This is a genomic window from Paraburkholderia ferrariae NBRC 106233, from assembly GCF_000685035.1.
Taxonomy (GTDB): Bacteria; Pseudomonadota; Gammaproteobacteria; order Burkholderiales; family Burkholderiaceae; genus Paraburkholderia; species Paraburkholderia ferrariae.
Window position 1 is genome coordinate 1 of record NZ_BAYB01000054.1, and the last position, 46,319, is coordinate 46,319.

At 60.0% G+C, this 46,319-nt stretch carries 48 protein-coding genes and 2 pseudogenes; 20 read left to right on the forward strand and 30 right to left on the reverse strand.

Annotated features, from left to right (window positions below; genetic code table 11):
- The 11 genes and pseudogenes from BFE01S_RS45480 to BFE01S_RS34500 all read right to left on the reverse strand — a co-directional run.
- A partial coding sequence (locus BFE01S_RS45480) for a hypothetical protein (RefSeq protein WP_218002933.1) occupies positions 1-202 on the reverse strand: 202 nt, incomplete at its 3' end.
- Positions 199-438 carry a hypothetical protein gene (locus BFE01S_RS45250; RefSeq protein WP_028229403.1) on the reverse strand — a complete coding sequence of 80 codons (240 nt, stop codon included), beginning with the start codon at positions 436-438 and terminating at the stop codon, positions 199-201. The genes BFE01S_RS45250 and BFE01S_RS45480, both read right to left, overlap by 4 nt.
- Before the next feature lie 526 nt (positions 439-964).
- Positions 965-1,201 carry a hypothetical protein gene (locus BFE01S_RS43700; protein WP_245621270.1) on the reverse strand — a complete coding sequence of 79 codons (237 nt, stop codon included), beginning with the start codon at positions 1,199-1,201 and terminating at the stop codon, positions 965-967.
- Positions 1,202-1,233: 32 nt separating this feature from the next.
- Entirely contained in the window at positions 1,234-1,941 is a 708-nt protein-coding gene (locus BFE01S_RS34465) for a succinate dehydrogenase iron-sulfur subunit (RefSeq protein ID WP_028229404.1), read from the reverse strand.
- 402 nt (positions 1,942-2,343) lie between these two features.
- Positions 2,344-2,730, reverse strand: coding sequence for a DUF488 domain-containing protein (locus BFE01S_RS34470; protein WP_028229405.1), 387 nt, complete (start codon positions 2,728-2,730; stop codon positions 2,344-2,346).
- Positions 2,731-2,747: 17 nt separating this feature from the next.
- A pseudogene (locus BFE01S_RS43705) lies at positions 2,748-3,364 on the reverse strand (uracil-DNA glycosylase family protein).
- 35 nt (positions 3,365-3,399) lie between these two features.
- The gene (locus BFE01S_RS41430) at positions 3,400-3,768 is read right to left on the reverse strand and encodes a cupin domain-containing protein (protein ID WP_042339737.1); all 369 of its coding nucleotides are present in this window, start codon (positions 3,766-3,768) and stop codon (positions 3,400-3,402) included.
- A gap of 178 nt (positions 3,769-3,946) precedes the next feature.
- Positions 3,947-4,637, reverse strand: a pseudogene (gene sdhB, locus BFE01S_RS41435) (succinate dehydrogenase iron-sulfur subunit).
- Between the two features lie 81 nt (positions 4,638-4,718).
- Complete coding sequence (locus BFE01S_RS34490) at positions 4,719-5,294, reverse strand: hemerythrin domain-containing protein (protein WP_028229407.1); 576 nt, start codon at positions 5,292-5,294, stop codon at positions 4,719-4,721.
- On the reverse strand, positions 5,278-5,643 hold the full coding sequence (locus BFE01S_RS34495) for a carboxymuconolactone decarboxylase family protein (RefSeq protein ID WP_042339739.1): 366 nt from the start codon (positions 5,641-5,643) through the stop codon (positions 5,278-5,280). Before BFE01S_RS34495 ends, BFE01S_RS34490 begins: the two co-directional genes overlap by 17 nt.
- A gap of 120 nt (positions 5,644-5,763) precedes the next feature.
- Positions 5,764-5,964 (reverse strand): heavy-metal-associated domain-containing protein, encoded by a 201-nt coding sequence (locus tag BFE01S_RS34500; RefSeq protein WP_028229409.1) that lies wholly within the window; start codon positions 5,962-5,964, stop codon positions 5,764-5,766.
- A gap of 415 nt (positions 5,965-6,379) precedes the next feature.
- Between BFE01S_RS34500 and BFE01S_RS34505 the strand changes: the two genes are divergently transcribed.
- From BFE01S_RS34505 to BFE01S_RS43710, 10 genes are all read left to right on the forward strand, one after another.
- On the forward strand, positions 6,380-7,582 hold the full coding sequence (locus BFE01S_RS34505; RefSeq protein WP_028229410.1) for an NnrS family protein: 1,203 nt from the start codon (positions 6,380-6,382) through the stop codon (positions 7,580-7,582).
- 248 nt (positions 7,583-7,830) lie between these two features.
- Positions 7,831-11,655, forward strand: a complete 3,825-nt coding sequence (locus BFE01S_RS41440; RefSeq protein WP_084170406.1) for a nitrate reductase subunit alpha — start codon at positions 7,831-7,833, stop codon at positions 11,653-11,655.
- Positions 11,652-13,193 (forward strand): nitrate reductase subunit beta, encoded by a 1,542-nt coding sequence (gene narH, locus BFE01S_RS34515; protein ID WP_028229411.1) that lies wholly within the window; start codon positions 11,652-11,654, stop codon positions 13,191-13,193. The genes BFE01S_RS41440 and narH overlap by 4 nt, the downstream gene beginning before the upstream one ends.
- On the forward strand, positions 13,194-13,883 hold the full coding sequence (gene narJ, locus BFE01S_RS34520) for a nitrate reductase molybdenum cofactor assembly chaperone (protein ID WP_042339742.1): 690 nt from the start codon (positions 13,194-13,196) through the stop codon (positions 13,881-13,883). It abuts the gene before it with no gap.
- 69 nt (positions 13,884-13,952) lie between these two features.
- Positions 13,953-14,639, forward strand: a complete 687-nt coding sequence (gene narI, locus BFE01S_RS34525) for a respiratory nitrate reductase subunit gamma (RefSeq protein ID WP_028229413.1) — start codon at positions 13,953-13,955, stop codon at positions 14,637-14,639.
- Positions 14,640-14,654: 15 nt separating this feature from the next.
- Positions 14,655-15,452, forward strand: coding sequence for a peptidylprolyl isomerase (locus BFE01S_RS34530; RefSeq protein ID WP_028229414.1), 798 nt, complete (start codon positions 14,655-14,657; stop codon positions 15,450-15,452).
- Positions 15,453-15,572: 120 nt separating this feature from the next.
- Positions 15,573-16,817, forward strand: a complete 1,245-nt coding sequence (locus BFE01S_RS34535; protein ID WP_028229415.1) for an MFS transporter — start codon at positions 15,573-15,575, stop codon at positions 16,815-16,817.
- Positions 16,818-16,868: 51 nt separating this feature from the next.
- On the forward strand, positions 16,869-17,279 hold the full coding sequence (locus BFE01S_RS34540) for a hypothetical protein (protein WP_028229416.1): 411 nt from the start codon (positions 16,869-16,871) through the stop codon (positions 17,277-17,279).
- 197 nt (positions 17,280-17,476) lie between these two features.
- The gene (locus tag BFE01S_RS34545) at positions 17,477-18,631 is read left to right on the forward strand and encodes a cytochrome P450 (RefSeq protein ID WP_028229417.1); all 1,155 of its coding nucleotides are present in this window, start codon (positions 17,477-17,479) and stop codon (positions 18,629-18,631) included.
- 68 nt (positions 18,632-18,699) lie between these two features.
- Positions 18,700-18,957: a PAS domain-containing protein gene (locus BFE01S_RS43710; RefSeq protein WP_084170407.1), complete on the forward strand. Its 258-nt coding sequence runs from the start codon at positions 18,700-18,702 to the stop codon at positions 18,955-18,957.
- A 28-nt stretch (positions 18,958-18,985) separates the two neighbouring features.
- On the opposite strand, the gene BFE01S_RS34550 is transcribed toward BFE01S_RS43710, so the two are convergent.
- Entirely contained in the window at positions 18,986-20,089 is a 1,104-nt protein-coding gene (locus BFE01S_RS34550; RefSeq protein WP_028229418.1) for an IS5 family transposase, read from the reverse strand.
- Here BFE01S_RS34550 and BFE01S_RS43715 point away from each other — a divergent pair.
- Both BFE01S_RS43715 and BFE01S_RS44850 read left to right on the forward strand, forming a co-directional pair.
- Complete coding sequence (locus BFE01S_RS43715; protein ID WP_245621271.1) at positions 20,052-20,453, forward strand: PAS domain S-box protein; 402 nt, start codon at positions 20,052-20,054, stop codon at positions 20,451-20,453. The two genes, BFE01S_RS34550 and BFE01S_RS43715, sit on opposite strands and share 38 nt — an antisense overlap.
- Positions 20,453-20,653 carry a hypothetical protein gene (locus BFE01S_RS44850; RefSeq protein WP_156967265.1) on the forward strand — a complete coding sequence of 67 codons (201 nt, stop codon included), beginning with the start codon at positions 20,453-20,455 and terminating at the stop codon, positions 20,651-20,653. The genes BFE01S_RS43715 and BFE01S_RS44850 overlap by 1 nt, the downstream gene beginning before the upstream one ends.
- 440 nt (positions 20,654-21,093) lie before the next feature.
- Here BFE01S_RS44850 and BFE01S_RS44855 read toward each other — a convergent pair whose 3' ends face one another.
- Genes BFE01S_RS44855 through BFE01S_RS34590 form a run of 6 tightly spaced genes read right to left on the reverse strand, consistent with a single transcriptional unit; the run spans position 21,094 to position 24,973 of the window.
- Positions 21,094-21,459 carry a hypothetical protein gene (locus BFE01S_RS44855; RefSeq protein WP_169742702.1) on the reverse strand — a complete coding sequence of 122 codons (366 nt, stop codon included), beginning with the start codon at positions 21,457-21,459 and terminating at the stop codon, positions 21,094-21,096.
- Positions 21,459-22,331, reverse strand: a complete 873-nt coding sequence (locus BFE01S_RS34570) for a helix-turn-helix domain-containing protein (RefSeq protein WP_028229421.1) — start codon at positions 22,329-22,331, stop codon at positions 21,459-21,461. Before BFE01S_RS34570 ends, BFE01S_RS44855 begins: the two co-directional genes overlap by 1 nt.
- A 56-nt stretch (positions 22,332-22,387) precedes the next feature.
- Positions 22,388-22,657 carry a DUF2249 domain-containing protein gene (locus tag BFE01S_RS34575; RefSeq protein WP_028229422.1) on the reverse strand — a complete coding sequence of 90 codons (270 nt, stop codon included), beginning with the start codon at positions 22,655-22,657 and terminating at the stop codon, positions 22,388-22,390.
- Between the two features lie 36 nt (positions 22,658-22,693).
- Positions 22,694-23,236: a hemerythrin domain-containing protein gene (locus BFE01S_RS34580; RefSeq protein WP_028229423.1), complete on the reverse strand. Its 543-nt coding sequence runs from the start codon at positions 23,234-23,236 to the stop codon at positions 22,694-22,696.
- A gap of 22 nt (positions 23,237-23,258) precedes the next feature.
- Complete coding sequence (locus tag BFE01S_RS34585; RefSeq protein ID WP_042339751.1) at positions 23,259-24,458, reverse strand: NnrS family protein; 1,200 nt, start codon at positions 24,456-24,458, stop codon at positions 23,259-23,261.
- Complete coding sequence (locus tag BFE01S_RS34590; RefSeq protein ID WP_028229425.1) at positions 24,455-24,973, reverse strand: Rrf2 family transcriptional regulator; 519 nt, start codon at positions 24,971-24,973, stop codon at positions 24,455-24,457. The genes BFE01S_RS34585 and BFE01S_RS34590 overlap by 4 nt, the downstream gene beginning before the upstream one ends.
- A 628-nt stretch (positions 24,974-25,601) precedes the next feature.
- Between BFE01S_RS34590 and BFE01S_RS34595 the strand changes: the two genes are divergently transcribed.
- Both BFE01S_RS34595 and BFE01S_RS42185 read left to right on the forward strand, forming a co-directional pair.
- On the forward strand, positions 25,602-25,865 hold the full coding sequence (locus BFE01S_RS34595) for a DUF2249 domain-containing protein (protein ID WP_042339755.1): 264 nt from the start codon (positions 25,602-25,604) through the stop codon (positions 25,863-25,865).
- A gap of 225 nt (positions 25,866-26,090) precedes the next feature.
- Positions 26,091-26,612 (forward strand): hypothetical protein, encoded by a 522-nt coding sequence (locus tag BFE01S_RS42185; protein WP_156967267.1) that lies wholly within the window; start codon positions 26,091-26,093, stop codon positions 26,610-26,612.
- Between the two features lie 95 nt (positions 26,613-26,707).
- On the opposite strand, the gene BFE01S_RS34605 is transcribed toward BFE01S_RS42185, so the two are convergent.
- The 3 genes from BFE01S_RS34605 to BFE01S_RS34615 all read right to left on the reverse strand — a co-directional run bounded on the left by BFE01S_RS34605 (position 26,708) and on the right by BFE01S_RS34615 (position 31,103).
- Positions 26,708-28,186, reverse strand: a complete 1,479-nt coding sequence (locus BFE01S_RS34605; RefSeq protein ID WP_028229428.1) for a tyrosine-type recombinase/integrase — start codon at positions 28,184-28,186, stop codon at positions 26,708-26,710.
- 8 nt (positions 28,187-28,194) lie between these two features.
- Positions 28,195-29,160, reverse strand: a complete 966-nt coding sequence (locus tag BFE01S_RS34610) for a DNA-binding protein (protein ID WP_028229429.1) — start codon at positions 29,158-29,160, stop codon at positions 28,195-28,197.
- Between the two features lie 236 nt (positions 29,161-29,396).
- Positions 29,397-31,103, reverse strand: coding sequence for a phage integrase family protein (locus BFE01S_RS34615; protein ID WP_028229430.1), 1,707 nt, complete (start codon positions 31,101-31,103; stop codon positions 29,397-29,399).
- Positions 31,104-31,256: 153 nt separating this feature from the next.
- Between BFE01S_RS34615 and BFE01S_RS34625 the strand changes: the two genes are divergently transcribed.
- From BFE01S_RS34625 to BFE01S_RS34650, 5 genes are all read left to right on the forward strand, one after another.
- Entirely contained in the window at positions 31,257-34,223 is a 2,967-nt protein-coding gene (locus tag BFE01S_RS34625; RefSeq protein WP_028229431.1) for a Tn3 family transposase, read from the forward strand.
- 149 nt (positions 34,224-34,372) lie between these two features.
- The gene (locus tag BFE01S_RS34630) at positions 34,373-34,897 is read left to right on the forward strand and encodes an AAA family ATPase (RefSeq protein ID WP_042339757.1); all 525 of its coding nucleotides are present in this window, start codon (positions 34,373-34,375) and stop codon (positions 34,895-34,897) included.
- Between the two features lie 140 nt (positions 34,898-35,037).
- Positions 35,038-35,841, forward strand: coding sequence for a lipid II flippase Amj family protein (locus tag BFE01S_RS34635; protein WP_028229433.1), 804 nt, complete (start codon positions 35,038-35,040; stop codon positions 35,839-35,841).
- A 133-nt stretch (positions 35,842-35,974) separates the two neighbouring features.
- Positions 35,975-36,862: a bifunctional GNAT family N-acetyltransferase/NUDIX hydrolase gene (locus tag BFE01S_RS46695; protein WP_245621273.1), complete on the forward strand. Its 888-nt coding sequence runs from the start codon at positions 35,975-35,977 to the stop codon at positions 36,860-36,862.
- 194 nt (positions 36,863-37,056) lie between these two features.
- Positions 37,057-37,776, forward strand: coding sequence for a Type 1 glutamine amidotransferase-like domain-containing protein (locus BFE01S_RS34650; RefSeq protein ID WP_028229434.1), 720 nt, complete (start codon positions 37,057-37,059; stop codon positions 37,774-37,776).
- Positions 37,777-38,076: 300 nt separating this feature from the next.
- Here the strand turns inward: BFE01S_RS34650 and BFE01S_RS34655 are convergent, their stop codons facing one another.
- From BFE01S_RS34655 to BFE01S_RS34675, 5 genes are all read right to left on the reverse strand, one after another.
- Positions 38,077-39,120, reverse strand: coding sequence for a porin (locus tag BFE01S_RS34655; protein ID WP_028229435.1), 1,044 nt, complete (start codon positions 39,118-39,120; stop codon positions 38,077-38,079).
- Positions 39,121-39,219: 99 nt separating this feature from the next.
- Positions 39,220-40,410 carry an MBL fold metallo-hydrolase gene (locus BFE01S_RS34660; RefSeq protein ID WP_245621274.1) on the reverse strand — a complete coding sequence of 397 codons (1,191 nt, stop codon included), beginning with the start codon at positions 40,408-40,410 and terminating at the stop codon, positions 39,220-39,222.
- A 153-nt stretch (positions 40,411-40,563) separates the two neighbouring features.
- Entirely contained in the window at positions 40,564-41,907 is a 1,344-nt protein-coding gene (locus tag BFE01S_RS34665; protein WP_028229437.1) for a metal-dependent hydrolase family protein, read from the reverse strand.
- Positions 41,908-41,930: 23 nt separating this feature from the next.
- Positions 41,931-42,716, reverse strand: coding sequence for an alpha/beta fold hydrolase (locus BFE01S_RS34670; RefSeq protein WP_028229438.1), 786 nt, complete (start codon positions 42,714-42,716; stop codon positions 41,931-41,933).
- Complete coding sequence (locus BFE01S_RS34675; RefSeq protein ID WP_028229439.1) at positions 42,713-43,594, reverse strand: fumarylacetoacetate hydrolase family protein; 882 nt, start codon at positions 43,592-43,594, stop codon at positions 42,713-42,715. Before BFE01S_RS34675 ends, BFE01S_RS34670 begins: the two co-directional genes overlap by 4 nt.
- Before the next feature lie 148 nt (positions 43,595-43,742).
- Between BFE01S_RS34675 and BFE01S_RS34680 the strand changes: the two genes are divergently transcribed.
- On the forward strand, positions 43,743-44,456 hold the full coding sequence (locus BFE01S_RS34680; RefSeq protein ID WP_028229440.1) for a FadR/GntR family transcriptional regulator: 714 nt from the start codon (positions 43,743-43,745) through the stop codon (positions 44,454-44,456).
- Positions 44,457-44,833: 377 nt separating this feature from the next.
- On the opposite strand, the gene BFE01S_RS34685 is transcribed toward BFE01S_RS34680, so the two are convergent.
- The 4 genes from BFE01S_RS34685 to BFE01S_RS45255 all read right to left on the reverse strand — a co-directional run bounded on the left by BFE01S_RS34685 (position 44,834) and on the right by BFE01S_RS45255 (position 45,998).
- Positions 44,834-45,118, reverse strand: a complete 285-nt coding sequence (locus BFE01S_RS34685) for a hypothetical protein (RefSeq protein WP_028229441.1) — start codon at positions 45,116-45,118, stop codon at positions 44,834-44,836.
- Positions 45,119-45,129: 11 nt separating this feature from the next.
- The gene (locus BFE01S_RS34690; RefSeq protein WP_028229442.1) at positions 45,130-45,525 is read right to left on the reverse strand and encodes a hypothetical protein; all 396 of its coding nucleotides are present in this window, start codon (positions 45,523-45,525) and stop codon (positions 45,130-45,132) included.
- Complete coding sequence (locus tag BFE01S_RS34695) at positions 45,522-45,782, reverse strand: hypothetical protein (protein WP_008344351.1); 261 nt, start codon at positions 45,780-45,782, stop codon at positions 45,522-45,524. Before BFE01S_RS34695 ends, BFE01S_RS34690 begins: the two co-directional genes overlap by 4 nt.
- A 78-nt stretch (positions 45,783-45,860) precedes the next feature.
- Positions 45,861-45,998 carry a hypothetical protein gene (locus BFE01S_RS45255; RefSeq protein ID WP_007183045.1) on the reverse strand — a complete coding sequence of 46 codons (138 nt, stop codon included), beginning with the start codon at positions 45,996-45,998 and terminating at the stop codon, positions 45,861-45,863.
- Positions 45,999-46,319 lie beyond the last annotated feature (321 nt).

The following is a 46,319-nucleotide window of genomic DNA, read 5'->3' on the forward strand; positions in this document are numbered from 1 at the left end:
CCGGCTCGGTGACTATCTGCTCGATCATAAGCCCCCTGTTTCTCCGCTCGATTTCCCATGAAAATCCGCAGCTCAGCCTGAGATTCGTGTGCAGTGGGCGGCAAAATCCAGCGCGCGGCAGATGAATCAGGCCTTTGCGGCCACAGTAGTTAACGCCGCAACCCTTTGCCACCCGAAAATTGCGGCTAACTGCCTGAATCAAAAAAACTTCCAGCAAATCTGGGCTTCCAGCTTACAACCCCAAAGTCGTTGTCGGCCGAACCGGCTCAGCGCGAACAACGTGCGTTGACTGCACGAATCGCGCTTGATTTTGACGGGCTGACGGTTCACATCGACTATCAGGTCGAGATCAACAAACACCGCCACAGCGTTCCGCATGAGCTGGTCGGCCTCAAGCTCGATGCGCGCATCACTGCCAGCGCCGTCGAACTGTTGCATCGCTCGCTGTGTCGCCAGCCACGCCCGTCACGATCGCGCGGGTGGCTACACCACCCGTAATTGAACCCATGCCGGCCGCACACCGCGCCCATCTCGAATGGACGCCACAACGGCTCATTCACTGGGGACTGCAGATTGGTGCGACAACCGGCGCGCTGGTTACCCGACTGCGGCAGGAGCAGCGTCATCCGGATGACGACAACCGCAATTGCAGTAATTTCTGTAAAAGACCCAATGCCGACCGCTAGCGTGTAAACGCAGTGTGATGCGTGCAGTCCAAGTCCATTAAGGATGGGACGGCTCAAGACATTTCAGGCGGGACTTTGCCATCATCGCCGGGGGCGGAGCTAGCCTCTCATCAGACAGCCCAAAATTCGAAGCTTCAAAACCTGAGCGTTTGCTCCAAATGGCGATCATTCACCTCTTGGGGAAGATGAGTCCACCGACAGCGGTCGGCTCGGCATGCTGAAACGTGTTCGCCGTGGATCGCACGGCGACGGAATTAAGGTCCCTGCCAATGCGCTCATCAGGGTGTGGAAGCTGATCGCAACCATTGCTTGAACTCAAGATACGCGACGATAAAGCGAGATCGATAGGGTTCGGAATGCGCGAAATGTCGATTCGAAAGCACTGCGCTTCGATAGATCTTCACCGTGGTGTGAACCCATTCGATAGCTGCCGGCAATCCGTCACGCGCGATGAGAAACTCGATACGTGAACGTTCTTCGATTGGTTCATCTCGTGATGCACGTTGAATTGCCACCTCAGCCCTCCTGCACGATCACAATGCATCAATCAGATAATTCTGCGTGCAAGCATGGTGCGGATCTCCCCGATTGCTTTTGCCGGATTCAGTCCTTTGGGGCAAACGTCCGTGCAGTTCAGTATCGTGCGACATCGGAACAGTCGGTACGGGTCATCGAGATTATCCAGCCGCGCGGCAGTTCCTTCGTCGCGGGAATCAACCAGAAAGCGATAAGCCTGTAGCAAGCCCGCTGGGCCGACGTATTTATCCGGGTTCCACCAGTACGAAGGACACGCGCTCGAGCAACATGCGCACAGGATGCATTCATAGAGGCCGTCGAGTTGATCGCGTTCCTCCGGCGACTGGAGCCGCTCTCGCTCTGGGGGCGGGGTATCGTTGATCAGGTACGGCGTGATCGAATGGTACTGCTTGAAAAATGCAGTCATATCGACGATCAGATCGCGTACGACTGGTAAACCGGGTAACGGTCGCAACACCGTGTGGCTGGGTAGATCGTTGAGATTGGTCGTGCAGGCGAGACCGTTCTTGCCATTGATGTTCATAGCGTCAGAGCCGCATACCCCCTCGCGACAGGAACGCCGGAAGCTGAGCGTCTCGTCCTGCGCTTTGAGGCGAATTAGTACATCCAGTAGCATCCGGTCATTCACCGTCCTTTCTATCTTAAAGACCTGCGAATGAGGCGTGGCATCCTTGTCTGGATCGTATCGGTAGATCTCGAATGTTTTTGCATCACTCATAACGTCTCTCCAATCGGGTGGCAGGCTGCGCAACACCGGACAGTTGGCCGACGTTGCTTTTGCGTCGATCTGCTACTCGCCATAGCATGCTTAGACGGCTATCAGCCGTGGAGCGAACATCTCGCAAAAATCATCGCATGCATCGTAATCCAGTTGCTGCCATCGTCAGCCCACACAGCAACTGTGATCGAAATCGTCCGCCTCGCTGCGGGCTCCGGTTTGACCGCCACCCAGATCAAGGTAGCTGCCCTGCGCTATCTATCACTGTATATCATACTGTGATATTGTCAGCGGATTTATCTGGTAGTGATGCCATCAATTACTGGCATGACCGGTAGAAATGACACTGCTCGCAGTCCGGACAGCCATGCAAGGGCAATCGGATCAAAGCAGTCACAGGTTTCATTCTTCAGACAGGCACGAAAGGACATCTCGCAAGACAACGGCCTGGTTATGATTCTCGTCCTTTGCGCCGTAGATGAGTGAGATCGAACGGCCACCTGAATCGCTCAAAAGGCGTCGCATCCGTTCCTGCTGCTCCTCAGAAGCAAGCTCGCTTCGGTAGCGCTGCTCGAATGCTTCCCATCGCTTCGGATCGTGGCCGAACCATTTGCGCAATGCTGTACTGGGTGCGAGGTCGAACGCCCATTGATCGAGGGCAAGCACAGCCTTGCTGCGACCTCGAGGCCAAACCCGGTCTACGAGGACACGATAGCCATCCTCCGGTGTCGGATCCTCGTATGCTCGTCTGATGAATATCTGCAATTTCTCGCGATTCGCCCGCTGCATATCGTGCTCCTTCCAGTTTAGCTTGCCGGCTCCGCTTCAGGCGCCAGAATCGCTTCAACTCTTGCGCGCAACACCGGAAGCAATTCCTTTTCGAACACAGATGCCGTTGAAACCAGGCTTGGTTGCGTGGTGACGGATGAGGCAATGGCATCACGGCCGGCCCATATTCTGCCCACGTGCCAACTGTTTCGGTCAGGGACCGCTTGCGGCAGCCACCGAGAAAATGGCGTTGCGCATACTGGCCGATCAACAGCGTCAGCTGGACGTGCTCCAGCTTTTCCAGGAGGCTGTCTAGCCAGAGCTGCGCACATTCGCGGCGCGGCGGTTTATCGCCACCGTTACCCCGCCCTGGATAACAAAACCCCATCGGGATGATTGCGAACCGCGACTCGTCATAAAACGAAGGAACATCGATTCCAAGCCCATTGCGCAGTCGATCGCCGCTTGCGTCGTTCCACGGAATGCCGGACGCGTGCACGCGGGCGCCGGGCGCCTGCCCAACAATGAGAATCCGCGCGTCGGCTCTCGCCCGCAGGACTGGGCGAGGGCCGAGTGGCAGATGCTCTGCGCACACGCGACAAGCACGCACCTCACTCAAAAGTACATCGAGAGAGGGGTATTGGCGCTTATTCACTGTGCAGGCAGCTCACTTCGAGATCGTAGTCATGGCTATTGCGTCTCGCCTGCCGCGATTCCCGGCATGTCCCGCGGATCCAGAAGAACGACGGTTACAAGCAGCGACGAATTCGTCATGGCGGTGAGTTCATGCCGGGCGCCGCCCGCCAGATAAATGAGGTCACCGACACGAAGGCGTCGAAGTGCATCGCCGATACCAATGTTTACTTCGCCTTCGAGACACTGCACCGTGATCGGTCCGTCTACCGCATGCGCAGGCATCCGCTTGCCGGCCGGCAGAACGATCCGCATGACCTCGAGGTGCTTTTCCTTGAACAACGCCGTGGTCGGCGTCTGTTCAAGCAGCGCGGCCAGCGGCAGCACACTCGCGACTCCTCCAGACGAAAGATGCGATATAGCCATACAACTTCTCCTTGATACGTACGCCGGCTCCGTCCACATCGATGCGGGTCCCCAGCCAGTCCGTTTTCAGTTTCATGGCAGCGTCCCGGGCATCGCCACTGGATTGCCCCACGGAACAGTAACCCTCGATCTCCCGGCAAATGGTTCAGTTTCTTCGCGTTCCCGTGTTCCCACATGGTCATACCGCTCGGCGCGCGAACATCGATCGGACCTGCCCGATCGCATCAACCGGATTGAGGTTTTTCGGGCAAATGTCCGTACGGTTCAGAATAGTGTGACAACGAAACAGACAACACGGGTTCTCCAGATTGTCGAGGCGGGCGCTAGTGGTCATGTCGCGTGAGACGACGATGAACCAGTATGCACGCAGAAGCCCGGCCGGACCGCCATACCTGCCAGGATTCCCCCAGAATTACGGCCTCGCCGACGAACAGCATTCGTACAGGCCATCCAGCTGATCGCGCTCCGCCGGGCTCTGCAGGTGCTCGCGCCCCGGCGGCGGGGTATCGTTGATCAGGTACGGCATCACGGAAGGATACCGCTTGAGGAGCGATATCATGATCGACGATCAGGTCCAGGCTCACGGGCAGGCCCGGTAGCAGCCGAAGAATGATTCGCGACGGCAACTCTTTCATGTTGGTCTGGCACACGAGCCGGTTGGCGCCATTGATGTTGATGGCACTGGATCCGCGGATGCCGTCGCGGCACGAGCGCGGCAGCGAAATCGACTCGTCGACCGATTTCAGCCTGACCAGCACGTCCAGCACCATGCGATCGTTCCGATCGATGTCAACCACGAAGCGCTGCACATAGGGCAGGACATCCTTGTCCGGGTCGTAGCGACAAATTCCGATGACACGTTCGGCGATCACGGAAAGCCCCCCTTCATGGTTCTGCCCGCTGGCCGACCGTGCGGCCCACGGTCAGACAACATGGTTCGGCCACGCCGTTCAGAGATTGCCTCCGCCGCAGCCGCAGCCCGCCTCGCTTGCAATCACGCGATGGAGCTGCGCGAACCGCTCGTCCACCGGCGTCTGGAGCAGTGGATCTGGCTGACCGTACACGTCGAGTAACGCGAGCGCGCGAAAATCATCCCCGTCAAGGTGCCGCACTGCCGCTGGAAACAGAATCGCCTCCTCGACGTCCATATTGCGCTGCAGCAGTTGCGCGTACTCGCGAATATGGATCTCGACGAGTTCCTGTGACATGTTTTCCTCACGCACCGCCGCCTCGAGATCCTGCAGGAGTTCGAGGCCCTGCCTGAACAGTGTCGCATGCTGAGCCTCGACTTCATGGCCGAAGCTCGCCGGCAACGCCTGCTTCGCCAGCAGGAGTTCGACGATGCGGTCCTCGAGCATGTGATGGCTGACGTCTGGAAAGCGCGTCAGGTAGTAAAGCGCGTCTACGAGAAGCGCGATGTCCGGTGCGCACGGGGCGGCACGCAATGACATCTCCCCGCCAAGGAGCCGCACCAGTCTTTTCAGCGTGACGTGCTCTGCCAGTAACCGTTCAATGAGCGTGGGCATCGGGTGTCTCCCCGGGATCCTGTTGCGCAGCGATCGTGTCGAGCGCCAGCGCCGAATGGGCATACGCGGCACCCGCTCGCATTTCGGCCGCGACCCAGATTGCCTCCATGATCTCCTGTCCAGTCGCGCCACTTTTCATGGCCGCCGCGGTGTGGCCGCGTATGCAGTAGGGGCATTGCGTGACGTGCGCGACCGCCACGGCGATCAGTTGTTTTGTCCTGGCCGGCAGTGCGCCGTCGGCGAACACGCTTTCGCTGAACGCCTTGAAGGCGGCCAGCGGTTGGGGCGCGAGCTCCTTGCGTTTTCTCGCGATGGCAGCGCCCGTTGCAGGATAGAGAGATTTGTCCATGATTCAGCTCCCAAAAACCATTCAGGGAAACGGCCGCGTCGCCTGCGGGCAGGCGCAGCCGATGACGAACCGTCACCGGATCGCGGAACCCGACCACGAGTGACTGGCCGCGACGCACCATTAGCGTTCGACTAACTTGACGTCGTATCCGGCGTCAGCGAACGCAACCAGAAACTCTTCGGCAAACAGCCATGAGTCAACTTTTACGGTCCTCGCATCGACATCAACGTCGACCTTTGCATCTGGTTCGACTGTGCGCATGGCCCGGGTAAGGACAGCCGCATCGTTGTCCCCCTTCATCTGCCCGACTCTGAACATCATGTCCTGCTCCGTCAATCGGTGAATTCAGACGCTGCGTGACTGCCGTTATGCCCCGTAGCAGTCAGCACCATGGTTCCCAGCCTTCCGGCAGAGAACACCCGTACCCGACGAATGCGAATGCCAGGGAAGCGTCTCTGGCACTCGCGGACTTCCAATGATCTGTTGCGATATGCTGTACATCATAACGTGATCTATTGGGGAATACACCTGGATTTCAGGTGAATTTCGTTGCAATCCAGATTGAGCAGGCGCGTTAGCTGAGTCATTGATCTGCATCAATCCGACCATGCCATTAATGGCTTTTCATACTACGATGGGATGGGAGGATGGCGCAGCGTGCACGATTCAACCTCGACGCTGTCTGCCACTCGCGAAGGCATGTTGCGATTCCTCAGGGGCGCATATTTGGGAGACCATGTTGAGGATTACAGAACCTGTCACGGACCCGCGACCAACAGCCGATTTGGGTCTTCCCGTTCTGCGCCTGGGCTTCCGACCGTTCTATCTCAGCGGTGCACTTTTTGGCTTTATTGCAGTAGCGCTCTGGCTGATCGCGTTGCGTGGCTACCCGATCGCAGGCTCTTCGCCTGCCATGAATGGTGTGCTCTGGCACGCTCACGAAATGATCTTCGGCTTCATCGCCGCGATCGTGGTGGGATTTCTGCTTACTGCCGTGCGTGCCTGGACAACCCTCGAAACGCCACGAGGCGTAGCGCTCGCGGGACTGTGGCTTCTGTGGGTAGCGGGACGCGTGCTGGTCTGGACAGGCCCGGAACCCATCGCAGCCATCGTCGATTGCACCTTCCTTCCGGTTGTCGCGATTGTGCTGTTACGGGTGCTGATCACGGCACGCAACCGCCACAACATTTTCCTGCCCGTGGCACTGGGACTCTTTGGTTTGCTGAACGTCTGTTTTCACTGGTGGGTGTGGCAGGAGCGTCCCGACCTTGCAATACGGGCGTCTTACGCAGCAATCGGACTCGTGGTGATGTTCGTCACCGTCATTTCGGGCCGCGTGGTACCGATGTTTACCACGAACGCCATTCCCGGATTCCGGATGACGCGCTGGAAGGTGATCGAGAAACTCGCGGTGCCGACTGTCATATTGGCATTTGTTGCGGATGCAGCAAATGCCGCGCCGTGGTTCGTCGTGGTATGCGCCTGCGCCGCCGCGACCGTCCATGGAATCAGAATCACCGGATGGCATTCGTGGCGAGTAGGGCCCCGGCCGATTCTCTGGATCCTGCATGTCGCCTATGCGTGGATTCCGATCGGTTTTGCGTTGCTTGCCCTGGCGTCCGCAGGCGCCGTCCCGCATTCGCTTGCGATTCATGCCCTGACGATCGGAGCGATAGGGTGCGCCATTATCGCGATGATTACCCGCACCGCGCTTGGACACACCGGGCGCCCGCTCGTTGCGGGACGAGCCGAGATAGCGAGTTACTGGCTGATGATCGCCGCGGCAATCGTGCGAGTTTTCGGCCCCTGGTTCGCCAGCGGCGCGACAGCTATCTGGATCGACATAGCCGGCATATGCTGGTCTGCCGCATTAATCGTCTACCTGGTCAAATACGTGCCCTACCTGAGCGCGTCCCGTATCGATGGCAAAGCAGGCTGACAGCTTAACGCTATGCAGAGGCAAGTTAGGTATGCGGCGAATTCTGGGGATTGTTGTTATGCAACGTGCATGAAGAGCGTGCCGGGCGTGGTCGAAAAAAATTGTCCCCGTTCCAGAGACCACAAGAATCCAGACGTAGGCTTTCCAAATTTCAATCTATCGGCGAGTGTCATGAAAACAATCAGAGTGCCCACAATTCTGGACAACCCGCGTAGACTTCGAGCATCGAGCGCCATGGAGTCGATCAGATGAGCCACTTTATCGATCGCCTGAAGTACTTCTCCACGTCGAGGCCAACCTTCTCCGAAGGCCATGGGATGACAACCCATGAAGACCGTGGATGGGAGGACGCCTACCGGCAACGTTGGCAGCATGACAAGATCGCGCGCTCGACCCACGGCGTCAACTGCACAGGTTCGTGTTCGTGGAAGATTTATGTCAAGAGCGGCATCGTCACCTGGGAAACCCAGCAGACCGATTATCCCCGCACCCGTCCTGATATGCCGAATCACGAACCGCGTGGGTGTGCTCGCGGCGCGTCCTATTCGTGGTATCTCTACAGCGCCAATCGCCTTAAATATCCGCTGATCCGAAGCGCACTGCTCAGACAATGGCGCGAAAAGCGCCTGACGCTCGCGCCGGTGGAAGCGTGGAGCGCGATCGTGAATGACCAGGAAGCCCGCGCTTCGTATACGCGTCGCCGCGGCTTGGGTGGGTTCGTTCGCTCAAGCTGGGATGAAGTGAACGAAATGATTGCGGCCGCAAACATCCATACCATCAAACGACATGGCCCGGACCGCGTCATCGGGTTCTCACCAATACCCGCAATGTCGATGGTGTCCTATGCGGCAGGCAGCCGCTATCTGTCATTGATCGGTGGCGTGAGTCTGAGCTTCTACGACTGGTACTGTGATTTGCCGCCCGCGTCGCCGCAGACGTGGGGCGAACAGACCGACGTTCCAGAATCGGCCGACTGGTACAACTCCAGCTTCATCATGTTGTGGGGGTCGAACGTGCCGCAAACGCGCACCCCCGACGCGCACTTCATGACCGAGGTACGCTATCGCGGCGCAAAGATCGTATCGATCTTTCCCGATTACGCCGAGGGCGCGAAGTTCGGCGACATCTGGCTGCATCCCAAGCAAGGCACGGATGCAGCGCTCGGTCTCGCGATGGGTCACGTCGTGCTGAAAGAGTTTCACGTCGCAGGCAAGAGCGAATATTTCTCGGACTACTGCCGACGTTATACCGACATGCCGCTGCTCGTGCGCATCGTCAAACAGGGCGAGCACTATGTGCCCGAACGACTCCTGAGAGCAGACGAGCTCGATGATGCATCCGGCCAGGAAAACAACGCCGCCTGGAAAACTGTTGCCTTCGACGAATTGAGCGGCAAGCGTGTCACGCCAATCGGATCGATCGGCTTTCGCTGGGGACAAAAGGAAGGTGGCGACGCCGGCAAATGGAATCTGAAAGAAGAGGATGTCCACGGCAATCCGATCCGTCCGGTCATGTCGTTCGTGGAGAAACACGACGAGACGATCGAGGTCGCCTTCCCCTATTTCGGCAACGTCGAACATACTCACTTCACGCACACCGGCCATGCGAGTGTATTGCCGCGCCGCATTGGCGTACGCAAGATCGCCACCCGCGCCGGTGAAGTTCTGGTTGCCACAGTCTACGACCTGTTCGTCGCCAACTATGGCGTGGACCAGGGACTCGGCGGCCCGAACGTCGCGGCCGATTTCGACGATGACGTACCGTACACGCCCGCGTGGCAGGAGAAGATTACTGGTGTCAAACGGCACGATGTCATCGCCGTTGCGCGCGAATTCGCCGATAACGCCCAAAAGACCGAGGGCAAGTCGATGGTGATCGTCGGTGCCGGTTTGAACCACTGGTTCAATATGGATATGAGCTACCGCTCGATCATCAATCTGCTCGTCATGTGCGGTTGCGTCGGCAAATCCGGCGGTGGCTGGTCTCACTACGTCGGCCAGGAAAAGCTCCGGCCGCAAACCGGCTGGCTGCCGCTGGCATTCGCGACTGATTGGTACAGGCCCGCGCGCGTCATGAACGGCACGTCGCTTTTCTATGCGCATACCGATCAATGGCGCTACGAAACGATGAAAGTCACAGAACTGCTATCGCCCCTCACCGATGGCAGCGGGTTCGCCGACAGCCCGATCGACTATAACGTCCGTGCCGAACGGATGGGCTGGTTGCCGTCCGCGCCACAGTTCAGGACCAATCCGCTCGAACTCGGCCGGGCATCAGTCGGCGCCGACCCCGCCGCTTATGTTGCGAAGGGTCTGAAGGATGGCTCGCTTGAGATGTCGTGCGGAGATCCCGACGCAGCGGAAAATTTTCCGAGAAACCTGTTTGTCTGGCGCTCGAACCTGCTGGGATCGTCGGGCAAGGGACATGAGTACTTCCTCAAGCATCTGCTCGGTGCCGAGCATGGTGTGCAGGGAAAGGATCTGGGCGCAAGCGCCGGCATCCTGCCCAAAGAGGTGAAGTGGCACGAGAAAGCGCCCGAGGGCAAACTCGATCTCGTCGTCACGCTCGACTTCAGAATGTCCACCACCTGCCTGTATTCGGACATCGTGCTGCCGACCGCCACGTGGTACGAGAAGGACGATATGAACACGTCCGACATGCACCCGTTCATCCACCCGCTGTCGGCGGCCGTCGACCCAGCGTGGCAATCCAGAAGCGACTGGGAAATCTATAAAGGCATCGCGCAAAAGTTCTCTGAACTGGCCGAAGGCCATCTCGGCGTGGAGCGCGACATTGTGATGTCACCGCTCCAACACGACAGCGCCGGCGAAATCGCCCAGACCGACGGCATTGCCGACTGGGGTCACGACGAATGCGATCCGGTTCCCGGAAAAACGATGGGAAGCATTGCGGTCGTCGAACGGGACTATCCCAATACCTGGCGCAAGTTTACCTCGCTCGGACCGCTGCTCGACTCGCTCGGCAACGGCGGCAAAGGCATTACCTGGCAAACCGGCGAGGAAATCGAACAGCTTCGAGAATTGAATTATCCGGTTGCTGACGCGGGCGTTTCGCACGGGCGACCACAGATTCTTTCGGCGATCAACGCAGCCGAAGTGATCCTGTCGCTGGCCCCGGAAACCAACGGTGCCGTCGCGCTTAAAGCATGGCAAGCGTTGTCGGCGCTCACGGGTACCGATCACACGCATCTCTCGCGCGCTCGCGAGGACGAAAAAATCCGGTTCCGGGATATTCAGGCGCAGCCGCGCAAGATCATTTCGTCGCCGACGTGGAGCGGGATCGAATCCGAACATGTGTCCTATAGCGCAAGCTACACGAATGTTCATGAGCTGATTCCCTGGCGCACCCTGTCCGGGCGCCAACAGCTGTATCAGGATCACGTGTGGATGCGCGACTTTGGCGAGTCGCTGTGTGTCTACAAGCCGCCGATCGACACGCGCAGCACCACCGGCATGGCCGGCAGCCACTCAAACGGAAACGCGGAGATCGCGCTGAATTTCCTCACCCCTCATCAGAAGTGGGGCATTCACAGCACCTACACCGACAACCTGTTGATGCTGACGCTGTCGCGCGGGGGCCCGATCGTCTGGATCTCCGAGACCGATGCCAGGAAGATCGGCGTGGTCGATAACGACTGGATTGAGGCGTTCAATCTGAACGGTGCGCTAACCGCGCGCGCAGTGGTCAGCCAACGCATTCCGGTAGGCGCCGTGATGATGTATCACGCGCAGGAAAAGATCATCAATACACCGGGCTCAGAAGTCTCCGGGGTCCGCGGCATTCACAATTCTGTCACGCGCATCATGCCGAAACCGACCCACATGATCGGTGGCTATGCGCAGCTCTCATACGGTTTCAACTATTACGGCACTGTCGGCTCCAATCGCGACGAATTCGTGATCGTCCGCAAAATGAAAACGATCGACTGGAAGGATGAGTCGACACCCGCGTCGGTGCTGTCGGCGGCCGAAGCTGCGCGTCATCAGCACACACTCGCTCACGGCGCGCCGACACTTGCGATGGCCGATGATGAGACTGGAGAGAAGCCATGAAAATCCGCGCGCAGATCGGTATGGTGATGAATCTGGACAAATGCATCGGTTGCCATACCTGCTCCGTCACCTGCAAGAACGTCTGGACCTCGCGCGAGGGCATGGAGTACGCGTGGTTCAACAATGTCGAAACGAAACCAGGCGTCGGTTATCCGAAGGACTGGGAAAACCAGGATCGCTGGAACGGCGGATGGAAACGCAAGACGAATGGCAGGATCGAGCTTCGTGCCGGCAGTAAGTGGCGTGTGCTCGCCAATATCTTCGGCAACCCGAACCTGCCGGAGATCGACGATTACTACGAGCCGTTCACCTTTGATTACGCGCATCTGCACGATGCACCCGACGTTAAGGTCGGGCCGGTCGCTCGACCGCGTTCGCTGATCACCGGCGAGCGTCTGGAGAAAATCCAGTGGGGCCCGAACTGGGAAGAAATTCTTGGCGGAGAGTTCGAAAAGCGTAAGCAGGACTACAACTTCGATCAGGTGCAGACCGACATCTATGGGGAGTTCGAGAACACCTTCATGATGTACCTGCCGCGACTCTGCGAGCACTGCCTGAATCCCGCGTGCGTGGCGTCCTGCCCCTCCGGCGCGATCTACAAGCGCGAGGAAGACGGCATCGTTCTGATCGACCAGGACAAGTGCCGCGGCTGGCGGATGTGCGTGTCCGGGTGTCCTTACAAGAAGATCTATTACAACTGGCAAAGCGGCAAGTCGGAGAAGTGCATTTTCTGCTATCCGCGTATCGAGGCGGGTCAGCCGACCGTGTGTTCGGAAACCTGCGTCGGCCGGATACGCTATCTCGGCGTGCTGCTGTACGACGCCGACCGGATCGAAGAAGCCGCATCGGTCAAGGACCCACAGGATCTGTACGAAGCGCAGCTGTCGATCTTCCTGGATCCGAACGACCCGGCCGTGCGTGAACAGGCGGCTCGCGACGGCGTGCCGGAGAACTGGCTCGAAGCGGCGCGTCATTCCCCGGTGTACAAGATGGCGATGGAGTGGAAGATCGCTTTTCCGCTTCACCCCGAATACCGCACCTTGCCGATGGTCTGGTACGTCCCGCCGCTGTCGCCGATCAACTCGGCCACCAATGACGGTCGGCTCGGCATGAAAGGCTTGCTGCCCGACGTCGATTCGCTGCGCATCCCGCTGCGCTATCTGGCCAATCTGCTCACAGCCGGTCGCGAAGCGCCGGTTCGGCTTGCCCTCAAGCGAATGCTGGCGATGCGAGCGTTCATGCGCGAGCGCCATGTCGAACGTCGCGAGAGCCCGGAATTGCTCAGCGAAGTCGATCTGACCAGCGCGCAAGTCGATGAGATGTACCGATATCTGGCGATTGCCAACTACGAAGATCGATTCGTGATTCCGACGGCTCACCGCGAATATGCAGAGGATGCCTTCGACCTGCGCGCATCGTGCGGTTTCTCGTTCGGTAACGGGTGTTCCGACGGCACCACGGAAACCAGCCTGTTCGGTGGACGCAAGGGCATCAACAAGGCACGCAAAACTATTCCCATTCGCGCGGCGGGTGAATAAATGGAAGACAACCGTCTGATTTTCAGCATGTTGGGCGCGCTGCTGGACTATCCCGATCAAACTCTTATCGCAGCACTCGACGAGATTCGCGCTGCGCTGGCCGGGCACGCCCGCTTGCCGTCCGACACACGCGTAGCCTTGATTGAACTGGTCGACCGACTGTCGGCGCGGCCGCTGCTGGATCTGCAGGAAGACTACGTCGAAATCTTCGACCGCGGCCGGGCCACTTCGCTCTATCTGTTTGAACACGTCCACGGCGAGTCGCGCGAACGTGGGCAGGCGATGGTGGATCTGCTCGCCATGTACGAAGCGAAGGGCCTGTTTCTCGGCGCTGGTGAATTACCCGACTACCTGCCGGTTTTTCTCGAGTTTCTGTCTCACGAAACGCCTGCGCAAGCGCATGCGCTGCTTGGCGAAATTGCCGATATCAGCCGGCAGATTGCGACCAGCCTGGCCGAGCGCGGAACGCCGTATTTCGCAGCCGTTGCGGCATTGTTGCCACTCGCCGGCGAGGCACCGCTGGCGAACGCGAACACGACCGTGAGCGACGCCGCCACGACGCGCGAGATCGATGCCGAAGCGCTCGATCGCGAGTGGCAGGAGGAGCCCGTGAGCTTCCTGGGTGCACAAGCGCCTTTATCCACGGCGCCCCAACCAATCCAGTTTTACGACAAAAGACCGTCACGTTAGCCGGAAACGGCGGAGTTCCGTGCTCACATTCCGCGCATTACCGAACAGGATCCTGGCTGGAGAAACCTCATGAGTCAGCACTTCGTCAACGCACTGCTGTTTGGCATCTACCCCTACGTGTGTCTCGCGATCTGGTTGCTCGGCAGCCTGATCCGTTTCGACCGCGAGCAGTACACCTGGAAGAGCGATTCGTCGCAACTGCTCAGACGCCGTCAACTGCGCCTGGGAAGCAATCTGTTCCACGTCGGCGTATTGATTGTGATCGGCGGCCACTTCGCCGGGTTCCTTGCGCCTCACTGGATGGTGTCGCCATTCCTGAACGCCTCCCAGCATCAATGGCTCGCGGTGATGGCAGGCGGCATCGCGGGCATCGTCGCGATCGTCGGCCTGTCGATCCTGCTGTACCGACGCCTGTCCGATCCGCGCATTCGCATCAATAGCGCTCATGCGGACATTCTGGTGCTGGTAATTCTGTGGCTGCAACTCGCGCTTGGACTGGCCACCATTCCGCTGTCCCTGGCTCATATGGACGGCGCGATGTTCGAGACCCTGAGTGACTATGTGAAAGGCGTCGTCACGTTTCAACCCGGCACCGCGGACCTCATCATCCAGGCGCCGCTCGTCTACAAAATCCATATCGCGCTCGGCTTCACGATTTTCCTCATTTCCCCGTTCACCCGCCTCGTCCATATCTGGAGCGGCATGGCCACGCTGGGTTTCCTGGTTCGGCCCCACCAGATCGTCCGTAAGCGCTAACTCGAGGAATCTTTTATGTCGGCAAACGACGATCTCTCACCAACACTCGCCACCATCGACGTACTTAGCGTCAATGGTGCCGTGATCGAAGCCGCCGCCATTGCAGCGGAGTCCGCATTGCACGCGGATGAGCCCGATCCGGACCACGCCGCGCGACGGACTCTGGTCGTGCGTGAACTGCTGGCCCAGCGCGCCGTTGCAACAGGGCTGCTTGCGAACGGCGCCGATCTTGACGATGGGACCGTTGACCGTCTGCTGGAACTGGAGTGCACGACGCCGGTCCCGTCCGCCGAAGAATGCCAGCGCTACTACGCAGCGAACATGCAGAAATTCCGCAGTCCGGACCTGGTCTTCGCGCGCCACATCCTCTTTGCGTTGACCGAAAAGGCAGCGATGACGCGGGTCCGCGCCCGCGCCGAAGAAGCGCACCGCGAGCTCGCGCAGCATCACGACCGGTTCGACGCGCTCGCCCGAACGTTATCCAATTGTCCGTCCGGGCAGGTCGGCGGGAATCTGGGGCAGTTGACCCGTGGCGAGAGCGTGCCGGAATTCGAGGCGGCAATTTTCGGCAGCCAGCACATCGGCCTGCTACCGGGGCTCGTCAATACGCGCTATGGCTTTCATATTGTCTGGGTGGAGCGTCGCATTGCGGGTGAGTCCCTTCCGTTCGAAGCGGTGCAAATGACCATCGAACGCTATCTCGCCGAGCATGTCCGGCACAAGTCGATTCAGCAATATTTGACTCTGCTCGCATCCAGCGCCGAACTGCGTGGCATTGCGCTGGACGTGCGTCCGGGCCTGTTGTTGCAATAGCGATTTGTCATAGTGTTTACAGGGAATCGGCATCTGTATTTGGTGTGCTCCCATCCCCCTGCACCGATCAATAACGCCCGTATGTAGACGCCATCCTTGTTGTCCTGCCCTGGAGTCGTCATGAGTTCACAAAGAAGTCCCATATTGGTTCTATGTGTCACGACTTTGGCATTTCTGGTCTGCTTCGTCGTCTGGATGATGTTCGGCGTACTCGGCATTGGGCTGCGAACCGAGCTTGGACTGAACAGTACGGAATTCGGTATGCTGACGGCCACGCCGGTTCTGACCGGCGCACTACTGCGCGTCCCGCTGGGCATCTGGACCGACCGTTTTGGTGGTCGCGTGGTGATGACGCTATTGCTGGTCCTCTGCGCCATCCCCGTATTCCTGATCGCATACGCGACGGCGTTCTGGCAGTTCCTCGCGATCGGCTTGTGTCTCGGTGCGGTTGGCGCATCGTTCGCTGTGGGTACGCCGTATGTCGCGCGGTTCTTCCCGCCCGAAAAACGTGGCTTTGCCATGGGATTCTTTGGCGCCGGTACGGTCGGCGCCGCCGTGAACCTGTTCATCACGCCTTCGCTGCAGGCTGCCTGGGGCTGGCGAGCTGTCCCGAAAATCTATGCTCTCGCCCTCCTCGTCACTGCGCTGGTGTTCTGGCTGGGCTCCGCGACCGACCCGGGCGCAGGTAAATCGTCGGGGCCATGGTACAAGCAGTTTCAGGTTCTGAAGAACCCCAAGATATGGAAGTACTGCCAGTACTACTCGATCTGCTTTGGTGGTTTCACCGCGTTATCACTGTGGATCCCACAATATCTGAAGGGTGAATTCGGCTTTTCGGTCGTCACCGCCGCGGCGTTAGCCGCCGGCTTTTCGCTGCCCGGATCGGTATTGCGCGCGCTGGGTGGCACCCTGTCCGACCGCTTCGGTGCGCATAAGGTGACGTGGTGGGGATTGTGGGTTGCGTGGGTATGTCTATTCCTGTTGTCGTACCCGGATACCTCTTTCGTGGTGAGCACGATCGACGGCCCGCGCAGCTTTCACATCCATCTGGGCGTCCCGGCTTTCGTCGGACTTCTATTCATTCTCGGCGTGGTATTCGCGTTCGGTATGGCGTCGACGTTCAAGTACGTCGCCGACGACTTTCCTGAGCAAATGGGCGTCGTCACCGGTATCGTTGGACTGGCCGGCGGACTGGGCGGCTTCCTGCTACCGATCCTTTTCGGCGTAATTCTTGACTGGCTTGGTGTTCGCTCGAGTTGCTTCATGTTCCTGTACGGCATCGTCTGGGTGTCGCTGATTCTGCTGTATCAATCCAGCGTGCGACAGGTCCGCATCGACGGAACAGCCCAAGAAGTGACTGAATGAACAGCCGACGTAATGTGCCCTCCCGACACGACACCACATGGACGATTGATGATGAGTATCTCGAGTTTTGATGAGCTGATTCGGGTCGCGCGGCAACAACCCGAACCTCAGCGTCTGTTATTCGTATTTACCACGGTAGAGTTGCCCGATGACTGTACGCCCGAACAGCGGGCCCGCTTCCAGGCTGGTCAGGGTGGCGCGTTGACGCCACTCATGTGCGTGGACAAAACGCCAGAAGAAATCGGTACGTTTAGCGATCTGCTCGACGAATCGCGACAGGTTCTCCAGGAATGGGCGATCGTCTTTGTCGCGGCTCTCTCAGGTAGTAACGGGTGTGTGCCGCGGACTGAAGATGCCGAAGCGCCGTTGAACAGGATGGTGGAATCGATCAAGGCCGGGACTATCGGCATGTTTATTCCATTCGATGCGCACGGTCAACCAGTGCTATTTGGTCCGCCCTGAACAGATCCGTCACTGACTGCGATCGCCGCGCCAATGACGCGTTCCCCATCAAGCTTGGCCAAAGTGCAATGGAACGGTTGCTTCCGCTGCGCGATTGCGGAATCGCGGGATACCCTGCATGCCGAGCGGGGTCAGGCCGCGCCCGGGGAACTTACGACACAGGCGGCAGCGATGCCGGGACCTGGCGAGGAATGAGCATGAGCGACAAGCTGACAAACGATTGGGATCCGAGGTCCGATGACGTCTTGCGCGATCAGGCTGCGGCGTATGATGACATGCGGCACCGCTGTCCAGTCGCGCACAGTGACTACCTGAACTTATCCCTGTTCCGCCATGAAGATGTCATTCGCGTGCTCAACGATCCTGAAACGTTCAGCAGTGCGGTCTCGAGCTATCTCTCCGTGCCCAATGGCATGGATCCGCCTGAGCACACCCAGTACAGAAGCATTATCGAGCCATATTTCAGCCCGCAGCGGATGGTGGTCTTTGAACCGGTGTGCCGGGAGATTGCTGCCAGTCTGGTAAAGGGACTTTCGAGAGGCGACGAAGTCGAATTTATCGCCCGGTTCGCGCAGGACTTTGCGATGAACATCCAGTGCGCATTTCTGGGCTGGCCAGAGGAATTACGCACGCCGCTTCTTCGCTGGATCCGCAAAAACCGGGAAGCTACACTGACGGGCAACAGAATGGCTCTCGACCGGGTGGCCGTCGAATTTGATACCTACATCAAAGGTTTGCTGGTGCAACGACGGGAATCGGGCGTGGGCGCACCAGACGACATCACGACCAGCCTGTTGCGCGAGCGGATCGGGGACCGCCTGCTGCACGACGAGGAAATTGTCAGCATCCTGCGTAACTGGACCGTCGGCGAACTCGGGACGATTGCGGCGTGCGTGGGGATTCTCGTTCATTACCTCTCCGAGCATCCTGATGTCCAGCAACGGTTGCGGGAGCAGCCGTCGATACTGCCAAAGGCCATCGACGAAATACTCCGGATCCGCGCACCGCTCATCGCCAACCGCCGCATCAGTACCAGGCCGGCGGAAATCGGCGGACGCAATGTACCCGCCAGTCAGCGTATCACGCTGATCTGGGCATCCGGGAACCGGGACGAGACGGTTTTTGGAGACCCTGACGAATTCCGGCTCGATCGAGATCCGGCCAGTAACCTGCTATACGGTTCCGGAATTCATGAGTGTCCGGGTGCGCCACTCGCCCGGCTCGAACTGCGTATTGGCATCGAAGAACTGCTCGCACAAACTACCTGGATTGCGCTCGTCCCGGGCAGCCTTCCCATGAACGCTGTGTATCCAGCGGCTGGCTTTTCTGCGTTGCCATTGCGCATTGAGTGAATACCTTATTGCTTGACCAGGCCCCCGCTCAAAGTTCCACCGCCCTTGAAGCGCCCAGGAGTAACATCATGGAAGAAACGTGCCCGCTCGCTGAATGGATAATCGAACAGACGGCTGACGCCGTCATCTATGCCGACAGTTCCGGTGCCATCGCGCGCTGGAACCATGCTGCAGCAACGCTGTTCGGCTACAGTGTCGCGGAGGCGCTAGCAGGCTGCGGAAATACCCGAAGCAATCACGAGCGACTTTCCTCCCGAAGGGGAAGCTGGAGTCGCTTTTTCCACCATCCGGGAATTGATCGCCCGATTCCCGTCTCTGGTGGCTAGTCGGTGCCGTTTTTAGTCCCGATTTAGCTTATTGCGCCACCTGCGTACGGATTTGTCCCAAGGTGCGCATACGAACCAGGTTGTACGCCGCCATCGTCAGCACAAACATCTGATCCACTTTCTTCAGGCCGCGCACCATCACCTGACGCATGCCCCCAACGGTCTTGGCCCAGCCGAATCCCTGCTCGATCAGCTTGCGCTTTTGCTGTGAGACGGCGTAGCCCTCGCTTTGGGCAATCGCATCCGGCACCGCAGATTGGCGTCCTGAATTGTTCTGCGCCACATGCGGCGTGACCTTCATGTCCACGCAGGCTTCCACGAACTCCTGGGCGTCATAGCCCTTGTCAGCTCCGAGCGTGATCTCACGCGTCGGGTCATCGAGCGCCTGTCTGGCATCGTTAGTCATGGCCCTGGCGGCTTCGCGCTCGGCATAACCATCAGCGATCGTCACCACGGCACTGGCCACCAAGCCGTGGCGGTTGTCGCTCAAGGTATGGCCCATGTAGCGCAATTCACTGGCCGTGCCGCCTTTGCGAAAGAGTCGTGCATCAGCATCGGTCTTCGACTCATGGGTGTCGTTGCTGCGCTTCTCGCCTTTGAAGTTGCCCCCATCGCCATTGGCCTGGTCGTCATCATCACAGCGCACAAAGCTCTTATGGCCGGCCCAGGCCTGGATCAGCGTACCGTCAACGCTAAAGTGTTCGCCTGATAGCCAGGCCTTCTGCTGTGCGATGGCCAGCACCTCATTGAAGAACTCGATGACCGCGTCATGTTTAATCAGCCGCTCCCGGTTCTTGGTAAACACGCTCGGCACCCACACGCTGTCGTCCATCGACAGCCCGATGAACCAGCGAAACAGCAGGTTGTATTGGACCTGCTCCATCAACTGCCGCTCGGAGCGCACGCTGTACAGCACTTGCAATAACATCGCCCGCAGCAATTTCTCAGGCGCTACGCTCGGCCGGCCGCCTTTGACGTCAGCTTCATACATGCGGGCAAACAAGCCGTTCATCTTCTCCAACGCAGCGTTGGCCATCTTGCGAATCGCGCGCAGCGGGTGATCCGCTGGAACAAAGTCTTCCAGCTTACGCATCGTGAACAAACTCTCGGTGAAGGTGTCGGCGCCGCGCATCATTTCTCAGGGTAGTGGCTTCCTCTGCATAACGTTTCGTCCGACTCATCCGCTGACTTGCCGTCGTCGGTATTTCCGCAGCCTGCTAGGTCAGAATCTCGATCTGATCATCCCGGAACATCTGCGAGCCGCGCACTGGCGCGGCTTCGAAGCCGCGATGACAAGTGGTCGTACAAGACTGCATGGCCGCGCAACGTTGACCCGTGCGATCAGCAGGACAGGTCAGAAGCTTTACGTCGAAATGACGTTCGCGATGGTGAAGAATCACGAGGGTGAGGTGCTCGGCTCGGTTGCAATAGCCCGGGACGTTACCGCGCGTGTCGAGCAGGAAAAATCTGTTGCTCGCCACGGTGGCGAGAGATAGTGCTGGATGACGTCATCGGCGTCAGTCGCTTCGAACGAGGTAGATGTCTCAAGCCGCAACCGATCGCGTGTGCGGATCGTCAAGAAATTGCGACAATTGCCGATGCCGATGCCGATGCCGATGCCGATGCCGATCCCGATGCCGATCCCGATGCCACAGTCACATGCCACGTTACCGCGCATGTCCTTCTGACAGGTTGAGATGCGTTCGAGTCCGCTGTGATCGACCTCCAACTGAGCCAGGACCAACGCTGTATTGATTTCATCGACACCGGATCTCCGCGTTGACTCTTGAAAGCACATCAGGAGGTGTGAATTTCGCGCTTCGCCGGCAACCGGTCGTCGCGATTCGACGCAACGTGCAGAATCGATAAGGCGGAACAGTTGCCAGCTTCTGTGATCCCGCCTGCAGCAACAGATCTATGATGGTGTTCCCGCCGGCTCGATACACGTCGCCACGTTCGTCGTGACCGGCCAGGGTTCCGGATGGACAGCGGGGGGATCGCTTGCCGGGAAGCTCTCCGCTCCAGCCTCATCGATAAGGGCTTCGAGGTGATCTGCGCGCTGACGGGCAACGCGCTCAACTTCATGAGGGATTTGCATGGTGGGCCTCAATAATGCTCTCTACTGCGGTTAAGGTTTCACAAGGCATCTTTCGATGCCCGGCGCGTCGTTTTACAAAGCCGCACAACGAGAACTTCTCCCAACGGCGTCATCCGAGGTTTGACCCGGCATCTGCGACACCCGTCAATCTTTACCAGATTGCCGCTCAACAATGGCAGCAGGTCGGGCCGCTCGATGCTGACCTGTTCAGGGGCGTAAGCAACGAGCATGAGTGTGGCAATCTCGTGCGGCGTCAACATCGGGAAATTCGTGGCGCAAGTGCGAGACGCACCGCATTCCTGCACATTCCGGCTTGAAGGGCGTGCTTGCCCAACACGCTCGGTGTCGACATGTTTGACCTGCCGGGATGCGACGCCTTCGCCTTCGTAGTGAGTTTCCATCATTAACCTCCAGGCCAATGTTCCGTCAAGCGAGTCTCAGGCGCGTACCCGAATGCCTGCCCGTGTGGTTGGCCTCGAAAGGAAGCAGCGCCAACGTCTGTCGCCAGCTTCCTCAACCCGTCAATATCGAGAATCCGGAGATCCTTGCCGCACGCGTGGATCAACTGATGCCGCTGCAATTTCGTCAATGTCCGGCTGACGGTCTCGAGCTTCAGCCCGAGGTAGTAGCCGATTTCCTTGCGCGTCATCTTCAGCGTAAACGCATGAGCGGAGTAGCCGCGCGCTTCCCAGCGCCGCGACAGGTCGGCGAGAAAGGCGGCCACCCGCTCCTCGGCCGTCATGGTGCCTAGCAGCATCATGAGGGTGGACTCGCGCACGATTTCGGCACCCAGCATCTGGTGCACATGGTGCTGGATCGTCTTCACTTCCCGGCACAGGATCTCTAGCAGGTCGAACGGCATCACGCACACGGCACTGTCTTCCAGCGCGATCGCCTCGCAACTGTGGCTTCCGCTGGCAATGCCATCGATGCCGAGCGTGTCACCAAGGATGCCAAAGCCTGTGATCTGCTCGTGCCCTTCGCGATGCATGACCACGGTCTTGAACGAACCGGCGCGAACCGCATAGATGCTTCCGAACGTGTCGCCCGGCCGGTACAGGGCATGCCCGCGATGTACGGCGCGCACGCATTGCACGACATCGTTGAGCCGCTCGTGGGCCAGCGGGTCAATTGGGCTGCGGGTGCACAGTGCGGCCATTGCGCACGTCTTACAGCCGATGTTTGCCGTCCACCTCCCTTCATCGTCCGGCCGCGCGAGCGGTTCACCATAAGGGACAGGTGTGGAGCTTCTCTGGGGTACGGTTGTGGTCAACATGCTTTCCTCGGGCCATGAATATCCAGGTGACCGGTTGCGCAGGCGCAGCGGGTATTTCAGTCCGCAACCTTCACCGCGAAGTCAATTACGATGTTGCCTGGTTCGCGCGCGACGTATCCGATGCCGACGCGCGCCCCGAAGTGATGCTCGATCTGGGCCAGGAGCGGCAGTGGGTCGTGGTCGTTGACAAAGCGCATCACCTCGCCTGGCTCCAGCGCATCGAGCGCGCCGAAAATGGCCGCGTGGCGGAAACGTCTGGCAACGCCGCGCGCGTCGAAGACGTACGGCTGGGCAAGAACAGGAAGAACGTCTGCCGGATTTCGCATGATTGCTTCTCCTCAAAAGGTGGCCGCTCGAGGCCGTCACTGCGGTGTAATGGTGCGACGGGCCACCATGGCCGCGCTCAGCCGGGCCAGTTGCTGCCGCTCGAGGCACGCTTCGGCAAATGGAAAAATCCGACTCTCCTCGAGGGCAATGTGACCGCGGTAAGCTCCGACGAAGTCAGCGACCCAGACCTGTTCGAGCAGCCTTGTTTTCCCTTCGGCGATTTCGGCGAGCACGGTGCGCAAATGTGCCCACGACGCCTCCAGAGATCGATGCTCGTCAAGCAGGGATGCGATCCGTTCACCCACCGGTGAGCATTGACGCTGACTGATCTCTATCAGCATCGGAAAGAGATCCCGTTCCTCGTCGGCGTGGTGATGCGGCGCGGCAATGTCGAAATAGCGCATGATGTTTCTGGCTGCCTGCTGCGCCTGCGTATCCGCGCCGTGTGAAGGCAGGTGTGCCGCGAGCTTTTCCAGCGTCGCGCATTGCGCCGCAATGCGCTCATGACACGCCTTCAGCATTTCAACGGGTTCGTCGAAAGAAGGCGTGGGTTTGATCAGGAGGCTGTCAGACTTCATTTCGTGCTCACATCGTTTCGCTTCAGCCCGCCTTGCCGTCGAGTCGCGGACGTGTCAGCCAGGTCCAGTATTGACGTGCGTACAGTGCAAATGTCACGCACCAGCACAGGCCGGCGGCATCGATCCACCCGGCACTCCAGTGACCCGCGAGCAACGGGCCGAAAACGCGCAGGACAGCGGCGGCAATCACGAGGCAGTAACAGGCCATCTCAGTTGACCCGGCGACAAGTGTGCGGCCGGTATGTCCGAGCGCGGTCCACGTAATCATGGTGATGATCGCGCCTCCGAGCACACCGACGGTGAAGGCGTGGAGCGCAATGGAATGCGGCACCAGTCCGACGGCGCTCAGCATCAGCATGCCGAAGCCGAGTGGAACCCAAGCGTAGGTAGCGTGAAGAATGGAGAGGATGGGCCGGCAGCCGACCTTCCACGAACGCCATCCCGCAAGCCGGATGCCATGGATCACCGCCGTCGCGCCTGCCGCACTGCCGACAGGCCACGCGCTCGCGCCCAGCGCGTCGGGCGCAAAAGCCAGCAGCGGCAACGGCACGACCAGCGCTTCAATTGCGCGCCAGCGCCTGCATACGTAGCCGGGTACAGCATTAGCCGTGAACACCGGTGTGACGCGACCCGCGATGATGGTGACGAGCGTCACCAGCAGTCCAACGGCGGCGTCAGCAGAGCGCAATGCCAGATCGGCCCGTCCCTGCAATACCCAGGCGTGAAACAGGATGTTCATCAGGCCGAGCATGCCCAGCACGACGGGTACAAAGATATTGTGGCGGTTGCGTGCCGGGAGGAGCACGCGTAGCAGGATGATCATCAGGACGGGCAGAAACGCCGAATCCACGATCGCGACCAGCGGCTCCGGGCCAAACCATACCGCGATGCGCCCCGCGAGCCACAGAAGCCATAACAGGGCCAACGGCGCGCCGGATGGTGTTTCGAGCGAGGTCCAGGCCCGCACCGCCGTCAGCAGAAAGCCTGCGACGACGGCTGCGGCAAACCCGAAGATCATCTCGTGCGTATGCCACAGGATGCCGTTGAATGACGTCATCCGGCCTGCCGGCACAAAACCATGCAGCGCGCCAGGCCAGACCAGCATGGCGAGCATCCCGAACAGCGCGCCAGCGAGATAAAACGGCCGGAAGCCGAGCCTCAGGACGGGCAGATCCGATGCCGGAGTCACAAAAGAAGAGCGGTGCGGGAGATGCGTTTTCATGACCGGACTCCTGCCCGGCGGCCCGTAGCGCCATGCGCGCGCGACACGGCCACTGGCACCAGTTCGCGACGGTCGGCCACGCCTAGGACCGACGCCGCCACGGTGGGCGCTGCAATGGCCTCCCGCAACGTCATCGTGTCAAGTTCATGGAGGAAGGCATCGACCGCCCGGTACAGCCTGCGCCTGAGGTTGCAGGCCGGAAAAATCGCGCAGCCGTGCGCGACGCTCATGTCATGGCAACGCACGACGGAAAAATCCTTCTCGGCGACGCGCACGATTTCACCCACGGAAATCTCCCCGGGCGCGCGCGCCAGACGGGCGCCACCGGCCCGGCCGCGAGTCGTCTCGATGAGACCGACCTGACTGAGTTCGTGAACGATTTTCGTCAGGTGGTTGCGCGAGATCCCATAGGCCGCCGCGATTTCGTCGATCGTTGCAACGTCACCATCCGGGTACTTCAGAGCGAGGTACATCATCACCCGAAGCGTGTAATCGGTGTAGACGGTGAGGTGCATGATGGCTCCATCCTTGAAGCGGCCTGCTGGGAGCTAGGCGCGGGGCCAGTCAACTTCGATTCGCGCTTAACATGCATTTACAATACATCATTAAAACCGGATTCACAATGACACCGGGCCGTTGATTTCATTGACCATCGAGCGATCCGCGCTGATCTCTGGATGACCTCGCGCGCCCGCGCCACCGCCGTTCCGAGGTGACCGGCCATTTGAAGCGTTGTCTACGTTGTCATCGTGCGACCAATTGACCCAGATCGAATTCGGGTGTGGGCCTCTGTGCTAAAACATACATAGGAAATGCATTTTAGCCACCCGGCAAGCGCGGCGCTGGGCATCCACCTCTTCTTGGTGGCCTCGAAAGGAGCGCGTCATGCGATTGACGACCCGGCGTGCATCTCAATGCCTCAACTCACGCGTCCACCTGTGGTGGCGTCCTGCGCTGTTCCAGCTGTTCCTGAGCGTTCGCTTGATGGCGCCCCCAGGCCGCGGGCCATTCGCGAGTAGCAGTGCCATCCCGCGTGGTCGCCCGCCATGCTGGGCGACGCCGCTCGCGAGCTTGTCTGCTGGCGCGAACATTGACGCTCTTCGTTCAGTTTATTGTGGCTGTAGTTTACTTCGGAGTACGAACATGTCTACCTTTGCCATCCCTGCCTCCGTGATTGTCGTCGACGTCGGTACTGTTGATCCGCATGAGCGCCATTCAATGGTTTTCGACACGTTTGCGGGACTGGCCCCTGGCCAGGCGCTTGAGCTCGTGTCGGACCACAATCCGGAACCGATACTCGAAGAGTTCGTTGCCGAACTGCCGGACGGGTTCTGGTGGCGGGGTGAAAAGGGTCCCCACGACCTCTGGCGCGTGTTGATTGTCAAACCGGAGACGGCGCTCGATTGACGGCAACGACCATGCGTACCAAAGCCCTGTTGCGATTTGCACCGGCCGCCACAGGCATCGCCGCGGTCCCGCTGCTCGCCTGCGCCGTGCTGACCGGTTTGGCACGCCTTGGCGTGAAGGTGCCGACGTTCGCACTGACACGCGCAGCCTGGCACGACATGCTGATGGTTCCGGTGTTTTTCGGCGCCGTGATCAGTTTGGACCGGACGGTGGCGATAACAGCGGGTGGCGCCTTATCTCGGACCGACGGGCACGGTGGTTGCCGGAGCCGCGCTGCTGGTCGGTGCGCCAGCGCCGGTCGTGCAGGCGTTGCTTGTGATCGCTGCTGGTATCCTGCTGGCTGTCAGCATCAAGCTGGCCTGGCATCAACCCACGTTGTTTCTGGTCGTCCTGGCCGGCGCTGCAGTCTGCTGGGCGGTCGGCAATGGCGTGTGGCTGATCGTCGGTGACATATTGGCCGCAGTACCGTGGTGGCTGTCATTCCTGATACTTACTTTTGCAGGCGCACGCCTCGAACTGACGCGTTTGCTACCCGAATCAAGATGGGGACCGCGACAGTTCGTGATCATCGCCGTGGTCATCCTTGTCAGTGCAACCGGTGCACTGTGGTGGCCCGACGGCTCCTTGGGGTATTCGTACCTTTCGTGCAATTTCTGGCGGTCATCGCTCGTAGAGCCCCGTCCAGAAAGGCTTCTCGTGCTGCAACATTTCCTCGAAACACGAATTCACCAAGTCGTTGATAAATAATAATTTTTAGAGACTAACCGCCAGAAATTGCACGAAAGGTACGAATACCCCGATAGGCAAGCACAAGCCGCACGGCGCGCTCAGCACGGCCTCGATCAACGGTCGCTGAACGTCTGGTCCACAAAGGTACGTAACTGCGACAGGTCGGTTTTTGCGTAGCCGGCGGTCGTTTGCACCGACGCGTGCCCGAGCAGAGCCTGTGCGGCCGGCAATGGTACCTGATGGTCCACCACGAGTTGCCTCGCATAGCCGTGTCGCAGCCAGTGCGGTGATGCCGATCGCAGGCGCGCAGCGCCCGCATGATCGGTTTTCTCGATGCGGTCGGCCGCCGCGATGAAGATTGCCTTCACCTCATCGTAGAGGCCGGAGCTGTGCAGCGAGCCGCCCTTAAGTCCGTGAATCAGCGCCGCGTGCTCATAGGGACTGGGCTGCGGCGGCAGCCCGCGCAGTTGCCGGTACGTTTTCAGGATCGGCACGCAGAGTCCCGGCAACGGAACCGCACGCGTCTTGCGACCCTTGCCCAGCACGTGCAGCGTCCAGCACTCGCCGTCATCAACTTCGAGCTTCGGCAACTGCGCGTCGTCGGACCACACGAGTTCAACCAGGCGCACGCCGGCGTACCGGTACAGCGCCCAGATTGCGCGGCGCCGCGCGACGACCAGCGCGTCATCGTCCTTGAAACCTTCAGCGACCCAGGCGTCGCATGCGGCAAGCAACGCGCCCGGCAGCATCCGTTGCGGTGCGAAGCTCGTGCGCGAACGTCCGCCACGCACGAGCCCTGCAGCCGGATTGGCGGTCAGATAGCCGGTCTCGGTCCAGTAGCGGAACAGGCTCGCGACGACCGCGAGTGCCCGTGCCTGGGTCGCTTCCGCCACCGCCCGGTTGTTGTTGTTGTCGTCGACGGCGTCATAAGCGGGCTTGCGCAATGCCTGCCGGTACGCGAGCAGGTCGTGGCGCGTGAGATCCGACAGCGGACCGAACTGCTGCGCTTCGCACCACGCGACCAGCCGCCGCAGTTCGGTCCGGTATGCACGCAGCGTATGCGGCGAGCGGCTCGCGCGATCGCGCAGGAAGAGCGCGACAGCCTGCGCGTCGTCGCCCACGCCGAGCGTGTTGGTTGCGCTCGCCACATTCGCGAAGCGTCCAGCCCGAGCAAGCCATGCGATCAAGGGTTGCGGCACCGTGACCAGCGCTGTCGTATCCCGTATCGGCTCACCGGTCGCCGCCGGCAACCCGGCTTCGGGTGAGACCTTGAAGCGCCGCCGGTGCGTGTGCAGAACGCGTTGCAGCACCACCTCCGGTGTCGGCGCATCGTCGATGGCCGCGGTGCGTACCCGGCCGCGATCCCAGTACTCGATCACGACCGCGTGATCAAGCAACTGCCGCATGACCGCCGGATGGGCGACCTTCGCGTCGGCGAGCGACGCGTACCGGCCCCTGATCGCTGCCAGGGTCCAGCGCGTGTAGACGACGTGGCCGAGCGTGTCGGCCAGATACGCGAGCGCCGCGCCGGTGTCCGCCGGCAGCCGCCGCGGTGGCGTCATGCCGCCATCGATCCAGTCGGCGGGATTCATTGTTTTGCTCATGATTTCCTGGGCTTCGTCGTGCCGCTCTTCAGGGTGCCCGCGGTACGCCTCGCGGTCGCGAGACCGCTGGATGCCGCTGGTGTACGACGGGCCCCCTGTGCCGATACGATGCGCAGCAGTTCGTCGAGCTGCGCATACTGGCTCGCGTTGATTGCCTTGAGGGCCAGCGCTTCGCCGACCGCCTGCTGGCGGGCCTCGCGCTCGCTCGCGAGGTCGCCTTCGAGCCGTTCGCGTTCGCCGTCAAGCGTGGCAACACGGCGCTCGGCGAACTTGAGTTGCGACGCGGCGTTTGCATGCTCTTTTTTCAGGGCCTCGCGCTGGTGGGCGGTTTCCTGCAGCAACTGTTTCGACAGCGCCTCGTAACGATGTTGCACGTCCGCCAGTGCGCCCGCGTGAGTGCGCTCAACCGTAGCCCGCTCCGCTGTCGCGGCGTCGAGTTGCGCCTGGCGTTCCTGGGCCGTCGCATCGAGTGCCGCGCTCCGGTCGAGCAGCATCGTGTTCTGGGCCCGCAGATCGGCCAGTTCGGTATCGCGTGTGGCGACGGACGCTCGAAGCTCGGTCAGTTCCTGGCGCAGCAGTTCGACGCGCAGTTCGGCATCGGTGCGCGCCGCATCGGCCGCCGCGATCGCCCGCTGTGCCTCGGCCTTCAGGCGCACCACGTCGTCAAGTTGCACGGCGACGGCCGCCTGCCACAGCGCGCGCATCAGCTCGGCGATTTCGACGGGGATGCCGGGCATCGCGATGTCGGCGAGTCCCGCGCGCACGACCTCGGCCTCGATGGCGTTCAGCGTCCGCGCAAGGGTTGCCGGATCGCCCGCACCAAGTCGCGCGCGGAGTTTCCGTACCGACACGACCTTGCGGAAGCGTTCGCCGGTGGGCGGCTCGGCATCGCCAGCCTCGGCGAGCATCGACAGCACGGTGGAGCGGATCTGTTCGGGGGTAACAACGGCCGGACGGGGCATGGCGGGCTCCTGGCGGGAAAAATGATCATTTCCGCCAGATTATTTCACACATGTATAACGCTATAGAACCGCTTCTTTGATGCTGCAAACATAAATATCAAGGATAACTACTATTATCACCGCCAAACACACCCCGTATCGCCCGTCAAGGCATCTGACGCCCGGATAGGGGTCGCTTGAGAAAACGGAAAATAAAGCACGTTTAGCCGGCGACGCCCTGTCGGAAAGGGCGTGGGCTACGGCGCGGCGAACGCTTCGTCCATCTGGCGGGAGCGTTTAGCCTCGTCGCTTAGCAGGTAGATCGAGGTCGTTGCGATAGAGGCGTGGCGCAGGTTGTCCCGCACGGTCGTCAGCTCCGCGCCGCGAGCAAGCGCATGGGTGGCGTGGGTATGGCGCGTCCAGTGGGGGCTGGCGCGATGCAACTTTTCAGCTAGTACGGGATAATCGGTGCCGATGACATCGGCGGCCAGGCGGAAAAAACCGCGCATCACGAACCACAGACGGGAACGGGTGATGCCCGTTGCTCCTTCCCCATCAAAACTCGCCAGTAGCGGGGCTTTCGGATCCCAGCGCCGCGGTGTCACTGGCAGATGCCTCTGGACGAGGTACTGTTCGAGTGCAACGCGCGCGAGTGGCGGCAAAGCCACCTTGCCGGGCTTGCCTCCCTTGCCCACGAGATTGAGCCAGTGGGCACCGCGTTCATCTATCCGGATGTCGCCAAGCCTCGCGCCGACAAGTTCGCTCGCACGCAGACCGGTTGCGTAGGAAAAGTCGAGCAGGAAGCGCAGCCGCTGCGCGGCGGGTGCTTCCCAGCCGTAGGACCATTCCAGTCCGTTGGCGATCGTGCGAAGCAGCCCCCATTCGCCTTCCGTGAAGCCGCGCGCCGTGTCAAGTGGCGCGACACGCGTTTTGCCACGCACCTTGATACCGGCAAACGGATTGGTAAGCACGTAGCGTTGCTCGATCAGCCAGCGAAACAGGGCGCCCAGCACGGAGAGTGCGTAGGCGGTCGAGCGGCCCGACAGGTTTCCAGAGAACGGGCGCCAGTCTGGGGCGCTGCGCGGCCGCGGCGGCCCGACCCACCGCTCGCGCGGACCGGGATGCCGCAGAAAGCTCCGATACGCGATCGCATCCTCTGTTGTGAGCGAGGACAGCGCCCGTCCACGTTCGACGATGGCCCAGAGAATCAGGCGTTCAGCCTCCTTGCGGTAGGCACGCTGCGTGGCAGGAGTTTCGTGCAACGCGAGCCACGCGTGAACCGCGTCATAGTCGTTGTTCGCGTCAAGCGCGCAGGCCCGCCTGGGCGCCCGGAAGCTGCCGTGCGAACCATCCACCTCGTGCGGCACCCTCACCTGCTCCCATGGGACGACGACGCCCGACGTGGTCACGGCAACCAGCGCGTGAGCGCGTTCCGTCAGTTGCGGATGGGCGGCAAAGAATGCCTCGATCTGCCGGGCACTGGTCTGGCCAAGTCCGCGCACCGTGCTCCACCAGCGGCGTCGACGCGGCACCCGCACGGTCAGGTCCGCGAGGGTCGCGATGCCATGCGCACGCAGCACGCGCGCCGCGCGCGGCGTCAGCCACAGGCCGATGTCATCGGCGATCTGCGGTTGTGGCATCGGCAACGCACGCAGGATTTCGATCGCGTGTGCGACCGCGCCTGCCCGGGCGAGCCGGTCACCAACAGGATGTTGCAGCAGATCAGCAAGATCGGCGCGCTGGCGTTCAACGGCAAGGTTGACAAGCTGACGGCGGATCGCGCCGATGATGCCGCGCGCCGATGCGCCCGGCGCGCGTGCGTGAGACAGGTAGCGGTCCACGGCGGCCCGCGAAGACAGGCCGGCATACCAGCCGCGCAGCGCCGCAAGCTGGTCGGCATCCGGAAACGCCAGCGGTTCGGTGGAGGCCGGGTGCGAGGCAGGCCGGGACTGACGCGTTTTCATGTTTGTCAGTTTAGTGCAAAAAGGCATCCATTGCGATAAGAAGGATTATGGCAATGGATCGTATTACACTGCTGTTTTTCTGAACCGTCAGTCCAGTGGAATCGGTGCTGCAACCCGCCGTCAGCGCCATCCCCATCCTCTGTCGAGCCCACCATGCCCCGTCGTTCCATTCTCTCGCCGGCCGAGCGAGACAGCCTGTTTTCGTTCCCTGACAGCCACGATGATCTAATTCGCCACTACACGTTTAGCGAGCAGGACATGTCGCTGATCAGGCAGCATCGAGGAACGGCCAATCGCCTCGGATTTGCCGTCCAGCTCTGCTGCTTGCGTTTTCCGGGCTTCGCTTTGAGCGCTGGTGTCGAGCCTCCGCCCGCGCTGCTGCGGTACGTTGCCGGGCAACTCGGCATTGCACCGTCGCACTGGGAGGCGTACGCGCAGCGGGACCAGACGCGCCGTGAGCATCTGCTCGAACTGCAGGCGGCGCTGCAACTGCGTCCGCTTACGGTGGCCGACTACCGTCCGGCGGTACTGGCACTCGTCGACCTGGCAATGCAGACCGACAAGGGCTTCGTACTCGCGCAGGCGCTGCTCGAATATCTGCGCCGGCAGGCAATCCTGTTGCCGGGTTCGAACGTGATCGAGCGGATCTGTGCTGAAGCGGTCACCCGCGCGACGCGTCGCATCCACGACGTGCTCACGGAATTGCTGTCGGACGGTCACCGGCGAAGACTCGACGAGTTACTGAAGCGTCGGGACGACGGCCGCATGACGTGGCTGGCATGGTTGCGGCTGCCGCCGGGCAAGGCGAGTTCGCGACAGATGCTGCAGCACATCGACCGCCTGAAAATCCTTCACGCCGTCGACCTGCCCGCGGGCCTCGACCGGCTGGTGCACAGAAACCGTTTGCTCAAGATTGCGCGCGAAGGCGCGCAGATGACGCCACACGACCTCGGGAAGTTCGAAACACAGCGCCGTCACGCAACCCTTGCGGCCATCGTCATGGAAGCGACGGCAACAGTCACCGATGAAATCGTCGACCTGCACGACCGCATCATCGGCCGGCTTTTCAATGCCGCGAAAAAGAAACATCAGCAGCAGTTCCACCGCTCGGGCAAGGCGATCAACGACAAGGTGAGACTGTACGGGAAGCTCGGCCGCGCCCTGCTGAAGGCCAGGGAAAATGGCGGCGATGCCTTCAAGGCGATCGAGTCCGTCATGTCGTGGGAGGTATTCACGAAAAGTGTCAGCGAGGCCGAGCAACTGGCCCAGCCCGAAGCGTTCGATTTCCTGCATCAGATCGGCGACCATTACGCGACGCTGCGTCGCTACGTACCGGCTTTCCTCGAAATCCTGAAACTGCGCGCGGCGCCGGCGGCGACCGATGTGCTCAACGCCGTCAACATGATCAAGGCCATGGACAATGATGGCGTGCGCAAGATGCCGGCGGACGCGCCGACCGCCTTCGTCAAGCCGCGGTGGAAACAACTGGTCTTGACCGACACCGGTATTGATCGTCGTTACTACGAGTTGTGTGCGCTGGCCGAGTTGAAGAATGCGCTGCGATCAGGCGACATCTGGGTGCAGGGCTCACGCCAGTTCAAGGACTTCGACGACTATCTGCTTCCGGCGGAAAATTTCCAGGCGATCAGGCGGGACAATGCGCTGCCACTACCCATCACCACCGACTGCGACCGTTACCTGAACGAGCGGCGGCAGTTGCTGGAGGAGCGGCTGGCAACCGTCAACCGGCTCGCGGCCGAAAACGGACTGCCCGATGCGATCATTACGGAATCGGGCCTGAAAATCACGCCACTCGATGCAGCGGTTCCCGAGGCGGCCCAGGCGCTGATCGATCAGACCTCGACCATACTGCCGCGCGTGAAGATCACCGAACTGCTGATGGAGGTCGATGCGTGGACCGGATTCACTCGCCATTTCATGCACCTGAAGACCGGAGAGACCGCAAAAGACAAGACATTGCTGCTCACGACGGTCCTGGCCGATGCGATAAACCTCGGACTGACAAAGATGGCAGAAGCATGCCCGGGGACCACCTACGCGAAACTGTCGTGGCTGCAGGCGTGGCACATCCGTGACGAGACGTATTCGCAGGCGCTGGCCGAACTGGTCAACGCACAGTTCGCCCATCCGTTCGCTACCCATTGGGGTGACGGCAGCACTTCGTCATCGGACGGGCAGCGTTTTCGGGCCGGCGGACGCGCCGAGAGCACCGGACATGTGAACCCGAAGTATGGCGCCGAACCGGGCCGCATGTTCTACACGCACATCTCCGACCAATACGCTCCGTTCTACCCGAACCTCGTGAACGTCGGCGTGCGCGATTCGACCTACGTGCTCGACGGCCTGCTATACCACGAGTCGGATCTGCGCATTCAGGAACATTACACCGACACCAACGGTTTCACCGACCACGTTTTTGCATTGATGCACCTGCTGGGCTTCCGGTTCGCGCCCCGCATCCGCGATCTCCACGACATGAAGCTGTACGTGCCTGGCAGCGTGAAGGACTATCCGGCGCTTCAGTCGATGATTGGTGACGCGTACAACGAGAAGGCAATCCGGCGGAACTGGGACGAGATCCTGCGCCTGGCGACGTCGATCCGGCAGGGTACCGTCACCGCTTCATTGATGCTGCGCAAGCTCGGCAGCTATCCGCGGCAGAACGGCCTCGCCGTTGCGCTACGCGAGATCGGTCGTATCGAGCGTACACTGTTCATCCTCGACTGGCTGCAGAACGTCGAACTGCGCCGCCGCGTTCACGTCGGCCTGAACAAGGGCGAGGCCCGCAATGCACTTGCACGTTCGGTCTTCTTCTACCGGCTTGGCGAAATCCGCGATCGCAGCTTTGAGTCGCAGCGCTACCGTGCAAGTGGCCTGAATCTGGTCACTGCCGCAATCGTTCTGTGGAACACCGTCTACCTCGAACGGGCTGTCCACGCGATGGTCACACGCGGTACCCCGCCCGATGCAGTTTTGTTACCGTATCTCTCACCGCTTGGCTGGGAGCACATCAACCTGACGGGCGATTACGTGTGGCGCGAGGACCAGAACGTGCGGCGCGGTGGATTCCGGCCACTGCGTCCCGCCCGGGACCACTAGCGTTAGCCTTTCCTGGTGGAGTGTTATGCGCGGCAACTGTCCTAAGTAAGCTGGCCGAGCGGTAGCAGTGCGGCCACAAGGAGACAGTCGACCTGGTGACGTAGATCGGTAACCATCTGTCTGCGTCGACTGATCAGGGAGCATCGAACGTGTTGATAGCCTTCGGCGGACTACCGGGCACCGGGAAGACAACAGTAGCGCAAACACTTGCACGCAAGCTCGGTGCCGTTTATCTACGCATAGATACGTTGGAACAGGCGATCAAGGCGTGCGAACGCAGCGATGCGGATATCGGGGCTGCCGGTTATGTGGCCGCATATGCGGTTGCCGGCGATAATTTACGGCTTGGGTTGACTGTCGTCGCGGACTCGGTCAATTCGTTGGAGATTACGCGTAACGCCTGGAGAAATGTGGCGATCAACGCAGGCGCGCGGATTTTCGAGATCGAATTGGTTTGTTCGGATGCTGTAATGCACCGGCATCGGGTAGAGGGGCGAAAGTCCGATATCCCCGATTTTCAATTGCCGACATGGCAGAGCGTGCTCGAACGTCAATACGAGCCATGGGAATCCGCGCACCTCGTCGTCGACACCGCAAAGTCTTCGGTTGAGCAGGCCGTCGAAGGAATCATGCAACGACTGCCGTTGACCCCACTTGGGAATCGGGTCGTTTAGCGCAAAGTACGCCGAACATGCTGGTTGTATGAGGCGACGTTCGACCAATTCCGATCACACATCAGTGAACCAGGATCGCCGACAAACGGGCCGGGGGTACTCAGGTAGACTTCGGTTCTTGCCAACCTCGCGGCGACAACATGGACACCCAGCTTTTGGTCATATGCGGGCTTACATTCGTAATCCATGTGATCGCGACACTTGCGTATGCAGTGCGGATTGCTGGTGTTCGCACGCGCCGCATCGCCGTGTCATTTTCTCTATTCGGGATCATCGCCTTGGTTTCCCGAACGGCAAATTCCTTTCAAGGACCATTCATAGCGAAGCGGGTTGAGCTTGATATTGCTCGTCACATGGAGCATGGTCTGCTCGGCGACTTTCGGCTTTTCCTGCTTACCGCCACGGTGGCAAGCACTGCGGGCGCGTTTCTCATTCCCACGTTCCAGCGTTATTTCAGCCGCGCTGTCGATCACTTTCAAGCAAACCGCTCGATCCCTCGTCTGCTACTCCATATCTTTAGCCGCGGGGGCGTCAGCTATATTCGGCTTGGAGCACGACTTCCGTCCCGGCGCAACGTCACTCAACTGGCAACTGGCGCGGGCGTTTCCTGGAGGGTTATAGGATTGAACGTAATCGCGATGGCGATCTGGACGGTGGGCGTTTTCGCGTCACTATATGCTGGATTCTTGAAACCCGACTTGCGAGTTACATGCGCGAACCTGTCATCCGTTATCAATGGCTTCGCGACCGTGATATTGGCAGTCGTCATCGATCCGCAAGTTTCAGTGATGACGGACGATGTAATCGAAGGTCGGATCTCCGAAAATAGCTTTCGACGGGCCATTACCACTCTCGCGGGCGCACGCGTTCTCGGGACACTATGCGCACAGGCGGTGCTCGTTCCAGCGGCGTTGATCATTGTTCGCATCGCCGAACTCATTTAGCGGCGCGTTTTTTCATTTCGAAGACTCCTTAACGGAGATTTGAGCGATGGCCTCGAAAAGCATCCGCCGGGCAACGGGAGATGACGTACCCGTACTTACACAGATTCGAAACGATGCGCACGCTAGGAAGGTCATGTACGGCGACTATGCGTGGGGGAAGGACGGGGACGGGTTTTCGGAAAACTGGGTACGAAACAATGTCTCTCAAAAGGAAGTGTACGTAGTTGAACTGGAAGGCACTCCAGTGGCAACGTTTTCGCTGGTTCTCGATGAGGACAAGCATTGGGGGCCTAAAGAACCGATTGCCGGTTACGTCCATGGCCTTTCTGTGCGGAAGGACTTTAACGGACGCGGACTCGGCAGCTTTATGCTTGATTGGTGCGGTGACAAGATTAGCGCGTTGAATCGGCGTTTTATTCGACTCGACTGCGCTGTCCACAACGCAAAGCTGTGCGCTTATTACGAGTCGCTTGGATTCATCCGCGTAGGGCAGTACGCCGAGCCAGAAGCCGGCGGCTATGTATGGTCGCTCTACCAGAAAGCAGCGAATCCGTTGCGCGAGCGGCCATCGGCCAGGCTTCTAATAACCACTCCAAAGAGGCGCGTGTTGTTATTCCGTTTCGCCCATAAATCTGGCGCGCTCGCTGGGAAGGCCTATTGGGCAACGCCGGGCGGCGGTGTCGAGCAGGGCGAGACGTTTGCAGACGCGGCGATACGCGAGCTTCGCGAAGAAACAGGCATTCGCAAGGCGCGGTTATCACAGCCGGTGGGACGACGCGAACTGCTCTTGCAGTTGCCGGACGGCGAGCATGTGTTCGCCGTCGAGCAGTATTTCGTCGTGGATACCGACACGGAATCCATTTCACGCGACAGTTGGACCGCCGAAGAGAAGCAAGTGATGGCGGATCATCAATGGTGGAGCCGGGAGGAACTGTCCAGCACCACCGAGACTGTCTATCCTGAAGAACTAATTCAGATGCTCGATAACGCCGGAGTTTTCGCCGCTGAACGCCCGCTATGAAGCAAACCAGACGACCGGAATGGGTCGCGTGCCGCCGACCGCCCTTCGGCGGCTATGCGAGCTGGATATGCGATTTGCGTGAGCTACTGATCGGCCAATTGAGGCGTTCGACACGGCTTTCTGGATCGTCGACAATCGCGAAACCAAGCGGCTTTCAGTTCACGCGACAACGACGATCAACGCCGGGAGCATCCATGCAACGTATCCTAGCAGTAGGCGGTGGCGGCTTCATGATGGAGGACGCGCCATCGCCTATCGACAGGCATATCACTGGCCTCACAGGAAAGGCGCGACCGCGTATCTGCTATGTGGCGACGCCCAGCGGAGACTTGCCCGCGCATCTCGACAAGTTCCACGCCGCGTACGGTGACTTGGGCTGTGAAACGTCTCATCTTGCGTTCTTTCGGCAACCCGACGCGAGGTCAATTCGTGTCTCCGATTTCCGCCCGAGGCTGCTTGAGCAGGACGCTATTTTTGTCGGTGGCGGTAACACCAAGTCTGCACTTGCCGTCTGGCGGGAATGGGGGCTTGATGCGGTTATGCGAGAGGCATGGGAAAGCGGCGTGCTGCTCGCGGGCATGAGTGCAGGCGCAATGTGCTGGTTCGAGGCCGGGCTCACCGATTCGTTCTGGGGCTCAGCGTATCGTCCGCTCGACTGCCTGGGATTACTGCCTGGTGGCTGTGCCGTTCATTACAACAGCGATCCGAAGAGACGGGAGACGTTACATGCGGCGCAACAAGCCCCGTCGATCCCATCTTCGATTGCCATCGATGACTTTGCGGCCGTTATGTACGTGGGCACATCGATCAACAGCGTGTTTTCGTGGCGAACGGGATCGACCGCGTATCAAACCTATCGCGAAGGCGGCACGGTCATTGAGACGGCGTTATCGGCCAAACAGATTAGCCTGTAATGCACACAGTGTAGATTGCACTCCGATGATACAAAGGGCCGCCCAAGCTCAGGCGCAGCCTGTCGCGTTGGGCGGCGGTCGGCCATGAAGGGACGCTCGCTTATGTTTGTCGGACGTCGGCAATGCGGCACATTTGCGACGGCCATCGTTATCTCATGCGACTGCGAAGATGGTGCGACCCTCAACGCTTCACTTTCAAACAATCAGAGTGCCGCACGAGGCCAAAAAAATTGACCTGAGCCTGGGAGAGCGGGTCCGCCGCTCCTTGATCCCGATCTCTCACAGGGTGTCCCGGTTCCACTAGAAGTACGTTCGTATACCCACCCCGAAGGTATTGCCGGAACTTAACGCGGTTGCCCGGTCGTTCAAGTACGCGCCATAAACGTCGGTCCGCTTGGACACGCTGTAGTCGTATCCGATCGACCAGGTGTTTCTGGTGGAGTCGATGCTCCCGACCATTTTCGTGTATGCATAGGATGCGAGGGCCTTGCCCGCACCGAGCGGCACCGACACGCCAACCTGCCCGCCATTACTGTGAGCGCCGACCGGCGCGATGGCATCGTTCATGTACTGATACTGCGCATACAGCTTCGCAAGGCCGAAATCGTACGTGACGCCCAATTGTGCCGCCTGCTGACTGGAGAAGCCCGGCGCGACGGTTCCGAGGTCGTTTGGCGTGAAGTTAAACTTGACCTGCTGGTATGCCGCCATGGCGGCGAACGGTCCGTGCGTATAGCCGACTGTCCCACCCCATTTGTTCTGGCCGGTTTGTCCCGCGGCGTTTCCGAAGGCGTAGATTGCAGTCGCGTTCAGCCCGCTGAAGTCGGGTGTCTGATACTGGATTGAGTTGTTCCAGCCAGAGTCACCCACCAGGCCCTGTCCCTTCAGACCCAGGAACGTATGCAGCACGACTGGCGAGAAATTGTAGGAGTCGACGAAGGGGTTGAACAGCACGGTCGACACGAAATACGGTGTCGTGTGCCGTCCTGCTGTGACCGTGCCATAAAGACTTTCAAGGCCGACGTACGAATTACGGGAGAAGAAGGCATCCCCCTTGTAGGCGCCGTATTGACCGTTGTTGGCGGAGAAAAAGCCTTCTATCGAGAAAATCGCCTTGAGGTTATTCCCGAGGTCTTCCTGTCCTTTCAAACCCCAATATGACGTTTGCATGCCACCGCCGCTTACGCCCCAGGCTCGCTCGGCACCCGGCAACTCCTTTGCGCCTATCCACTGGTCCACTTGCCCGAACAATGTGACGCTTGACTGCGCGAAGGCTTGTGTTGCGCCTAATCCGGACGAGGCGGCCACGGCAGTTCCGATTGACAATAATCCCCAAATTTTCATTTTAGTAGTCCTATTTTATGTGGGTAGATGTGGTGAATTCGTCAGCGCCTACCAACGCTGGCTTATAGAAAACCGTGAGGGTTACCTTTGCTGCGTCAGTCAGGCTCGCTTGCGGCCGACGCCAATTTGCATCAGGTCTTCGCCGATGATGAGCTGGCCGGAAAACTTGCGTTGCGCTCGCATCAGATTTGTCCGTGGAGCGTGGCCTGGGGCGATGTGAGACAACACCAACGTCTTCGCGCCGGCGGCTTCGGCAACCTTGCCCACATCGTCGATGGATGTATGTGAGCTGAGCAGGTGCTGCCTGAAGGCGGCTTCCTTTTCTCCCACGGGTGGCGGAAACAGCGCGTCAACCCATGTGGTGTCGATGACTTCGTGGACGAGCACGTCACTATTGCGTGCGAGCCTGACCAGGTTCTCGCATGGCGACGTATCGCCGGAGAACGTCACAGAGCCGTCGTCTGTGTCAAAGCGGAACGCGAACGCAGGCCAGATTGGAAAGTGATTTACCAGCGTAGCTGTGACACGGACGCGTTCGTCCTCGTGGACCAGGAATGGCTCCATCTTTGGAACCGGCGTCTCGTTGGGGCTTCTGAAACCATTGACCGGCGGGATGGCGATGTCGTGGACTTGCATCAGGGTGCGCAAATCCGGGCGATGAGCATCGCGGAGGCGGTCGTTGATGTCGAGCGCGTATGCCTGATAGAGGTAGTTGGTCATATCGACCGTGCCTGGCGTCGGGTTCTCCGGGTTGACGATTGGAGGAGGCGCGGATGCCGGCTGCCCTGGGACGTTGAAAATCGGTTCCATCTGACCGCGTCGGCCGGGACCATAAATCTGGACTGGCTGCTTTACACCTGCCAGACCGTCGTACCAACCGTACAGAAACAGGTTGAAGTAATCGATTGTGTGGTCTGAGTGAAGGTGTGTGAGAAAGATGCCACGCAGGTTTTCCATTCCCGTCATGCCTGACACGGTGTTGATGGGACCGAGTTCGGCTTGCTTGTAGCGCTTGCCGACGCCATCGCCACAGTCGACGACATAAACTGCGTCGCCCACGACGAGCGCAGAAGAGATACCCTCGCGGTCACAGTTCGGCCACCAGACGGGACCTCCTGCCGTACCTAGAAGCACCAGGCGTGTGTCGTGGCTTTGCGCCTTGGCGCGGGATTCAGCCATCGCCTGATTACGCTGGTCTACTTCAGCTCCGCTCGCCGGCACGCCCATTAGCAGCGGCAGTCCGGCGCCAGCCATTTTCCAGCCCGCGCCCAGAAAGCCGCGTCGCGACATGCCCAGCTCAAGGGCCTTGCCAATGCAATCACACATCTCCGTCTGCCTCAGATGTTTGAACGAGCACAGTCTCACCGCGCGGAGCGCGGTGACCCGGCTTCATTTTTTTTGGGAACAAACAGCCGGGACTGGAGCGGACGTCCCGGCTGCACTTCAATGGACTTCGGCGTCCATGGCCTTCTTGACGCCTTCATCCCTCATCGGCTCGTTGCCGCCAGTGACGTGGATAGCACCTTCTGGGGCCTTCATGTCATAGCAACTCTTGATAAGCTCGCCATCTTTCATGACCAGGGAAATCTTCGCGGGGTCCTGCAGCACCTTCAGGTCTTCGAGCGGGTTACCGTCGACCAGCACGATGTCTGCGTAATAGCCCTCGGCCAGTTTTCCGATGCTCTCCGGCTGCATCATCAGTTCGCCGCCGAGTTGCGTCGCTGACAGGAGTGCTTCCTTCGGCGTCATGCCAATGTATTTGACGAAGTATTCGAGGTCGCGAGAGTTGGTACCATGCGGCATCCATGCGAAGCCGTAGTCGCCGCCAGGCAGGATCCTGATGCCTCGCTTGTGCATCTTGGTCAGCGTTTCGGCTGCAACCTCCAGCTCACGTGCATAGCCCATCTTTGTCGCGACTTCCTGGGAGATGCCCCACTTCTCGGCGTGGTAGAGCGTGCTGACAAGCCAGCCGATTCCAGGAGCCACGAAGTGCTGATCCTTGTTCGCTTCCAGCATGTCCAACGCTTCTTCATCCGCGAAGCTCGCGTGGAATACCAGTTCGAGACCATGACGCACGCACTGCTTGACTGACTCGCTAGAGCGGGCGTGCGCTGCCACGCGTTTGCCGGCACGTTTGGCTTCCGCCGCCAGCATCGCGATTTCTTCCTCGGAGAACGGAGAAGCTTCTGCCGGGATGCCTGCGATGTATTCGCCAGACAGGTTGATTTTCAGATGGTCGACGCCGTATTTGATGAACATACGGGCCGCGCGCCGGACTTCTTCCGGGCCGCTCACCACCTCGCCGAAGTTCAGTTCACGGAACGGCAGGTGGGGCAACGTGTTGTCACCGAGGCCACCGAGGGTCGTAATTTCCTGGCTGCCAGCGAGATAACGCGGTCCGGGGAATTCGCCCGCATTGATGGCGTTACGCAACACGACATCGAGACGAGCCTTGGCAGCCGCCGCACCGAGCGCAGACGTGAAGCCCATTTCCAGGTAGCGCTTGGCCACCCTGACGCACCACAGGATGTGCTCCTCTGGCGGCATGAACTGAATGGCTGACAGCGAAGGCTGGTCATTCCACGAGAAGTGCGTATGCGCTTCGGTCATGCCCGGCATGATGAAACGCCCGCGACCGTCGATGGTATGCGCACCGCTTGCATTCACGCTGTCGCCGTTCTTCGCTACCTTGGTAATCCGGTTTTTTTCGACCAGAATTTCACCGATGTACGGGTCTGCGCCAGTGCCGTCGAAAATGTTGACGTTGGTAAAAGCGATTCTGTTCATGTCTCCTCCGATAGGTGGGGGACTTACTGCATTGACTTATAAAATGCCTTGAGCTCATCGGCGCATTCGGCGGGCTTTTCGAAGGTCGTCCAGTGGCCGCAGCCGGAGAGGACCGTGACCTTGCTGCCCGCGATGCGCTCGCCGATTGCCTTCACGGCGACCGGTTGACCGACACCGTCTTCATCGCCAGTGACCAGCAACGTGGGCGCTGAAATCTTTTCGACCTCGGCCGCCTGTGCGCCAGCCAGTGCTTCGCAGCTTTGCGCATAGCCTTCCGGCGACTGACGCATCACGCTTTCGCGTACGAGAGCGATGGTGACCGGGCGCTGCGCCTTCGTTTCAGCGCTCGTCGCGCCCTTGACGATAGCGTCGGCAATTTCCTGCACGCCTGCGATTCCCTTTTCGCGAGACAGGGCCGCTCGCGCCTGAATGCCGGGGCGACCTTGCTCTGGAGGCGCCAGCAACGGCCCGAAAAGGGCAAGACTCTTTACCAGTTCGGGATGTCTGATGGCCAGGTGTTGCGCGACGATGGTGCCCATCGAGTGCGCAACGACGTGCGCTTTCGAGACGCCCAATTCACCCAGCACACCAGCGAGCGTATCGACGTAAAGGTCGATGGACAATCGTTCGGAAGGGAGCACCGAGCGGGCGCTGCCGGGCAATTCGGGACGAACGACTTTCATGCCTTCGAACGCTGAAAGAACCGGCGTCCAGTTGTTCGACGAACCGCCGAGGCCGTGAATACACACAACAGCCTGTCCATCGCCCTCGACTTCTACCGCGACGTTCCTGATTACGTGTGTGGTCATTCGCCCACCTCGTTTTCCAGCACGCCGACGTTTTCAATTTCAATGCGAATGACGTCGCCCTTCTGAAGGAACTTCGGCGGATTGAAGCCGATACCAACGCCGGCCGGTGTGCCAGTCGCAATCACGTCGCCGGGTTGCAGTTCAATGCCTGCCGACAGCGTTTCGATAAGCGTCGGAATGTCGAAAATCAGTTGTTTGGTGTTCGAGTTCTGACGCAACTCGCCGTTGACCCAGCACTTCACGTCGATGTTCTGGCCGTCCACTTCGTCAGCGGTCACGAGGTACGGACCCATCGGGCAAAAGCCGTCGAGCGATTTGCCGATGAACCATTGGCGATGGAGCTTCTGCAGGTCGCGTGCGGTGAAGTCATTGATAACCGTGTAGCCGAAGACGTAGTCCATCGCGTCGGCCTTCTTGATGCCGCGCCCCGCCTTGCCAATAACGACACCGAGTTCTGCTTCGTAGTCGAGCTGGCTGGTCACATCGGCGTGGCGTGGAATCTTCACGCCTGGGCCGATGACCGTGCTGGCCGGCTTTGTAAAGACAACAGGTGCTTGAGGGGCGTGTTCGCCGTCCTTGGCGCTGCTGTCGAAGCCCGACTTCTGGAATTCAGCCGCGTGCTCGTGATAGTTCTTGCCCACGCAGAAGATGTTCCGACGCGGCTGGTCGATAGGCGCCAGCACTGTTGCTTCGCTAAGGGCACGGCCCTCTCCGCGAGGCCGGAGGTCGCCTTTGAATTCGCCAAAGGACTGGACCAATTGGACCATGTCTCCATGGAATTCCGGGACCAGCGCGGACACGGGCCAGAACACCGATTTATCAGTGTCCACGATAGCGATCAGTGCGGCGCCGTCTACGCGGAGGTTTGCAAGTTTCATAAAAAAGCTCCTGAGTAAGTCCAATTGGTTTGCGTAGGACGTACTGTAGAACCAAATTGGACGATTAACAAGTGAGGGTTAACCAATATCGCTACCAATTGGTACTTCTCATGGTATGATTCGCTCAATGGATATGGGGAGCATCACGATGGGCGATGTAGAGGCAAAGAGCCCTGTACGGGCGGTTGGCGCAAAGGCGCTGGCGGCATATCTTCAGGACGAGATTGCGTCCGGTCGCATGCGTGACGGGGTCAAACTTCCCGCTGAACGCCAGTTGAGCGAGCAATTCGGTGCGTCGCGTGGAGCGGTCAGGCGCGTTTTGCAGGACCTGAAGGATCGTGGCCTCATTACGCAGGCCGTAGGGAGCGGAACCTTTGTGCTTCCCGGCGCGGCGAAAGCGTTGCCGGCGCCGGAAATCGTCATTGACGAGCTTTCCGAGACGCAGACGAGCCCGGCTGAGTTGATGGAGGCCCGGCTCCTCATCGAACCGTTGATGCCGAAGCTCATTGCACGCAACGCGACGTCATCGGACTTCGCGCGGATGATGGAATGCATCGAGCGGTCGGAAGCGGCGCAGACAGTGGAAGAATTTGAGCATTGGGATGGCGAGTTGCATCGCACGTTCGCTCTAGCGACTCATAACTCGTTCTTCCTCAAAGTCCTTGAGCTGACCAATCGCGTTCGCGAGCAGGGCGAATGGGGGCGGCTGAAGCGCCACTCGCTCACGCCAGAGCGGCGCAAGGAATACGAAGCGCAGCATCGGGCAATTGTCGAAGCATTACGCGACCGCGATGCTGAGCAGGCTGGCGAGGTCTTGACAGGGCATCTGCGTCAGATTCAGCGCAACTTGTTCGGTATCTGACGGCCTTAGCCAAGCAAGCGGGCGCAAGCCGAGGGGTGCCACGCCTCATGCTCTAGCGGTGTCGAGGCTCTGTAATTCACCTGGCTAGAACTGATGGGCCACTCACGTCGGCGGCCGTCTGCAGTACGTCAGTTATCCGCCGTTCGTGCGGTCAACCTGAAGGACCGCAACGGGTCGTCTGGCGACGTTCGCCCGCCGCTAACGTGCTTTATTTTCCGTTTTCTCAAGCGACCCCGGATAAGCCTCGTCAGACCGTTTCTTAGGTAACGCAGAAAGACCAGACAGCAAGTATCTGATTTTATTGAATATAATATTGGGGGCTGACCGCTATCACTTGTCGCGCCTGGATCGCGCTATCGTCGTAATCTGCATTGAAATCACGGGGATGCCTGCTGCTGCCCCTTGCTCTGCCAGAGCTTCATCGCGGTGAAGCCTGCGCTGTCGACGGCAAAGTCGAGCTCCTCGATGTCGCTGGCCTGCGGCAAGTGAAAGCGACGAGTGGCCGGATTCCAGAACGCGTTAGCGCTCACCATTACCGGATAGTCGTTGTTGAAAGCGTGGAAGGCGAGCTTCCCGCCTCGATGCGGCAGGCCGACGCGCATCACGAGGCCCGGCTCCGGCCTCGCGTTGCGCTGGTCGACCGGCATGTTGCGGATGGACATGCCGGCCTCCCCTACTCAGTGACGCGTTGCAGGCCCGCAGACAGGCTGCGGACGGCTGCGGCGAGATCGCCCTTCTCCCACGAGTCGAGAACGGCTTGTGCGGCTTCTACGAGGCCGCCAAGCGCCTCAGCGTGCTTCACGGCAAGGCAGAACAGTGCGGCGCATGCCTCGCTCTCTGCGTCGCCGTGCGGGCCGAACGGTGCGACCAAGCTGGTGTCGTGGAACACGGCGACGTGCTTGCCGTCGTTGCCGTCGTAGGTCTGCCCGCTCAGCGTGCCCGTGATCGAGCCTTCCCAAATGCCGATGCCGACCTGGCCGTCGATCTTGCTGGCCAGCGTGCGCATCGCGGCCGCTGCGTCGGCCGCCGTCATCGCACGGATCTTCACGCAATCGAGGAGGTTGCTCATGCCGGCACCTCCTCGAGCACTTCGGCACGTTGACGGGTGACGATGACGACCGGCACCGGCAGGACGTGCTCGTCGAGGATCAGCAGCGCCTTGCGCTGAGAGAACTCGCGGGAGGCGAGTCCCTTCTTCGCGTACAGCGATTGAATGGACGACTGGACGGATTGCACCGTGCGATCGTTGCACGGAACCAGCAGGCTTTCGCCGTAGCCGAGCTCGGCGAGGGCCATGCCCTTCTGCACCGGAAACTTGATGTGCATGGTTGCTCCTAGACGTGGGTGTTGCAGGAACCGATCGCATCGGTAGCCGCCAATGCGATCAGTGAAGTTTTTGTCTGGTTAGCACCAGACGACGCGGCCGTAATCGACCGTGCGGCGGTAGTAGTTGCGACCGTTCCACGGCGTGTACGTGTACTCCATGTACGCGCAACTTAGGACTACGATCCAATGATGCAGTGTGAACAGACTCGCGCTCATGCCAATGCTCCTAGACGGGACGGTGAACGACGTAGCCGGGGACTGGTAGCCGCCAGTGGTTCCGGCCGGGATGCGGTGAGGCGTGGCCGTCACTGCATGGGATCTATTATAGTCTGCTTACGTACATACGTAAATACGTAATTGCGTAAATATTTGGATGGGTGTTGAGGCATGTCAGACGGTCAAGGGGACGCCCGGAAGCCGCAGCGGAGCGCAGAGCTGGCCGCAGGCCAGGTCGAGCACCGAACGGGTGAGGACGGCAGCGCAGCGGCCCTTGACGGGCTGGCGTGCCGGGATAGACGCTCCAGTCGAGGGTGTGGG

Excerpts from the sequence above, each read along its gene's own strand:
- narJ (WP_042339742.1), top strand. The coding sequence starts at position 13,194 with ATGGAAGACAACCGTCTGATTTTCAGCATGTTGGGCGCGCTGCTGGAC.
- BFE01S_RS34690 (WP_028229442.1), bottom strand. The coding sequence starts at position 45,525 with ATGAGCAACCTCCTCGATTGCGTGAAGATCCGTGCGATGACGGCGGCC.
- BFE01S_RS34585 (WP_042339751.1), bottom strand. The coding sequence starts at position 24,458 with ATGAAAACGCATCTCCCGCACCGCTCTTCTTTTGTGACTCCGGCATCG.
- BFE01S_RS34625 (WP_028229431.1), top strand. The coding sequence starts at position 31,257 with ATGCCCCGTCGTTCCATTCTCTCGCCGGCCGAGCGAGACAGCCTGTTT.
- BFE01S_RS34505 (WP_028229410.1), top strand. The coding sequence starts at position 6,380 with ATGTTGAGGATTACAGAACCTGTCACGGACCCGCGACCAACAGCCGAT.
- BFE01S_RS34580 (WP_028229423.1), bottom strand. The coding sequence starts at position 23,236 with ATGAAGTCTGACAGCCTCCTGATCAAACCCACGCCTTCTTTCGACGAA.
- BFE01S_RS34530 (WP_028229414.1), top strand. The coding sequence starts at position 14,655 with ATGTCGGCAAACGACGATCTCTCACCAACACTCGCCACCATCGACGTA.
- BFE01S_RS34670 (WP_028229438.1), bottom strand. The coding sequence starts at position 42,716 with ATGACCACACACGTAATCAGGAACGTCGCGGTAGAAGTCGAGGGCGAT.
- narI (WP_028229413.1), top strand. The coding sequence starts at position 13,953 with ATGAGTCAGCACTTCGTCAACGCACTGCTGTTTGGCATCTACCCCTAC.
- BFE01S_RS34590 (WP_028229425.1), bottom strand. The coding sequence starts at position 24,973 with ATGCACCTCACCGTCTACACCGATTACACGCTTCGGGTGATGATGTAC.
- BFE01S_RS34465 (WP_028229404.1), bottom strand. The coding sequence starts at position 1,941 with ATGAGTGATGCAAAAACATTCGAGATCTACCGATACGATCCAGACAAG.
- narH (WP_028229411.1), top strand. The coding sequence starts at position 11,652 with ATGAAAATCCGCGCGCAGATCGGTATGGTGATGAATCTGGACAAATGC.
- BFE01S_RS34495 (WP_042339739.1), bottom strand. The coding sequence starts at position 5,643 with ATGGACAAATCTCTCTATCCTGCAACGGGCGCTGCCATCGCGAGAAAA.
- BFE01S_RS41430 (WP_042339737.1), bottom strand. The coding sequence starts at position 3,768 with ATGGCTATATCGCATCTTTCGTCTGGAGGAGTCGCGAGTGTGCTGCCG.
- BFE01S_RS34660 (WP_245621274.1), bottom strand. The coding sequence starts at position 40,410 with ATGTCGCGACGCGGCTTTCTGGGCGCGGGCTGGAAAATGGCTGGCGCC.
- BFE01S_RS34655 (WP_028229435.1), bottom strand. The coding sequence starts at position 39,120 with ATGAAAATTTGGGGATTATTGTCAATCGGAACTGCCGTGGCCGCCTCG.
- BFE01S_RS34675 (WP_028229439.1), bottom strand. The coding sequence starts at position 43,594 with ATGAAACTTGCAAACCTCCGCGTAGACGGCGCCGCACTGATCGCTATC.
- BFE01S_RS34610 (WP_028229429.1), bottom strand. The coding sequence starts at position 29,160 with ATGCCCCGTCCGGCCGTTGTTACCCCCGAACAGATCCGCTCCACCGTG.
- BFE01S_RS44855 (WP_169742702.1), bottom strand. The coding sequence starts at position 21,459 with ATGATGGAAACTCACTACGAAGGCGAAGGCGTCGCATCCCGGCAGGTC.
- BFE01S_RS34680 (WP_028229440.1), top strand. The coding sequence starts at position 43,743 with ATGGGCGATGTAGAGGCAAAGAGCCCTGTACGGGCGGTTGGCGCAAAG.
- BFE01S_RS34595 (WP_042339755.1), top strand. The coding sequence starts at position 25,602 with ATGTCTACCTTTGCCATCCCTGCCTCCGTGATTGTCGTCGACGTCGGT.
- BFE01S_RS34605 (WP_028229428.1), bottom strand. The coding sequence starts at position 28,186 with ATGAATCCCGCCGACTGGATCGATGGCGGCATGACGCCACCGCGGCGG.
- BFE01S_RS34570 (WP_028229421.1), bottom strand. The coding sequence starts at position 22,331 with ATGTTGACCACAACCGTACCCCAGAGAAGCTCCACACCTGTCCCTTAT.
- BFE01S_RS34550 (WP_028229418.1), bottom strand. The coding sequence starts at position 20,089 with ATGCGCGGCGCCGACACCTTCACCGAGAGTTTGTTCACGATGCGTAAG.
- BFE01S_RS43710 (WP_084170407.1), top strand. The coding sequence starts at position 18,700 with ATGGAAGAAACGTGCCCGCTCGCTGAATGGATAATCGAACAGACGGCT.
- BFE01S_RS34470 (WP_028229405.1), bottom strand. The coding sequence starts at position 2,730 with ATGCAGCGGGCGAATCGCGAGAAATTGCAGATATTCATCAGACGAGCA.
- BFE01S_RS34575 (WP_028229422.1), bottom strand. The coding sequence starts at position 22,657 with ATGCGAAATCCGGCAGACGTTCTTCCTGTTCTTGCCCAGCCGTACGTC.
- BFE01S_RS45250 (WP_028229403.1), bottom strand. The coding sequence starts at position 438 with ATGCAACAGTTCGACGGCGCTGGCAGTGATGCGCGCATCGAGCTTGAG.
- BFE01S_RS34615 (WP_028229430.1), bottom strand. The coding sequence starts at position 31,103 with ATGAAAACGCGTCAGTCCCGGCCTGCCTCGCACCCGGCCTCCACCGAA.
- BFE01S_RS34540 (WP_028229416.1), top strand. The coding sequence starts at position 16,869 with ATGAGTATCTCGAGTTTTGATGAGCTGATTCGGGTCGCGCGGCAACAA.
- BFE01S_RS34695 (WP_008344351.1), bottom strand. The coding sequence starts at position 45,782 with ATGCACATCAAGTTTCCGGTGCAGAAGGGCATGGCCCTCGCCGAGCTC.
- BFE01S_RS45255 (WP_007183045.1), bottom strand. The coding sequence starts at position 45,998 with ATGAGCGCGAGTCTGTTCACACTGCATCATTGGATCGTAGTCCTAAGT.
- BFE01S_RS34665 (WP_028229437.1), bottom strand. The coding sequence starts at position 41,907 with ATGAACAGAATCGCTTTTACCAACGTCAACATTTTCGACGGCACTGGC.
- BFE01S_RS34685 (WP_028229441.1), bottom strand. The coding sequence starts at position 45,118 with ATGTCCATCCGCAACATGCCGGTCGACCAGCGCAACGCGAGGCCGGAG.
- BFE01S_RS34490 (WP_028229407.1), bottom strand. The coding sequence starts at position 5,294 with ATGCCCACGCTCATTGAACGGTTACTGGCAGAGCACGTCACGCTGAAA.
- BFE01S_RS34650 (WP_028229434.1), top strand. The coding sequence starts at position 37,057 with ATGCAACGTATCCTAGCAGTAGGCGGTGGCGGCTTCATGATGGAGGAC.
- BFE01S_RS34545 (WP_028229417.1), top strand. The coding sequence starts at position 17,477 with ATGAGCGACAAGCTGACAAACGATTGGGATCCGAGGTCCGATGACGTC.
- BFE01S_RS34635 (WP_028229433.1), top strand. The coding sequence starts at position 35,038 with ATGGACACCCAGCTTTTGGTCATATGCGGGCTTACATTCGTAATCCAT.
- BFE01S_RS34535 (WP_028229415.1), top strand. The coding sequence starts at position 15,573 with ATGAGTTCACAAAGAAGTCCCATATTGGTTCTATGTGTCACGACTTTG.
- BFE01S_RS34500 (WP_028229409.1), bottom strand. The coding sequence starts at position 5,964 with ATGATGTTCAGAGTCGGGCAGATGAAGGGGGACAACGATGCGGCTGTC.
- BFE01S_RS46695 (WP_245621273.1), top strand. The coding sequence starts at position 35,975 with ATGTACGGCGACTATGCGTGGGGGAAGGACGGGGACGGGTTTTCGGAA.
- BFE01S_RS41440 (WP_084170406.1), top strand. The coding sequence starts at position 7,831 with ATGAGCCACTTTATCGATCGCCTGAAGTACTTCTCCACGTCGAGGCCA.